Genomic DNA, 55114 nt, shown 5'->3' on the forward strand with positions numbered 1-55114 from the left:
GCACGACGTGCTTGTTGTGCACGATCTGCTTGCGCACGTAGATCGGGGCGCCGTAGAGCGTGAGCGCCTCCTCCACGGTCTGCACGGCGCGGTCCACGCCCGCGCAGTAGCCGCGGGGCTTGGCCAGGAGCACACGCTTGCCGGTCCGGGACGTCGCTTCAGGCTGAGTCACCCGCCCATCGTACGTGCCGTCCCGAACCCCGACACCGCCCGCGACCGCCACCACGGCCCCTCACCCGCCTCGACCGCCCCGTCCCCGTCCGGGCCGGCGATCACGGGGACTGTCCGGGGCGGGCCGTAGGGTGGGCGGGTGAGCACAGGCGAGGTGGGGCGGAGCACGTCCGAGGAGCCGTGGCCGGTCCGGGTGGTGAGCCAGAAGGTCGGCGCCTGGATCGCCCGGCTGGGCTGGGTGTGGGTGGACGGCCAGGTGGCGCAGATCAGCCGCCGGCCGGGTGCCACCACCGTCTTCCTCACCCTGCGGGACCCGTCGGCCGACCTGAGCCTGACCGTCACCACCAATCGGGACGTCCTCGACGCCGGCGCACCGGAGCTGCGCGAGGGCGCCCGGGTGGTGCTGCACGCCAAGCCGGAGTTCTACGCGGCCCGGGGCACGCTGAGCCTGCGCGCCGACGAGATCCGGCAGGTCGGTCTCGGCGAGCTGCTGGCCCGGCTGGAGAAGCTCAAGAAGCTGCTCGCGGCCGAAGGCCTCTTCGACCGGGCCCGCAAGCGCCGGCCGCCGTTCCTGCCCAACCGGATCGGGCTGATCACCGGCCGCGCGTCGGCCGCCGAGCGGGACGTGCTCACCAACGCCCGCCGGCGCTGGCCGGCGGTGGAGTTCCGCACGGTCAACGTGGCCGTCCAGGGGCCGAGCGCGGTACCGCAGATCGTCGACGCGCTGAAGGTGCTCGACGCCGATCCGACCGTCGACGTGATCATCATCGCCCGGGGCGGGGGCGGCATCGAGGATCTGCTGCCCTTCTCCGACGAGGCGCTCTGCCGGGCCGTCTTCGCCTGCCGCACGCCGGTGGTGAGCGCGATCGGCCACGAGACCGATGCGCCGCTGGTCGACTACGTCGCCGACGTGCGCGCCTCAACGCCGACCGACGCGGCCAAGCGGGTGGTGCCCGACCTCACCGAGGAGGTACGCCTCATCCGGCAGGCCCGGCACCGCCTGGAGCGGGCGGTGCGCAACCTCGTCGACCGCGAGTCGCACCGGCTCGACGGGCTGCGTTCGCGGCCGGTGCTGGCCCGCCCGCAGGTGATGGTCGACCAGCGGGTCGCCGACCTGACCGGGCTCCGCCAGCGGGCGGGGCGCTGCCTCGACCACCGGCTCGCCGCCGCCGACGACGACCTGCGGCACACCCTGGCCCGGCTGCGTGCCCTCTCCCCCGCCGCCACCCTCGACCGGGGCTACGCGATCGTCCAGCGGTCCGACGGCCACGTCGTGCGCGCCGCGTCCGAGGTGGGCAAGGGCGACGCGCTGCGGGTCCGCCTCGCCCAGGGCGAGCTGGCCGCCACGGTCGACGGCTGAACGGGGAGATCAGGCACGATGTGGTGGGATGGCAGCGATGACTGACAAGAAGGACGAGCGCCTCAGCTACGAGCAGGCCCGCGCCGAGCTGGCGTCGGTGGTCGAGCGGCTGGAGGCCGGCGGCACGACGCTGGAGGAGTCGCTGGCGCTCTGGGAGCGCGGCGAGAAGCTGGCCGAGATCTGCCAGCACTGGCTCGACGGCGCCCGCGCCCGCCTGGACGCCGCCCGCCAGGAGCCCGCCTCCTGACGTCCGTGCCGGCGACCCGAGCCGGGTCTTGGCGGGGCGGCACGGGGCGGGGCGGCCGGAGCCGCCCCGCGCCCGCGTCGACCGTCAGTTGAACAGGTTGTACAGCTCGGCCGGCGCCTCGACCACCTGGTCCGCCGGCGGCTTCTGCGCGGCGGTGGCGCTGCCGTAGTCCGAGTACGTGATGCGGATCTCCTGCGCCTTGGCCTGGCCGGCGGCAGGGATCTGGATGACCATCTCGCTGAGCCGCCCCTGCGGGTCGAGCTTCGCGGTGAACGGCACCGACTTCGCCTGCGCGCCGAGGGCCGTGACCACCGTCGGGTCCACCGACCCGGCCTCCGCCGCCTTCGACACGTCGATGGTGCCGGCGTACGCGCCGTCGCCGGTCTGCCGTACCTCCGTGATGCCCTTGGTCAGCACCTCGCTGCCGGCCGGGTCGACCTTGTCGAAGTCGAAGCCCAGGTTGCGGTTGCCCTTGATCCGGGTCTGGTCGAGGTGCTGGTACTTGCCGAGGTTCAGCTTCTGCACGCCCGGCAGGCTGCTGGCGGTGGTGCCGCCGAGGTCCACCTTCACCCAGCTGTCCGGCTTGTGGTGGACGAGGTCGAGCTTCATGAACAGGTCGTCGGTGGGCTTGCCGACGGTCACCCGCATCGCGGCGCTCTGGCTGGGCTCGTGCACCTGCCCCTCGGCGGTGGAGCCGGCGCCCGACATGGTGAACCGGAAGTTGCCGTTGCTGATCTCGCGGGTGGATGCCAGCAGCGCCTGCTTCGCGTCGCCCGGGACCGGGGTCGCGGCACCGGTGGCCGCCGCCGTGCCGGACGCCGAGACGGTCGGCGAGGCGGACGAGCCCGCCTCGGTGGTCCCGGTGGCGTTGCAGGCGGCCAGACCAGGAGTGAACAGCGCGGCGGCCACCAGGCCGGCGCTCAGGCGTCGAACAGTCATGTGTGTCTCCCACGTGGGTCACCCGACGCACCTGGTGGCGGCCGGAAACCGGGCGACGCACCACGCCGGCTGCGTCGCACGGGCCCCGGTTGCCGGGGCGGCCGGCCGGGCCCGCTTCCCTGTTGTTCCCTGCCGCCGCGTCGCACAATCACCGTTCTGTCCGGTTACCCCGGTCGGCTGACGCCCACGGACGTGGAACGGGCGGCCGGAGCCGCCCGTTTCGAGCACCGCGCTGCCGGCCGGGTCGACGTCCTTCATGTTGAGGCCGAGCTCACCGGCGTCCTTGACCTTGGACTGGTCGAGGTGCTGGTACTTGTCCTTCATCTTGTCCGCGCCCGGGGTCATCGCCGCCAGGTCACCGAGGTCCAAAGCCGGAGGCTGCCTAACCGATCGACCCGGCCAGATGTCGCAGCTCGTTGTCGCGGGCGTCGCCGACCACGATCACCGTCCGGTTCGGCTCGAGCAGCACCAGGGCCTGCTCGTTGGCCCGGGCCGTGTACCGCTGCCAGGTGCGCCCGTCCAGGTCGGTCTGCCCCTGGGGCTGCGCCTCGGCGGTCAGCTCGGCCGGCAGCAGCTGCTCCGGCGGCACGTTGCTCTGCACCAGCTGGGCGCCCCGCCCCTCGGGCGTGACGTAGCCGAGGCGCAGGGTCGCCCCGCCCTCGACGGTCTGGAAGTTCGCGGTGACCGTCTGCCACTCGTCGCCTAGCTCGCGCGGCTCGCTGACCGGGAACGCGTTGGCCGCGCGGGCCGACTCCAGGGCCGGCGCCGGGTCGACCGTGATCGGCTGGTCCCCGCCGAGGAACCCCCGGTAGAAGGCGAGCAGCAGGGCGATCGGGACCAGCAGGATGAGCAGCGAGAGCGCCATGTCCTTCGGTGACCGCTCCGACTTGCGGGCGTCGACCGCGGGCGGCGGCGCGGGCAGCTCGCCGGTCTCCGCCGCGCCGTCGGCCGGCGCGCTCCCCGGGGCGCCGGCGGGTTCCACCAGCGCCGGTTCCCCCTCGGGTACGGCGGCGGCCGGGGTCGGCGCGACCGGCGGCTGGCCGTCCGGCGGGGTCGAGTCGGCGGGTACGCGATCGGCAGGCTGTGCGGGTTCCACCCTGCCATCTTCCCGCACCGCCCGACCGGCCGTATCCGGGCCATCACCGCCCCGACACCGCGCCCGGTCGGCGATCGTGTGAGGATCAGCGACATACCCGGCAGCGGCGACGCCGCATCCTGCCGCCCCGCAACGTCGCGAGGAGGAGCCGTCATGACGAACACCACCAGGACGCGGATCCCACAGGATCTCGACCGCAACCTCGCCCTCGATCTGGTTCGGGTCACCGAAGCCGCGGCGATGGCCGCCGGCCGCTGGGTCGGCCGGGGCGACAAGGAGGGCGGCGACGGAGCAGCCGTCGACGCGATGCGCAAGCTGATCAACTCGATCCCCATGCGGGGCGTCGTGGTGATCGGCGAAGGTGAGAAGGACAACGCGCCGATGCTCTTCAACGGCGAGGAGGTCGGCGACGGCACCGGGCCCGAGGTCGACGTGGCGGTCGACCCGATCGACGGCACCACGCTGATGAGCAAGGGCATGCCCAACGCCCTGGCCGTGCTCGCGGTCGCCGAGCGTGGGGCGATGTTCGACCCGAGCGCCGTGTTCTACATGGAGAAGCTCGCGGTCGGCCCGGCGTACGCCGACGTGGTGGACATCAACGCCGGGGTGGCCGACAACCTGCGCCGAATCGCCAAGGTCAAGGGCACCGACATCGACGAGGTGACGGTCTGCGTCCTGGACCGGCCCCGCCACGACGACCTGGTCGGGCAGATCCGGCGCGCCGGGGCGGGCATCCGCTTCATCTCCGACGGCGACATCGCGGGCGCCATCGCCGCCGCCCGTGGCGAGTCGGACGTCGACGTGCTGATGGGCATCGGCGGCACCCCGGAGGGGATCACCGCGGCCTGCGCCCTGAAGTGCATGGGCGGGGTCATGCAGGCCAAGCTGTGGCCGCGCGACGCCGAGGAGCGGGAGAAGGCGCTGGCCGCCGGGCACGACCTGGAGCGGGTGCTCACCACCGACGACCTCGTCACCGGCGACAACTGCTTCTTCGTGGCGACCGGGGTCACCTCCGGCGACCTGCTGCGCGGCGTCCGTTACCGGGCCGGTGGGGCGTACACGCAGTCGATCGTGATGCGCTCGAAGAGCGGCACGATCCGGGTGATCGACTCGTACCACCGGCTGGAGAAGCTCGCCCTCTACTCGGCGATCGACTTCGACGGCCGCCCCCTGGCCGAGCAGGAGTGACCGCCGCCGGGACGACGGCCCCGCCGGCCCCGCAGGCTCCGTCGGCGACGCGCCGGATCGCCGGCGTGGGCCTGGCGACCGCCTCCGGGGTCGCCGTGGCCGTGCAGTCCCGGATCAGCGGCGAGCTGGGCGTACGCCTGGCCGACGGGATCGCCGCCGCGGTGGTCTCGTTCGGCGTGGGCCTGCTGGTGCTGCTGGTGCTGGTCCCCGCCACCCCGGGTGAGCGGCGAGGGCTGGTCGCCCTGCGGGCCGCGCTCGCGGGGGGCGCCCTGCGGCCGTGGCAGTGCCTGGGCGGGGTGTGCGGGGCGTTCCTGGTGGCCGCCCAGGGGTTGACGATCGGCGCGCTCGGCGTCGCGGTCTTCACCGTTGCGGTGGTCGCCGGCCAGTCCGGCAGCAGCCTGGCCGTCGACCGGGCGGGGATCGGCCCGAACGGGCGCCAGCCGGTCACCGCCCAGCGGCTGGCCGGCGCGGCGCTGACCGTGGTCGCGGTCCTGCTGGCCGTCGGCGACCGGCTCGGTGACCCGGGCACCCTCGGGCTGGCCCTGCTGCCGCTGCTCGCCGGGGTGGCCATCGCCTGGCAGCAGGCGGTCAACGGCCGGGTACGCGCGGCCTCCGGCAGCGCCCTGACCGCCACGCTTGTCAACTTCTCCGTCGGCACGGCGGCCCTGCTGGCGACGTTCGCCGTGGACGTCGCGGTCCGGGGCTGGCCGGCCGGCGACCTGCCGTCGGAGCCCTGGTTCTACCTGGGCGGCCCGATCGGGATCGTGTTCATCGCGATCGCGGCCGCGGTCGTCCGGTTCACCGGCGTGCTGCTGCTCGGCCTGGCCAGCATCGCCGGTCAGATCGTCGGCGCCGTGCTGCTGGACCTGCTGCTGCCCACGGCGGCCTCCCGCCCGAGCGGCACCACCCTGCTCGGCGCGGCGCTGACCATGGTCGCGGTCGGAGTCGCCGCCCTGGCCCCGGCCGCGCCCCGCCGGCCGCATCGCCCGACCTGAGCGGCGCATCCCGGGCCCCGCCCGCCAGGCCCCGCCCGCCGGGTCGCCCTGGCCGCGGCCGGTCGGCGCGGCGGCCCGGGCGGCAGCCGTGCGTCAGGTGCCGTCGGAGGAGTGCCCGGGGAAGAGGTGGGCGCCCGGGTCGATGGCCACCGCCGCGTTGTTCACCGCCGTGGCGGCCTCGCCGAAGCCGGTCGCGATCAGCCGCACCTTGCCCGGGTACTCGGTGATGTCCCCGGCGGCGAAGACCCGGGGCAGGTTCGTCGCCATCGCGCTGTCGACCACGATGTGCCGGCGGTCCAGCCGCAGCCCCCACTCGGCCAGGGGGCCGAGGTCGGCGGTGAAGCCGAGGGCGGCGACCACCGTGTCGACCGGCAGCAGCTCGGCCGCGCCGCCGCGTACGGTGACCTCGGCGCCGGTGACCGCGCCGTCGCCGTGCAGCCCGGTCACCTCGGCGTTGACGATCACGCGCACCGGCAGCTCCAGCACCCGGGCGACGGTGGCGGCGTGGGCGCGGAACTTCTCCCGCCGGTGCGCCAGCGTGACCGACCGGGCCAGCGGCTGGAGCGTCAGCGCCCAGTCGAAGGCGGAGTCCCCGCCGCCGACGATCAGCACGTCCCGCCCCGCCAGCTCGGCCGGCTGCGGCACGAAGTAGACAATGCCCGTGCCGACGAAGTGCTCCGCCACCGGCAGCGGGCGGGGCGTGAAGCTGCCCAGCCCGCCGGTGACGATCACCGCCCCGCAGCGGAGCTGCTCGCCGCCGGCGAGACCGAGCACCGGCCGCCCGTCGACGTGGGAGAGCTTCTCCGCGCGGGTGCCGAGCAGGTAGAGCGGGTCGAACGGGGCCGCCTGGGCGACGAGGTTGGCGACCAGGTCCCGCCCCTTGACCGCCGGGAAGCCGGCCACGTCGTGGATCAGCTTCTCCGGGTACATGGCGGTGATCTGGCCGCCGGGCTCGGGCAGCGCGTCGACGACCGCGACGGAGAGCCCGCGGAAGCCGGCGTAGTACGCCGCGAACAGCCCGACCGGACCGGCCCCGATCACGGCGACATCGACCTCGCGCATGGGCGTACCGTCGCTTTCCGCTCACGGATCAACGCGTGCTGATCCCGACGGTAGGGCCGGCGGTGGGCCCGGGCAAGCACGTCCCACAAGCTCGCACGGCCCCGGCGCGTCGGCGCTCAGGGCATGCTGAGGGTGGACTCCGAGCGGTACGGGCCGCCGAGGTCGTCGCGGCGACGGCGGAACACGACGGCGGCGACCGCCCCGCCGAGCAGCCCGAACAGGTGCCCCTGCCAGGAGATCCGCTCGTCGGTGGGAAGGATGCCGACCAGTTGCCAGCCGTAGAGCAGGCCGACCAGCAGGAAGACCGCGAAGTTCCACCAGCTCCGCTCGACGATGCCGCGCATGAGCAGGATGCCCAGGTAGCCGAAGATGACGCCGCTGGCCCCGACCACGACCGAGTTGGACGAGCCGGTGAACCACACCCCCAGCCCGCTGACCAGGACGATGACGAGCGTCGACCAGAGGAAGCGGCGGGCACCGGCGGCGAGCACGAACGTGCCGAGCAGGATCAGCGGGATGCTGTTGCTGTAGAGGTGGTCGAAGCCGTGGTGCAGGAACGGCGAGAAGAACACCCCGTCGAGCCCGTCGATGCGTTTCGGGATGATCCCGGCGGTGGTGTCGAAGCCGGCCGCCAGCCCCTGGTCGAGGGCCTCGATGAGGAACAGGAACGGCACCACCGCGCACATGGCGACGAAGGCCCGGCCGAGGGCGGCGTAGAACGCCTCGGTGCCGAACCGGTGCGGGTCGCCGCTTCCCGGGTGCAGGTTCACCCGTCAAGAGCTATCAGGTGACGGCCGGTGCCGCCACTCCTGCGCCGATCGGGGTACGAAACGACGACGGCGGGGTGTGTGGTCACCCACACACCCCGCCGAGGTCATCGGCCGGTCAGTACCAGCCCACGTCCTGGGAGTGCGCCCAGGCCTTGCAGGGCGAGCCGTAGCGGCCCTCGATGTAGCCGAGACCCCACTTGATCTGGGTCGCCGGGTTGGTCTGCCAGTCGTCGGCGACCGAGGCCATCTTGCTGCCCGGCAGCGCCTGCGGGATGCCGTACGCCCCGGAGGAGGGGTTGCGGGCCTTGTGGTTCCAGCCGCTCTCCTTGTTCCAGAGCCTGTCCAGGCAGGGGAACTGGTCCATCCCGAAGCCGGCCTTCACCATGAGCGCGCAGCCGACCTCGCGGTTGCCGCTGTATTCCGCGCAGGAGGCCGGGATGGGCCCGTCGTACGGCTTGCTCTCGGCGGCTTTCTCCGCGGCGGCCTTGGCGGCGGCCTCGCGGGCCTGCTTCCGCGACGCGGCGGCGGCCTCGGCCTCGCGGGCTCGCTTGGCGGCCTCCTTGGCCGCGGCGGCGGCGCGCAGCTTCGCCTGGTATTCGGCGGCACGCTGCTTCGCGGACTGCATCTGGTGCGCGGCCTGCCGTTCGCGCTGGTATTCCAGCTCGGCCTGCTCGACGGCCACACTGGCCTGCGAGGTCAGGCCCTGTTGCTGGGTCTGGCGGTCTTCGCCCAGGTAGACACCGCCTGCCACGCCCACGGAGAGCAGCGCGACAGCGGCCGTGCGGGCGCCGAACCGGCTCCACAGCCGACTCACGAAGTGGTCCCTTCGTCGGGGGCAAGGACACGGCACGGAGCACCCCTGATCGGGGGAGGGCCCGCGCCGCGAGCGCCCCGACCCTGTGCCGGTCGCAGCCGACGCACCGGGGTGGGAGATGTCGGTGTGACGAACGATCACCAACGATCTTGTCGGTACGTGGGCGCTCGTTGGACACCATCGCGCACAGTGAGGCCGATGGGAAACCAAGGGGCGCGAATGTGACCTGCGTCACTCAAAATATAGGGACGAAACCCCCTGAATCGGTCATCAGTGCGGGATGTCCTCCAGCAGGTCCGTCACCATCGCGGCGATCGGCGACCGCTCCGAACGGCTGAGGGTGACGTGGGCGAAGAGGGGATGGCCCTTGAGCGCCTCGATCACCGCGGTCACCCCGTCGTGCCGGCCGACGCGCAGATTGTCCCGCTGCGCCACGTCGTGGGTGAGCACCACCCGGGAGCCCTGGCCGATCCGGGAGAGCACCGTGAGCAGCACCCCGCGCTCCAGCGACTGCGCCTCGTCGACGATCACGAAGGCGTCGTGCAGGCTGCGGCCCCGGATGTGGGTCAGCGGCAGCACCTCCAGCAGGCCGCGCGAGGTGACCTCCTCCAGCACGTTCTCGTGCACCACCGCGCCGAGGGTGTCGAAGACCGCCTGCGCCCAGGGCGACATCTTCTCCGACTCGGAGCCGGGGAGATAGCCCAGCTCCTGCCCGCCCACGGCGTAGAGGGGGCGGAAGACGACGACCTTCCTGTGCCGGCGGCGCTCCATCACCGCCTCCAGCCCCGCGCAGAGGGCCAGCGCCGACTTGCCCGTCCCGGCCCGCCCGCCCAGCGACACGATGCCGACCGACTCGTCGAGCAGCAGGTCGAGGGCGATCCGCTGCTCGGCCGAGCGGCCGTGCACCCCGAACGCCTCCCGGTCGCCACGCACCAGCCGCACCGTCTTGTCGGGCAGCACCCGGCCGAGCGCGGAGCCGCGGCCCGACTGCAGCACCAGGCCGGTGTGGCAGGGCAGCCCGGCGGCGGCGTCCACGTCGAGCGTCTCGCCGGCGTAGAGCCGACCGATCTGCTCCTCCGTCAGCTCCAGCTCGGCCATTCCCGTCCAGGTGGGGTCGCTGGCCTGGCCGTGCCGGTACTCGTCGGCCCGCAGGCCCACCGAGGCGGCCTTGACGCGCAGCGGCATGTCCTTGCTGACCAGGGTCACCTCCCGCCCCTCGGCGGCGAGGTTCAACGCGACGGAGAGGATCCGCGCGTCGTTGGAGTCGGTGCGGAAGCCCGGCGGCAGGACGCCGTCGTCCGAGTGGTTCAGCTCCACCCGCAGCGTGCCGCCGGAGTCGTTGGCCGGCACCGGGCGGTCGAGCCGCCCGTGCCGCACCCGCAGCTCGTCCAGCATGCGCAGGGACTGCCGGGCGAACCAGCCCAGCTCCGGGTGGTGCCGCTTGCCCTCCAGCTCGGAGATGACCACGAGCGGCAGGACCACCTCGTGCTCGGCGAACCGGTGGAAGGCCGCCGGGTCGGAGAGCAGCACCGAGGTGTCCAGGACGAACGCCTGGCCGGCTGGTCGGGGCTCCTCTGCGTCGACCGGAGCGGCGGACGGGCCGCGGCGGCTCCGGGTGGTGCGGCGGGTCGTGGCAGTCGCGGCCGTGGTCCGGTCGGCCCCGGCGGTCGTACGGCGAGTCGTCACAGGCCTGCTCCGACGGATGAGCACCCGCCACCCGCGTTCCGCCTCCTCCGGTGCCCGGGGACACGGGGTCGGATGCGGAACCCCGTGCGCGAGGTCGCAGATCCGGGCGGACCGGCTGGCCCGGGAGAACCCCGTGCCATGCCTAGACGCTAGCGGCGTCGGACCCTCCGGGCTAGGGGGCGATCGTGGATCTCCGGGGGCCGGCGCGTGAACGGGCGGCGGCGGAACCGGCCGGGATGCATGCCCCCTGCGCGCATCCCGGCCGGTGGGACCACCGTCACCGGTCTGACGTGGTCCCGACGGTGCGTGTCCGCCGCGGACGACGCACCGCGCCCTGCGTGCCGGCCGGCGGGGCCTCGGGATCCCCGCCGACCGGTCTCAACCGGTCCGCCGGACGAGGGTGCCGGTCGACTGCCGCCCGGCCGCCGGGGCGGCCGGCGTCGCGAACGACGAGCCGGTGTACGTGGTGCCGGGCCGGACCACCGTGCCGGTGACCCGGGCGGCGGTGGGCGGCGGGCCGGCCAGTGCGGACGCGATGGCGGCCTGGGCGTCGCGGCGGCGGCGGTTCCAGGCGCCCCGGTCGCCGTCGAAGTAGCCCTGGCGGTAACCGAACCGGTAGCCGATCCGGTAGCTGAGCTGGCCGTGCAGCCGGCCGGCGGCGTAGCTCGTGGCGCCGAGGAGCAGGACGAGGAAGACCGCGAGGAAGGGGCTCATCCGGCGGCTCCGGCGCGCCGCGGGTACCCGGTCATCGCTCCTCCGGCTCGGCCGGGGCGGGACCGGCGACCAGGAGCCGGTCCAGGTCGTCGGTGCCGACCTCCTCGACCAGCTCCACGCTGATCCGGCAGCCGTCCAGGACGACCTCGGCCACCGAGGACCGGCGGATCTCACCGCCGGCGTCGTACACCCGGACGCTGAGTTCCGGGCAGCCGAGATGGGTGCGCCAGGCGTCCCACTCGGCGCGGTCGCCGACGCTGAGCGACAGGTAACGGCAGCCCCGGGCGAGATAGAGGCGCCAGGGCGCGCTCAGGCCGGCGGCCACTCCCTCCGCGATCAGGCCGAAGGCCTGGGCCCGGGTGGCTAGTTCGGTCACCACACCCCCCTCGCGTCGGGGGCGTGACGCATGTGAGCACCGATCGTCTCATGCACGTGACACACCGTAAGTTGTCTCATGGGCGTGACAGTATCAGCTTTTCGTGCGATTACTCCCGCCGCTACGGGCATCTATTATGCCCAGGTGACACCCCTCAGGAGCGGTGCCGGATCGTTTACCGGCACACCCCCAGCCACGTCACGTCCGCGTGACAGCAGCGTGCCGGGGCGCGCACCGGTGGCCGGCTGGTCGTACCGTCACGACGTGACCGAGACGGCCAACGCACGGAAGATCGCCTTCGCCACCTTCGTCCGTCGGGCACTCGACGAGGCCCGGGCCACCCGGGCCTGGAGCGGCACCGAGGTCTCGCGGCGCACCGGCGTCTCCCGGCAGACCATCAACCGCTGGGTCCGGGGCGACTGGGCCAGCGACCCGGAGGCCGAGCGCGTGGTGGCGTTCTGCGAGGGGCTCGGGCTCAACCCGGCGACCGCCTTCGCCGCCCTCGGCTGGGACCGGGCCGCGACGCCCCGCGACACCCCCGCCCCGCCCCCGATGGACCCCGACGTGGAGGCGCTGCTGCGCCGCCTCGTCGACCCGGACGTCTCCGACGCGGAGAAGTTCCACATCCGGGAGACCATCCGTTACCTCGCATACCGCCCGACCCTGCCGGTCGGTGTCCGAAAACGAGGTAAACAGGCCGGCTAGTTCCTCAGATGGCGAAAGAACGGCAGGTCAGACTCATTCGTTTCGCTCCGGGGCCGGAACGGGCGCGCTAGCGTCCCTATTCGTACTGCTTGGGCTCGTCGTCGGCGGGGGGACGGGACAAGGCCGAACCCAGCCCTGCGGGACAGAAGGAGGGGTCTGTCCATGACCCTGAAGTGGATGGCAGTCGTCGTCGCCACCGTGTCGGTGACACTGGGCGTGACCGGAAACGTGGTGACCCTGGCGGTCAACGGCGGGCAGCTTCCCCTGCTCGTCAACCTCCTCGCGCTCACCACCACCGGCACCGCGGTGATCCTGGCCGTGGTGGCCGAACTGCACGACCGGCTCAACGACCGGATCAGCGCCCTCACCGACTTCCTGGTGAACCGGCTCAGGGAGATCGAGGAACGCTCCGGCGACCGCAACACCGGCTTCGTGGAGGGCTACCTGCTCAGCCACGGCCAGGAGGCGGCCGTCGTGCCGTTCGGGCGGCGGGGACGGGGAGCCGCCGAACGCTGACCTCGCCTGCCCGCCCGCCGCGCACGCCCGCCGGACGCCCGGCCGGGACGCCGCCGCTCGGCCGGGATTGAGCCGACCCGGCCGGGGTACGCTGACGCGCGTGCCGCCGTTGAACCTGGGCAACCAGCAGCCGCAGACCCCGTTGGACGCCGACCGGGCCTGGCGGACGACCGCCCGACGGGCGGCCGGAACCGTGCTCTTCTTCGACTTCGACGGCACCCTGGCCCCGGTCGACGACGACCCCACCGCGGTCCGGCCCGCGCCCAAGGTGCTCGCCGCCATCGAGGCGCTCGCCCCCGTCGTACGGCGGGTCGCGATCGTCTCCGCGCGGCCGGTGGAGTTCCTCCGCGACCACCTCGGCGGGCTGGCCGGGATCGACCTCTACGGCCTCTACGGCCTGGAGCACAGCCACTCCGGCGGGGAGACGGTGACCGAGCCGGCCGCCCTGCCGTGGGTACCCACCATGGCCGAGCTTGCCGAGCAGGCCCGGGCCGAGCTGCCCGAGGGCGCGCTGGTGGAATACAAGCGGCTCTCCGTCGCGCTGCACTGGCGCACGGCGCCCCAGCTGGGCGAGTCGGTGGAGCGGTGGGGCCGGGCCCAGGCCGAGCGCCTCGGGCTCAAGGTCCAGGCCGGGCGCATGGTGCTGGAGCTGAAGCCGCCGGTCGACCGGGACAAGGGCATGGTGATCGACGAGGTGGTCCGCGACGCCGAGGGCGCCTGGTACTTCGGCGACGACGTCTCCGACATCAAGGCCTTCGCCGCGCTGCGCGCCCGGGCCGCCGCCGATCCGCACTTCTTCGGCGTCTGCGTCGCCGTCGCCAACCCGGAGACCGGCCACGAGGTCGCCGAGGCCGCCGACCTGACCCTCGACTCGCCCGCCGCCCTGGGCGACTTCCTCACCGACGCCACCCGGCACCTCGCCTGACGGCGGCCCCGCAGCCCGAGGGACGGAGCGGCGGGCCGAGGAACGGGGCCGCAGCCCGACGGTGAAGCGACACCCCGAGAGACAGGCCGGCCCGAGAAACAGGGCCGCGGCAGGACGCGCGCGCCCGCCAGGCCGGCGCCGGCCGGGGCGTCAGACGCCGTAGCGACGCTGGCGGTTGGCGTAGGAGCGCAGGGCGCGGAGGAAGTCGATGTGCCGGAAATCCGGCCAGTTCAGCTCGCAGAAGTAGAACTCCGAGTGGGCGGACTGCCAGAGCATGAAGCCGGAGAGGCGCTGCTCGCCGCTGGTGCGGATGACCAGGTCCGGGTCGGGTTGGCCGCGGGTGTAGAGGTGCTCGGCGATGTGCTCGACGTCCAGCACCTCGGCCAACTCCTCGATGGTGCCGCCCGCGGCGGCGTGCTCCAGCAGCAGCGAGCGCACCGCGTCGGTGATCTCCCGCCGGCCGCCGTAGCCGACCGCGATGTTGACCTCGGCCCCGCCGCTGCGCTCGCGGGTGCGCTCCTCGGCGGCCTTGAGCGCCGCGGCGGTCGACGCCGGCAGCAGGTCGAGCGCGCCGACCATGCGCAGCCGCCAGGGGTTGCCCTCCTCGGCCAGCTCGACCACCAGGTCCTCGATGATCTGCAGCAGCGGGTCGAGTTCCTTGGCCGGCCTGCGCAGGTTGTCGGTGGCCAGGAGATAGAGCGTGACGTGCCCGATGCCGGCCTGGTCGCACCAGCCCAACACGTGTTTGATCTTGGCGGCGCCGACCCGGTGACCGTCGTTCGGGTCGACGAAGCCCATCTCGCGGGCCCATCTGCGGTTCCCGTCGCACATCACGCCGACGTGCCGGGGCACCGGCTTGCCCGCGAGCTTGGCCGTGAGCCGGCGCTCGTACACCGAATAGATCAGGTCCCGCAGAGTCATCACCTTGCAGCGTAGCGACCTGCCCCGCGAATCACCGCCTCGGATGGCGATCCCACGCCGGCAGACCGATGCCGATCATGCCCAGGGTGCGCGCGTCGAGCCGCCCGTCGCCCAGTCCCAGCTCGACCACCGTCCGGTAGACCCGGTCGTCCCGGCGCGCCGCGCGGACCGCCGCGTCCACCACCCGCCGCCGCCGGGCCAGCCACGCCGCGAACGAACTGTGCCGCAGGTGGCCGCCGAGCCGGCCCCGCAGCTCCGCCGCGTACCGCCGGGCGGCCTGCTCGGGCGAGCCGGCCGCCGCCGCGCCGGCGAGCGCGCCGGAGAGCAGGGCGTAGAAGATCCCCTCCCCGGTGAACGGATTGATCAGCGAGAGCGCGTCGCCGGCCAGCACCACCCGGTCGCGCCCGGGCGGGGGCCGGTGCGTCGACAACGGCAGGTGGTGGGCCCGCAGGTCGGTCACCGCGGCGGGGTCGGTGCCCGGCAGCAGCGCGCCGAGCCGGTCCACCAGGTGCGCCCGGGTCAGCGGCTCGCCCCGCAACACCTCCCCGTACCCCACGTTCGCCCGACCGTCGCCGATCGGGAACGACCAGGCGTACGCCGGCCAGCGCGGCGCCGAGGTGACGATGAGCTGTTCGGGCGGGCCGGGCAGCGCGGGCGCGTACCCCCGGATGGCGAGCGCCAGGTGGCGGTCCGGATTCGGCCGGTGCCCGAGCGCCCGCCGGACGACCGAGCCGGCGCCGTCCGCGCCGACCACCGCCCGCGCGGCCACGTCCCCGTCGAGCACGACCCGGCCGGGCCGGACCTCGACCCGACGCACGGCGTGCCGTCGTAGCTGCGCGCCGGCCGCGACCGCCGCCGCCACCAGCCGGGCGTCGAAGACCGTCCGGGGCACGGTGTACGCCGGCCGGGGCAGCGCCCGGGCCACCGTGCCGCCACCCGGACCGACCAGGCGCAACGCCGGCAGCGGCGCGTGCCCGGCCACCGCGTCGGGCACTCCCAGCTCGGCGAGGACGTCCAGCGCGTGCGCGGCGATGCCGTCACCGCACGCCTTGTCCCGGGGGAAGTCGGAGCGGTCCAGCAGCAGCACGCTCGCCCCCGCCCGCCGGGCCGCCAGCGCGGCGGCCGATCCCGCCGGGCCGGCCCCGACCACCACCACGTCGAACTCGTCCCCCACGGATTCGTCGCCCACGCGTCGCCTCCCACCGCCGGTCCGGCTCCCTGCGGCCATCCTGCCGTCGAAGACGCCCGGAGCGGTGAAACCCGCCCGGCCCGTCGGCGAGCGGCTCGACAGCGTGGATGCGCCCCTATGCCGGCCGGGCGGCCCGTTCGGCGCGGGCGGCGCGCCAGAGGCCGTAGATCGTCAACGCGGCGGCGGCCACCAGCGGGCCGCCGTCGCGGACCAGGCCGTCGAGGCCGAGCAGCCACCAGCACAGCGGCAGGTCGACGGCGAGCACGACGGCGGTCACCGCCACCAGCAGGGTGCGCGCCCAGCCCTTGCCGCGCATCAGGAACGCGGTGCAGAAGAGCACCGCGTAGCTGGTCGCGATGCCGGCGGCGAACCAGAACAGCACGGCGGGCACGGCGGCCAGCCGGTCGTCCAGCACCGCCGCGCCGGCGACCAGGGCCGGAACCAGCATCAGCAGACTGTAGGTGAACGCGGCGACCCGGCTGGTGAGCAGCCAGCCGCTGACCTCCGGCCGGCGGGGCGGGGTCTCCCGCCAGGAGATGCCCTGCCGGTCGATGACCAGGCGGGGCCGGTGGCGCACCAGGTGCCCGGACACCGCGGGCGAGCGGTAGAGCAGCCAGACCACGGCCGCGCAGAGCGCGGTGAGCAGGGCGAACCCGAGCAGCCCGGGCAGCGGCGGCACCCCCTGCCGGGGCACGATCAGCCGCCCGACGGCGAACACGGTGGTCACCGCGAGGATCAGCCCGAACGGCCGGGCCACCGTCCGACCGCGACGGACGTGCCCGATGAGCAGCAGGAAACCGAGCGACCGGAGCATGGCCCAGCCCGTGCGTACGGCCAGCCCGAAGCCCTGCTCCGGGGCGTACCACCAGTTGAGCAGCTCGACCACGACGGTGGCCGCCGCGGTCAGCGCGAGCAGCGTGGTCAGCGCCCGGACGGCGGACGGCCGCCGGACCTGGGTCTCGGCGGCCGTCCTCATGGGATCCGATGATGCCCGTCGCGGGCGTCGGTCACACCTGTCCTCAGCGCTGCGGCTCCGCGTCGAGGCGGGCGCGCAGCGCGTCCAGCTCGGCCCAGAGCACGCCCGGCAGCTTGTCGCCGAACTTCTCGAACCACTCGGTGACCAGCGGGAGCTCGTTGCGCCACTCCTCGGGGTCGACCTTCAGCGCGATCCGGACGTCCTCCGGGGTCATGTCGAGACCGTCGACGTCGAGCGCGTCCTGGGCCGGGACCATGCCGATCGGGGTCTCGACCGCCTCGGCGCGCCCCTCGATCCGCTCGATGATCCACTTGAGCACCCGGGAGTTCTCGCCGAAGCCGGGCCAGAGGAAGTTGCCCTCCGGGTCCTTGCGGAACCAGTTGACGTAGTAGATCTTCGGCAGCTTGGACTCGTCGCCGTCGGCTCCCTTGCCCATCTCGATCCAGTGCCGGAAGTAGTCGCCGGCGTGGTAGCCGATGAACGGCAGCATCGCCATCGGGTCGCGCCGGACGACGCCGACCGCGCCGGAGGCGGCGGCGGTGGTCTCCGAGGAGAGCGTCGCGCCCATGTAGACGCCGTGCACCCAGTCGCGGGCCTCGGTCACCAGCGGGATGGTGTCCCGGCGGCGACCACCGAACAGGATCGCGTCGATCGGCACGCCGTTCGGGTCGTAGTAGTCCTCGGCCAGGATCGGGCACTGCGTGATCGGGGTGCAGAACCGGCTGTTCGCGTGCGAGGAGAGGCTGTCGCTCTCCGGCGTCCAGTCGTTGCCCTTCCAGTCGATCAGGTGGGCCGGCGGCTCGCCCATGCCCTCCCACCAGATGTCCCCGTCGTCGGTCAGGGCCACGTTGGTGAAGATGGAGTTGCCGCGGTCCAGCGTCCGCATCGCGTTGGCGTTGGTCTTCCAGTCGGTGCCGGGCGCGACGCCGAAGAGGCCGTACTCGGGGTTGACCGCGTAGAGGCGGCCGTCGGGGCCGAAGCGCATCCAGGCGATGTCGTCGCCGATGGTCTCGACCTTCCAGCCCGGGACGGTCGGCTCCAGCATGGCGAGGTTGGTCTTGCCGCAGGCGGACGGGAACGCGCCGGCGATGTGGTAGACCCTGCCCTCCGGCGAGGTGATCTTGAGGATCAGCATGTGCTCGGCGAGCCAGCCCTCGTCCCGGCCCATCACGCTGGCGATCCGCAGCGAGTAGCACTTCTTGCCCAGCAGCGAGTTGCCGCCGTAGCCGGAGCCGAAGGACCAGATCTCCCGGGTCTCGGGGAAGTGCGAGATGTACTTGGTCTCGTTGCACGGCCAGGCCACGTCCTGCTGGCCGGGGGCGAGCGGGGCGCCGATGGAGTGCAGCGCGTGGACGAAGTCCGCGTCGTCGCCCATGGCCTCGAGGACCTTCGCGCCCATCCGGGTCATGATGCGCATCGAGGCGACCACGTACGGGCTGTCGGTGATCTCGACACCGAACATGGGGCTCTCGGCCTCGACCGGGCCCATGCAGAACGGGATGACGTACATGGTGCGACCGCGCATGCAGCCGCGGTAGAGCTCCGTCATCGTCCGCTTCATCTCGGCCGGCGCCATCCAGTTGTTGGTGGGGCCGGCGTCCGCCTCGTCGACGGAGCAGATGAAGGTGCGCTCCTCGACCCGGGCGACGTCCGTCGGGTCGGTGCGCGCGTAGAACGAGTTGGGCTTCTTCTCCGGGTTGAGCCGGATCAGGGTGCCGGCCTCGACGAGCTCATCGGTGAGGCGACGCCACTCCTCGTCGGACCCGTCCACCCAGACGACGCGGTCGGGGGTGGTCAGTTCAGCGACCTCACGGACCCAGGCGAGCAGTTTGGGGTGGGACGTCGGGGCCTGATCGATACCCCGAACGGTAGCCGGAGCAACCATGACACATCTCCTTGGTGGTCGACGCTGACCGATCTATGGGATGCACGAGTCTTGACGGCGCTGTGCGTCCTTAACGGCGCGGTGCGTCGCCCTTCGTGGAAACCTGGGATTGGCCTCAGCGTAAACCGGGTGGCGTCGCCAGTCAGTGGGACTGGTTGTGAAGAACTGCACAAGGTGCGGTCACGCTGCGGCATCACGAGCTAATACCCGCTTTCGCGCGCAGTTTCACGCAAATCCTGTGGGCAACCCTCGGCGGCCGGGCCGCCGCGTCCCGTCGACCGAACCCGTGAACCGGCCCGCGGCGACGCCCGGACTCGTTACGCTCTGTCCACAGGCGCACACCCAGGCGGGTCGCCCGTCGTTGCTACCCGTGCGGGCTGCCCCCAGCCGGTAGGCTCGGCGTCGTGGCCGCGACGATGACCGGGGAGCCAGGCTCCCGGCAGACCCGCCCGGGTCTGGTCCACGCACTGGTCGAGCGTTTCGGCCACCTCGTCCGCGAGCTGAGCAAGTTCGCCACCGTGGGCGGCATCGCCTTTCTGATCGACTTCGCGCTCTTCAACTACCTGACGAGCGTCCGGGGCGTCGAGCAGGTGACCGCGAAGACCGTCTCCACGCTCGTCGCGGCGACCGTCGCCTTCATCGGCAACCGGTTCTGGACGTGGCGGCACCGCAAGCGCTCCAACCCGGCCCGCGAGTACGCGCTGTTCTTCTTCTTCAACGGCGTCGGCCTCGGCATCGCCGTGGCCTGCCTGGCGATCAGCCGCTACGGCCTGGGCAGCATCTGGCCCGAGGTGTTCCAGACCCCGCTGGCCGACAACATCGCGAGCTACATCGTCGGCACGGGGCTCGGCACGCTGTTCCGATTCTGGTCCTACCGACGGTTCGTCTTCGTGGAAGCGGGAACCCCAGCCGTTCCGGAAGTGAAGCACGACCGCGACCACGGGGCGTGACCTGCCGCCCACCTCGTCCGGCCGGAGCCTGCCGGCCCCGCCCACTGCCCTAAGGTGTTCCGCATGCGTCTTGTCCGTCTGCTGCCTGAGCGCTGGCAGAAGTTCATCCACGAGGCGCTCAAATTCGGGATCGTCGGCGGCATCAACACCGTCATCAATTACGCGGTGTTCAATGCGCTGGCACTGACCGTTTTTGTCGACGGTCAACTGAAGGCGACGGTCATCGCCACCATCGTGGCGACCATCACGTCCTATCTCATGAATCGTCACTGGACGTACCGTGACCGCCCGAAATCGGCGATGCGTCGCGAATACGCCCTGTTCTTCCTTTTCAACGGCGCCGGCCTGCTCATCGAGCTCGGCGTGCTCGCCGCCGCCAAGTACGGCCTGGGCATGACCAGCCTGCTGGCCCTGAACGTGGCGAAGACCGCCGGCGTGCTGCTCGCGACGCTCTTCCGCTTCTGGTCCTACCGGACGTTCGTCTTCCAGCCGGCGCCGGCCCACGCCGCCGAGACGTGGCACAGCATCCCGCGCGACGAGTGGGACACGATGGCCGAGATGGACCCGGTGGCCGAGCTGGCCGAATCCATCTCCGAGCTGGAGGAGGCCCAGCCACCGCCGGGCGGCGAACGGCGCGGCCCGGCGCACGCCCCGGCGACCGGTCAGGGCACCCCGCTCCAGGGCCGTCCCGCGCCGCTCGACGCCACCCTCGGCGGCTCCCTCGACCGGGAGCTGGAGGCCGAGCTGGCCGCCGAACTCCAGGCCAGCACCCGCCGCACCCCGCGCCGCTGACCCGCCGCCGGGCGGGGGCCCGGGCCCGCGGTCATGCGGTGGGGTCGCGCAGCGGCTTCCCCTCGTTCATGTCCGCCAGGATGTCGCGCATCTCGGTCTCGCCGAGCGAGTGCTTGTCGTGGTGCGCCTCCACCAGCTCGTAGAGCTTCGTCTGCACCTGGCCGACCCGCGGCACGTCGTGCAGGACGGACTGCCCCCGCTCGCCGGCCGACTCGATGGTCAGCGTGCCGCAGCCGAGCAGCCGCTCGACGAAGCGCTGGTTCATCGCGTGGTCGTTGATCCGGGTGAGCGGGATGTCCCGCCGGTCCCGGGAGAGCACCCCCTGCTGGAGCAGCACCCGCTCGTTGGTGAACAGGTAGTGGGTGGTCCGCCAGACCAGGAACGGCCAGAGCGCCAGCCAGAGCACCGCGATCAGGGCCAGGCCGCCGACGACGGCGAGCGCGATCGAGCCGCCCCCGCCGGAGGGCAGCAGCACCACGCCGGCCACCAGCGCCGCGACGGCGAGCACCAGCACCGCCACCGGGCGGATCAGCGCCTTCCAGTGCGGGTGCAGGTGCAGCACGACGTGCTCGTCCTCGGTGAGCACGTCCTCCGGAAATGCCACACGAACCTCCTCGCGTCCACGATGTCGGCGATGACGCTAACGGCTCCCGGCGTCCCGCCGCCTCCGCCACAAGGCCCGTGTCGCGAGAACTCGCCGTCGTCGGCCCCCGCAGGGCCCCGCCCGGCGGCCACCTGGCTCCCGCCGGGCGGGCGACCTGCGGGCCGGGTGCCGGCAGCGTCGCCACCCGGCCGCACCACGCGACCAGGGACAGAGGTTGTATGTGCATGTAGGCTGTTTGGCAGGCGTACCACCCCGGCCCGCCCGCCGGGGGACGAAGGAGGGCTGATGGCCACCGCAGCCGGGACCGGCAGTGCACACTCCACGGCCGCGTCCGACGCCGCCAGGTGGGACCAGGTCACCGCCCTGCACGCCCACGTCGAGCACCGGCTCGCCACCGCGTTGCAGCGCGCGCACGGGCTGGGCCTGTCGGAGTACCGTGCCCTCGCCCACCTCGTCGAGGCGCCGGACGGCGAGCTGCGCATGCAGGACCTGGCCCTCCGGATCGGCCTCAACCAGAGCTCCGTTACCCGCCTGGTCGGGCGGCTGATCGCGGCCGGCTTCGCCTACCGCGACCTCTGCCCCGACGACAAGCGCGGCATCTACACCGTCGTCAGCGACGCCGGTCGCACCCGCCACGACCAGGCGCGCGGCACGTACGAGCAGACGCTGACCGACGCGCTGGAGGAGATGGCGCGCTCCGCCGGGCCACAGGCCGCCCTCGTCTCGGCGCTCCGCGCGGCCGGCTGACCCCGGGCCGGCGCCCCGGGCAGGGCGGGCGCCCGAACTACCGCAGGTGCAGCACGTCCCCGGCGGCCACCCGGTGCTCGCCGTCCGGCGCCCGCACCACCAGCCGCCCGTCCGGATCGATCCCGGTCGCCGTGCCGACCAGCTCACCGCCGCCGGGCAGCAGCACCCGCACCCGCCGCCCCACCGTGTCGCACGACCGCAGGTACGCCTCGTGCAGCCCGCACTCCCGCACGTCCGCGCCGGCCGTCCGCCAGCGGTCGTACCAGTCGGCGAGCGCGCGCAGCAGGGCCCGCAGCAGCGGGTCCCGGTCGGTGGCGGACGCGCCGGCCAGTTGCAGCGAGGTGGCCGGCAGCCCGCCCGGGTTCTCCGGCAACTCGTGGGCGCGCAGCGTCACGTTGAGGCCGATGCCGAGCACGATGGCCGGCGGCTGCCCCGGTTCCGCCGCGGGCACCGCCTCGGCGAGGATCCCGCCGCACTTGCGCCCGTCGACGAGCAGGTCGTTCGGCCACTTGAGCCCGGCGTCCACCTCGGCCAGCCGGGTCACCGCCTCGACCAGCGCGACGCCGGCGAGCAGCGGCAGCCAGCCGTACCCGGTGGGAGACGCCGGCGGCCAGCCACGATCGGCGACGGCCTCGCCGGGCCGCAGCAGCACGCTCGTCGCGATGCCCGCCCGGGCCGGCGACTGCCAGACCCGCCCGCGCCGGCCGCGCCCGGCGGTCTGCCGCTCGGCAACCACGACGAGGCCCTCCGGCTCGCCGGCCCGCGCCGCCTCGGCCACGTCGGCGTTCGTGGAGCCGGTCTCGGCGCGCAGCTCCAGCCGGGCCCACGGGCCGTGCGGGGCGACCAGCGCGCGCCCCAGCCGCGCCGCCGACAGCGGCGGGCGGTCCAGATCGGTGTACGGCGAGCCCGGCATCCCGCCAGCCTACGGTCCGCCCGGCGAACGCCTCACGGGCGTCGCCGCACGGGCTGAGGCGAACTGCACAACGGCGACGGCCTGAACCATCGTTATATTCCCAGGGTGACTACCGAGACCGGGATCAACATCCACAGCACCGCGGGCAAGCTGGCTGACCTGGAGCGGCGGGTCGACGAGGCGGTGCACGCCGGGTCGGCGCGCGCGGTCGAGAAGCAGCACGCGAGGGGCAAGAAGACCGCGCGGGAGCGGATCGAGCTGCTGCTCGACGAGGGCTCCTTCGTCGAGCTGGACGAACTGGCCCGGCACCGGTCCACCAACTTCGGGCTGGACCGCACCCGCCCGTACGGCGACGGGGTCATCACCGGCTACGGCACCATCGACGGCCGGCAGGTCTGCGTCTTCGCGCAGGACTTCACCGTCTTCGGCGGCTCCCTCGGCGAGGTCTTCGGCGAGAAGATCGTCAAGGTGATGGACCTGGCCATGAAGATCGGCTGCCCGGTCATCGGCATCAACGACTCCGGCGGCGCCCGGATCCAGGAGGGCGTGGCCTCGCTCGGCCTCTACGGCGAGATCTTCTTCCGCAACGTCCGGGCCAGCGGCGTGATCCCGCAGATCTCCCTGATCATGGGCCCGTGCGCCGGCGGCGCGGTCTACTCGCCCGCGGTCACCGACTTCACCGTCATGGTCGACCAGACCTCGCACATGTTCATCACCGGCCCCGACGTGATCAAGACGGTCACCGGCGAGGACGTGGCGATGGAGGAGCTGGGCGGCGCCCGCACGCACAACTCCCGCAGCGGCAACGCGCACTACCTCGCCAGTGACGAGGAGGACGCGATCGACTACGTCAAGGCGCTGCTGTCGTACCTGCCGTCGAACAACCTGGACGAGCCGGTGGTCTACGAGGCCCCGGCCGACCTGGAGATCAGCGACGCCGACCGGGAACTGGACACGCTGATCCCCGACTCGGCCAACCAGCCGTACGACATGCACAGGGTGATCGAGCACGTCCTCGACGACGGCGAGTTCCTGGAGGTCCAGCCGCTCTACGCGCAGAACCTCGTCATCGGCTACGGCCGGGTCGAGGGGCGCCCGGTCGGCGTGGTCGCCAACCAGCCGATGCACTTCGCCGGCACCCTCGACATCGCCGCGTCGGAGAAGGCCGCCCGGTTCGTACGCACCTGCGACGCGTTCAACATCCCGGTGCTGACCTTCGTGGACGTTCCCGGCTTCCTGCCCGGCACCGGCCAGGAGTGGGACGGCATCATCCGCCGGGGCGCGAAGCTCATCTACGCGTACGCCGAGGCCACCGTCCCGAAGGTCACCGTCATCACCCGCAAGGCCTACGGCGGGGCGTACGACGTGATGGGCTCCAAGCACCTCGGCGCGGACCTGAACTTCGCCTGGCCGACCGCGCAGATCGCCGTGATGGGCGCGCAGGGCGCGGTGAACATCCTCTACCGGCAGGAGCTGGCCGCCGCCGAGGACCCGGCCGCCGTGCGTGCCGAGAAGATCACCGAGTACGAGGACACTCTCGCCAACCCGTACATCGCCGCCGAGCGCGGCTACGTCGACAGCGTCATCCCGCCGCACGAGACCCGCGCGCAGATCGTCCGTGCCCTGCGGGTGCTGCGCACGAAGCGCGAGACCCTCCCCCCGAAGAAGCACGGCAACATCCCGCTCTGACCCCGTCCCCGCCCGCTGACCCGCGCCCGCGCGCGGCCCGTGCCCGCGCGCACGGGTCGCGCGCGGCCCGTGCGGGCGGGCTGTGACGCGGGTCAGCAGCGGGGGTTGGCCACGGCGCACATGCGGGTGGCGGCCACCGTGGCGAGGCGACGCAGTTCGGCCTCGCTGCCGCCGTCGCCGAGGCTGAAGACCGTGACCAGGTCACCGACCCGCACCACCGCCGTGCTCGTCGGAGCCGGGGCGCCGCCCACCTCCCGTCCCGTGACCAGGTGCCGGGGCGACGACACGGTGTGCCGCAGCATCGCGGCCTGCGAGCCGGCGAAGTCCCGTTCGACGACGTGCCACCCGTGCGTCGCCCCGGCCTCCTCGACGACCCGCCCCTGCCGGTCGGTCTGGCCGTGCCGCTGCCACGCCACGCACGGGGTCAACCGGCGGGCGAGGTCGTCCACGATCCCCGGGGCGGCCGCGGGATGCACGCGGTACAGGTCCTGGGTGAGGAGCACGTCCCTGGGCTGCGGCACGGCGCCCGCCGGCCGGGCACGCAGCAGGGTCTGCGACCGCGAGTAGCGCGACTCCACCCACTCGGGCCTGGTCCCCCGGTTCTCCAGGCACGCCTCCAGCCTGACGTCGACCCGGACCCGCTCGCCGAGGCCGGCCTCGACCATCGGCGGCGCCGCCGGCGCCGGCAGGTCCGCCGGCTGGAGCAGCGCAGCCGTGGGCACCTCGTACCTGCCGGGCTCCCCGCCGGTCGACGCCGCCTCCGACGCGGGTGCGGGGCGCAGCCGATCGCCGACGCCGACGGCGACGCCCGCGACGAGGAACACGACGGCCGCCGCCGCTGCCGCCGTACGCCTGCTGCGCCGGCGGGCCCGGGCGCGGATCTCGGCGGGCTCCGGCCAGCGGACGTCGCTCAGGTCCCGGCGCAGACGTTCGACGAAGCTCGTGTCGTCACGCATCGGCGGCCTCCTCCAGGTCAGAGACGGCGAGCAGCCCGGCGAGCGCGACGCGCCCCCGGGAGAGTCGGGCCTTGACCGTGCCCACGGGGGCGGCGGTCTGCCGGGCCACCTCGGCCACCGGCATGCCGACCAGGTAGTACAGGGCGATCGCGGTGCGCTGCTCCTCCGGCAGCCGGCGCAGCGCGGCGACCACGTCGACGGTGTCGGGGTCCGGGCCGGGCACGCTCTCGGTGGCGCCGTGGCGCAGGTAGGCACGGGCCCGGCTGCGGAGGCTGCGCCAGCGGCTGACCGCGATCCGACTTGCCACCACCCGCACCCACGCCTCCGGCTCCTCGTACGCGCTCACGGTCGACCAGCGCTGCCAGGCCCGCACGTACGCCTCCTGCACGGCGTCCTGCGCCTCGGCGAGGTCACCGGTGAGCACGTAGACGAAGCCCAGCAGCCGTTGCCGGCTGCCCCGGTAGAACTCGTCGAAGCCGTCGGCATCCGGCACCTGCTACCTCCCCCGTGGTCGCAGGGGACACGCGCCGGCGGGTGCGGCCGGTTGCCGGGTCAACCGATCATTTTCGCCGGCTCGGCCGGCCGGCACCCGCCCGGCTCACCCGGTCAGGCCGGCGTCGGCGAGGATCGGGCCGGCGAGCAGCAGCGCGCCCGCGGCGAGGGCGGCCAGGTTGGCCAGGGCGAAGAACGTGACCCAGAAGAACGCGGGCAGCGGGGTGAGCCCGGCGAGCTGGTCGGCGTCGGACGCGGGCATCCGACCCCGGGAGCGCAGCCGCTGCAGCTCCGCCACCGGCCGTACGCCACCGAGCAGCAGGAACCACACCCCGGTGTACGCGAACGCCGCCTGCACCTGCGGCGTGGCGTACCAGGAGACGGCGAGCACCGCCCCGCCGGTGACCAGCAGCGAGAGCACGCCGAACGCGTTGCGGACCAGCACCAGCATGGCGAGCAGCAGCGCCACGGCGACCCAGAGCAGCAGGGTGATCCGGTTGCCGCCGAGCAGCCACGCGCCGGCCAGCCCGACCAGCGGCGGGGCGACGTAGCCGGCGAGGAGCGTCAGGATCATCCCGGGGCCGGTGGGCCGGCCGGCGGAGAGGGTCAGGCCCGAGGTGTCCGAGTGCAGCCGGATGCCGTGCAGCCTGCGGCCGGTGAGCAGGGCGACGAGCGCGTGGCCGCCCTCGTGGGCGATGGTGATCGCGTTGCGGGCGATCCGCCAGGGCAGCCGGGTGGAGACGACCACCAGCGCGACGACGGCGGTCAGCAGCACCAGCAGGGGCGGTGGGTCCGGCTGCGCGCCGAACAGCTTGTCCCACAGGTCGCCCAGCCCGTCGATCGACACCATGGGGCGCGAGCCTACCGGTCGGACCCGTGTCGTTGGGCGGCCGTCGACTCGTATCGCGTGAAGCTGACCAGGCGGCGATCGGAGCGGGAGGTGGACGCCGGCGAGCGCGGCACCCCTGGAGCACCACGTCGGCCTCTGGACGGAGGCCGACTACTTCGCCATGGGCGAGACTACGTCGAGGACCGGGTCGCCAGGGCGGGCGAGGAGTTCAGCCTGGCCGAGCCGTTCCGCCGGCGTCTCGACCCCGCGTCGCTGCGCTGAACGACAGCACCCGAACTCCATGTAGGTATCTTTTAGCGCCCCTTGCGATCGAGGGCAGTTACCTCCAAAGATGGATGTCAATCAATCGGCGTCCTTGGAGGCATCCATGACCCGTACCAGAACATTCCTGCGGCGGCTGCTCGCCACCGGCCTCGCCACCGTCGCCACCGCCGCGGCGGCGCTCGTCGCGACCGCGACCCCGGCGGCGGCCGCCACGACGCCCGGCATCGACGTCTCGCACTACCAGGGCGCCATCAACTGGACGAGCGTCCGCAACGCCGGCATCCAGTTCGCCTTCATCAAGGCCACCGAGGGCACGAGCTACAAGGACCCGAGGTTCAACACGAACTACGTGGCCGCCTACAACGCCGGCGTCATCCGCGGGGCCTACCACTTCGCCCGGCCCAACATCTCCTCCGGGGCGACCCAGGCCAACTACCTGGCCTCCAACGGCGGCGCCTGGTCGGCCGACAGCCGCACCCTCCCCGCCGCGCTCGACCTGGAGGCAAACCCCTACGCCGGCGGCTACTGCTACGGCCTGAGCACCACCGGCATGCGCAACTGGGTCCAGGACTTCCTCAACACCTACCGGGCCCGCACCGGCCGCTACGCGGTCATCTACACCACGACGAGCTGGTGGAACCAGTGCACCGGCAACTGGACCGCCCCATGGGCCAACCACCCGCTCTGGGTCGCCCGCTGGTCGAGCACCGTCGGCACCCTGCCGGCCGGCGCGCCGTTCTGGAGCTTCTGGCAGTACACCGACCGCGGCAGCGTCGCGGGGATCAGCGGCGCCGTCGACCGCAACTACTGGAACGGCGACCGCAGCCGGCTGATCGCGCTGGCCAACAACACCTGAGGCCGAGCCCGGGGAGGCGCTTGGCGGCAGCGGGATCGGCTGTCACCGTACGGTCGACAACTGGTCCGGCTGCCGCCACGCCGCCGTGCACGTCAGGCCCGCCGTCGGGCCGCCACCGGGACTGTCACCGCGTTGTCGCGGGCGAGCCCACCCCGTCGCGTGAACCGCCGGGCGGCCACTCCGGCGAGGGTGACGGTGACGACACTGAGCAGCGCGAACAGTACCGGCAGGCCGACGGCGGTGAGCAGCAGGACGATGTCGCCGAGGGCCACGAGCATCCACAGTGCCACCCGGGGCCGGGCATCCTTCCGTCGGTAACCCATGTCGTACCTCCTTCCGTCGTGCGGGAGAAATACCCCGTACGACGGAAGGCCATGCGAATCAATCTCGCGGCGGCACGAATCCCGCGGACCGGTCCCGGCGGTCGGGCTCGGGTCAGTCCTGGCGGTCGGGCACGAACTCCCGGGCGATCATGTCGAAGTACTGGAGGTTCGCGGCCCAGTCCTTGTCCGCGACCTCCCACCGGATGGCGAAGCCTCGGTTGCTGGCGGTCACGAAGCCTCGATTTCGGACGCGGATCCGCGTGCCGTCCCGGGTCTCGCGCCAGTCCCAGTCCGCGCAGGTCTTCCAGTAGCCGCTGACCCGCCGGATGTCGATGTACTCGTAGTCGTCGACGAGCCGCCTGCGGTCCGGCTCGATCGCCCGCCACGCGGCGACGGCGTCCTTCTGCGGACTGTTCGTCCGGTCGATCACCAACTCGCGGACGCCGTTCGGCTCCTCGTACTTCACCCAGGTGCCGCCCGCGCTCCGCCGCCACCCGTCCGGAACAGGGACCGAGAACCCGACGGGATCCTTGACCAACTTCCAGCCGGCAGGCAGCCCCGCCGAAGGGCTCACCGACGGCGTCGGGCTCGGTGCCGCGCTCGTCGGCGGGGCCGGCGCGGAGGACTGCGGCGGGGCCTGCGAGGCGGCGGTGGTCGGATCGGCCTGCGGGGTGCCGCCGCCGTCCTCGCCGTCGCCGCCCGTCAGCATCGGCACGACCAGCACCAGGCCGAGCAGCAACAGCGCCACCAGGGCCCCGATCAGCACGTTGCGCCGGGTGTTGTTCGGCTTCGTGCCGTCACCGGGCACCACCGTGGCCCGGCCGGACGGCGGGCTCACCGGCGCGGGCATCACCGAGGTGGGGTTCACCGGCCGGGCGGGCGCGGGGCTCACCGGCGCGGTGGCGCCGGCCGAAGGCGCGGACGCCCCGACCTTCGCCGTCGGCGCGGCGTCGGAGGTGGACGACTCGACCTTGGCGGTCGGCGCGAGATCCGAGGAGTCGGCGGCGGACGCGGCCTCCGCCACGGCCGGGACGCCGGCCGCGGCGGCCTCCTGCCGGGCCCGCGGCACCGGCGGGCTGACCGGCGTGGCGGGTCGCGCCTCGGCCGGCCGCGGCGCCGGCACCACCGGCGGTCGCGGCTCGCGCGGACCGTTCGGCCCGGGCCGGCGTACGCCGTCGAGCAGCGGAATGGTGCGCGTCCGCTTGCCGCCCGCGCGGCGCAGCAGCTTCTCCGCCACCTCCGCGTTCATCCGCTCGGTCGGGTCCTTGCGCAGCAGGCCGTTGAGCACCGGCTTGAGCGGGCCGGCGCTCTTCGGCGGCGGGGGCGCCTCGGTGGCGAGCGCCGCCAGGGTGGCGATCGCCGACGGCCGGGCGTACGGCGACTTGCCCTCGACCGCGGCGTAGAGCGTGGCGCCCAGCGACCAGAGGTCGGCCTCCGGCCCGGCGGTGCCGTCGCGGGCCCGCTCCGGCGCGATGTACGCGGGCGAGCCGAGCACCATGCCCGTGCGGGTCACGTTGGGGTCGCCGGGGATCGTGGCCAGGCCGAAATCGGTCAGCACCACCCGGCCGTCGTTGCCGAGCAGCACGTTGCCCGGCTTGACGTCGCGGTGCATCACGCCGGCCTTGTGCGCCGCCTTCAGCGCGCCCAGCACACCGAGCCCGATCTCGACCGCGCGCGCCGGCGACACCGGGCCGTCCTCGGCGAGAGTGTCCTGCAACGACTTCGACGGCACGTACTCCATCACGATCCACGGGTCGCCGTCGGTGCGCAGCACGTCGAAGATGCGGACCACGTTGATGTGGTTGAGCCGGGCGATGGCACGGGCCTCGCGCAGCGACCGCTCCCGCATCTCGCGACGCTCGTCGTCGGTCAGGCTGGGCGGCGGGACCAACTCCTTGATGGCCACGTCCCGGTGCAGCACCTCGTCGCGTGCCTTCCAGACCCGTCCCATGCCACCCTGACCGAGCGGCGAGATGAGCCGGTATCGGTCAGCGACGAGTTGGGGCAGCGCTTCAGACATCGCCCAGACGGTACCCGGCGGGCACGACGCTCACACCGCCGGCACGCCACTGCGCGGTTCAGGTCGGCCTCCGCGCCGCGTACGCTGGCGCCATGTCTGCCGAAGAGCCGCTGTTCCGGGTCGTCCGCGGGGTGCCCACCGCCGAGGAACTGGCCGCGCTGGTGGGCGCGATCGTCGTCCGCTCCCGTCCGGCCGCCGCACCCCCGCCGGTCGCCGAGTCCGCGTGGTCGCGCAGCGGCCGTCCGGCCGCCGCGACTCCCCTGGCCGGGCCGGGCGCCTGGCGGGCCTCGGGCCTGCCCCGCTGACCTTTTCCGGTCCGGTCGGCGCAGCTCGCTGCCCGTGCCCACCTGCCGGACCGCCACCGGGTGCGGGGTCGGGGCTGCCGACATCGTCGGGGACCCATTAACCTCACTCAGGGAAACGGCGCAGTGACGGGTAGGGAGGACCGATGATCCCCGAGGAGGACCGCCCAGCGTCCTGGCTTCGCGGTTACGGCGGCATCGAGGCCGACATCCGCCAGCTACGCGAGTTCGCCGACAAGCTCCAGGCCGAGGTGGAACGCAACTACGCCCCCCACCTGGCCTACATCGCCGAGGACATGAAGGCTCCGGTGCCCAACCCGGCCGACGCCTTCATCGAGCTGGTCAACTTCATGCACGCGCACCACGAGACCCAGCAGGCCGCCGCTGACATCGTCTGGGGCGTGCGCGACGCCACCGGCCACCTGGCCGTCGCCGCCGGCACGGTGGCCAACCGCTACACCGAGTCCGACGCCTTCTCCTCCGCCCGGGTGCACGACGTCGAACGGGCCCTCGCCAACCCGGCCGCCGCCGCGCCGCGCGGCCCGTCACCGGTGCTGCGCGATCCCACCGGGCCGGATCCTGCGCCGGGGCAGGGCCCGGTGGTGGTGCAGGCATGATCGAGCGGGGCAGCGGCCGCACGTCCGGCCTGACCGACTGGCGCCTGATGGACGTGGCAAGCATGTGGGCCTGCCTTCAGGACCACGACACCACCAATCACTGGAAGCAGGTCGCCGGCTGGCGCAAGGTCTGCGAACTCGCCCGCGCCCACCTGAGCCGCCTCCAGGAATACCGCAAGGGGCTGGCCGAAGCCTGGCCCCCGGAGACCAACGAGGCTGCCCGGGCCTACGTCCGCGAGCTGGACGAGCTGATCGACAAGGTGCAACGCACCCACGACGCCGCCAGCGCCAACTACACCGCGCTCTCCGCCGCCACGCAGGCCATCAGCGCCACGCGGGCGGAACTCAAGAAGATCTACGAGACGTACGCCGTCAAAGTCCAGGAGAAGCGGACGTACGAGGCGACGCTCGCGGACCCGAAAGCGGCCATGGGCAGCCGGGTTCCCGATCGTCCGGTGACGGACGCAGACCTGGAACGGCTCAACGTCCAGGCTCGCGGCATCATGTACGGCCTCAGCGGCGAACTCCAGCACGCCCAAGTAATGCTCCAAAAACCTCCAGCAGTACGGCCGCCCCGACCTGACATCGATACTGACGCTGCGGATGCCTACGGGGGCGGAATAGCGCCCGCCATCCCGCCGATCGTCCCAATTTCCGTTGCGTCACCCTCTGGCACATCCTCAGCCAACAAGACCTCGGCTCCCATTCGAGCTGTTCAGACGCCCACCGCACCGAGCACCGGTCCGGTTCTCGGCGGGGCTGGCACCGGTTTGGCACCGGCTAAACCCACCCCCGGGATCCCAACCACTACGCCGCTCACGCCGCAAAATTCGCCCCCAGTCGTTGGGGGACTACCTTCGCTACCTCCAGGAACAGGCCAACCAAGCGTCACCAATCCACAGCGCAGCCCTCTCGGCAGGCCAGGCCCGGGAGGCATTGGTAACCAGGCGACCCCAACTCAACCGTCTCCTAGCCGGTCGATGCCACCCGGCGGGTTGATTGGAGGAGCACCCGGCATAGGGCTGGGGCAACCGGCAGCAAGCAACAACCAGCCGCGGCGAATAAATCCGATTGGCGGCGTAATCGGCGGCGGTGCGGGCACCGCGCCAACGGGCGGAGCCGGCTCCCGTCCGGGAGGCGGCCGTGGCATCGGAGCGGGACATAACATGCCTCCGTTCGGCGGCGGCCCTTTTGGCGGCACGACCGGAGTTGATACTAGAAACGGCATTTCCGGGCGCCCCGGACCCCTTACACAGCGGAGTGCCGGTGACGCACGGCATTGGGACCCAGACCATCCGTGGGATACAGATCAGGGAGTCCCCCCGGTCGTCCACCCCCCCAAGGAAGAGGGGCCAATCGATCCAGGCCCTGCTATCGGCTTTAACAGATGAGGCTCCGCGCAACCCTAGGCGCATTGTCGTTAAGTGCGTCTATGCTAGTGACGCCTTCCCCAAAGCCTGCCATCTGGAACTTAATTGCACAGAAGCCGCAGGGCGTAGATCGAATTCGGGCCGACCAATGGCACCTACGCTATCTGCGAGTTGATCAGGCGCACAAGATTACTCGCGGAGAGGGCATAACCGTCGCAGTACCAGACACTGGAGTGGACCCTCATCCCGATCTTCGCAACAACTTGCTAGCGGGGAAAGACTTCATCCTCGGCGGCGTCGGGAACGGCAGACAAGACCCTAACGGACACGGAACAGGAATGGCCGGACTTATTGCAGCGCACGGCCGGTCCGGAAGGATGGGAGCGCTTGGCATCGCGCCTCGCGCCCAGATTCTCCCGATCATGTCGTCATCTGCCAACAACCTCGGCGAGGCCGACAACTTGGCACTAGGGATAGAGTTTGCCGTTTCCAACGGCGCCGATGTCATCAGCATCTCAAGTGGAGGCGGCACCAACGCCCGCTTAACACAGGCAGTCAGAATGGCGCTTACATCCGACGTTGTAGTGGTTGCAGGCTCCGGCAACCTTCCCTTCGATCAGGCAGTTGCCTATCCAGCTAGAGAGCCTGGCGTCGTTGCCGTAGGTGGAATAGATAAAGCTGGACGCCATGCAGCAGTAGCTGTTGCCGGTCCAGAGATCGACGTTGTTGCTCCCGCTGTGGACATCTACAGCACAAGTATCGACGGCAAATATCGCAAAGGCACTGGCACGTCAAACTCGACGGCGATCGTTGCTGGAGCCGCTGCGCTGATCCGGTCCAAGTACCCGCACCTGCCGGCCTCGGAGGTGGCCCACAGGCTGACCGCCACCGCCATCGACAAGGGCCCACCGGGCCGGGACGACGAGTACGGGTACGGGGTCATCGACCTGGTGGCGGCGTTGACGGCGGACGTACCTCCGCTGGGTTTCGGGTCGGCGACGGCGGGCGCTCCGGCCCACACCACCTCGACTGCGACGGCGATCGCGGAGCCGGACGACGAGGGCGACGACGGCGCGACCGCGCGCGGCCTGGCCACCCTGGGCGTGATCGTCGCTGCCGGCGGGGCATGGGCACTGATCGCCCGCAGGCGTCGTCGGGGTGACGACCCGCCACCCCGCGTGAGCCGTTGAGCGGTAACGTCGGCGACGTGCCCGAATCCATGCCGCTCCGCCTCGTGCTCGCGTCGGCGAGCCCTGCCCGCCGCAAGATCCTCCAGGCCGCCGGGATCGAACCGGACGTCCTGGTCAGCGGCGTCGACGAGTCCCTGGTGGTCACCGAGCGGGCCGAGGATCTCTGCCTGGAACTGGCCCGCTTGAAGGCACAGGCGGTGCTGACCCGGCTGCGCCCCGCCGACGACCAGCGGACGCTGGTCATCGGGTGCGACTCGGTGCTGGCCTTCGACGGAGAGATCCTCGGCAAGCCGGCCGACGCGGCCGCCGCCACCCGGCGCTGGCAGCGGATGCGCGGGCGCAGTGGCGTGCTGCACAGCGGGCACTGCCTCATCGACATCGTGGCGGGCCGCAGGGCCGAGGCCGTCGCCTCCACCGTCGTGCACTTCGCCGACATCAGCGACGACGAGATCGCCACGTACGTGGGCACGGGCGAGCCGCTCGCGGTGGCCGGCGCCTTCACGATCGACGGGCTCGGCGGGCCGTTCGTGGAGCGGATCGAGGGCGATCCCAGCACCGTCATCGGGCTGTCGCTGCCGACGCTGCGCCGCCTCCTGTCCGAATTGGACCTGCGCCTCACGGATTTGTGGACAAAGGTCGCGCCCGGCAGTCAGTCGGTCGAACCGCTCGGCTAGCGTCCATTCATGACCACGAAGCCGATTCAGCTCACGACGGAACTGCACGCTTACCTGGTGGCGCACGGCTCGCCGCCGGACGAGATCATGCGGGACCTGGCCGAGGAGACCCTCGCGGCCCTGCCCCGCGACGCGCACATGCAGGTCGCGCCGGAGCAGGCCGCGTTCCTGACCCTCCTCACCAGGCTGCTCGGCGTGCGGCAGGCCGTCGAGGTGGGCACCTTCACCGGGCTGTCGTCGCTGGCCATCGCCCGAGGGCTGCCCGAGGGCGGTCGGCTGACCTGCTTCGACATCTCGGAGGAGTTCACGGGCATCGCGCGACGATACTGGGCCCGCGCCGGCGTGGACGACCGGATCGAGCTGCGCATCGGCCCGGCCGGCGACATGCTGCGCGAACTACCCCACGAGCGTCACCTGGACTTCGCGTTCATCGACGCCGACAAGACCGGCTACCCGATCTACTGGTCGGAGCTGGTGCCCCGGATGCGTCCCGGCGGGGTGATCGCCGTCGACAACGTGCTGCGCGGCGGCCGGGTGATCGCCCCGCAGGACGCCGACGACCGGGCGATCGCCGCGTTCAACGACGAGCTCCTCGCCGACGTCCGGGTCGACGCGGTGATGCTCCCGATCGCCGACGGCCTGACCCTCGCCCGAGTCCACTGACCCACTCCCGCAACTGCGATCTTGGTACGGAAAGACCCCTCCAGGGGCCGTTCCGTACCAAGATCTGCGGGGCGAAGCCCGGTCGGCAGGGAGGTGGGCCGGGTCAGGCTGCGGCGACCGGGGAGCGAGGAGCGGCGGGGTGCGGGCCCAGGGCCCGGCCCAGGCGCGCGGCGAGCAGCGCGGCCGCCGCGATGAACCCCGGCAGCAGCAGGAACGCCAGGTGCGGCCCCACCCCGTCGGCCACCCAGCCGAGCGCGACCGGCGCGATGCCGAAGCCCACGCCCATCGAGTACGACGCCCAGCCGGCCGCCCGGTCCGCGGCCGGCCCGGCGACGGCGAGCGCGATCGAGATGGCCAGCGGGTAGTGCAGGGCGTTGCCGAGGCCGAGCACCACGAGGCCGGTGACGGCGAGCCAGCCGACCGGGGCGACCCAGAACAGCGCGAAGCCGAGCAGCGACACGCCCAGCGCGGCCAGCAGCAGGGGCACCGGCCGGTACCGCAGGGCGAACCTGCCGCCGGCGAGCCGACCGACGAACATGCCGCAGACGATCGCGGCCACCGCGGCCGACGCCGCGCCGGCCGCCATGCCGGCGTGCGTGCGCAGCACGTCGGCGGTCCAGAGGGACAGGCACACCTCGATCGACCCGGTGACCGCCATGAGCACCCAGGCGATCCAGTACGCCGACGGGAGCCGCCGGCCGGCCCCGGCGGCAGCCGGCCGGGGCACGTCGGCGACGGGAACCGGCCGGGGCGCTTCGGCGGGGGTGCCGGCGTCGACCGGGTCGGCGGCCGGGGAGCCACCGGGAGCCGCGGCAGCGGGGGCGGCCTGCGGCAGGCGTACGCGAAAGGTCAGGGCGGCCAGCGCGACCAGCGTGATCAGGCCGACCTCGACGGCCATCGCCGGCCGCCAGCCCCACCCGGCGTCGACGCTGGCGCCGATGACCAGCGGGGCGAGGATGCCCATGCCGGCGCAGGCGGCGTTCGCCTCGGTCAGCGCGGCCGGCGCGGCGGTGCCGTGCCGGGCGGTGAGCACGACGGACACACCGCTGATCACCATCATGCCGAAGGCGGCGATCACCGCGACGGCGGTGATCGTGGCGGGCAGGGCCCGCAGGGCGCCGAGGGCGGCGACGCCGACCGCCACGCCGGCCAGCCCGACCCAGATGGCCCGGCCCCGGCCCACCCGGCGGGCGAGCGGCGCGAAGAGCGCCCCGCCGGCCAGCGCGCCGACGGCGATGCCGGTGCTGTGCAGGCCGGCGACGGCGGCGGAGGTGCCCTGCTCGTCGCGGAGCAGCGGCACGACCGGCCCGAATCCGTAGAGGAAGAAGCCCCACAACCCCAGCTGTGCGTAGGTCAGCCAGGTGGTCCGGTCACGGGTGAGGCGGGGCATCGGCCTCACGCTACAAGCGTGCGGCCGGTGCCCCGCCCCTGGTGAGAGGCAACTCTCCCCGCCGCCGGGCTTCCGCTCAGCGGACGGTGCGGGCGAACTGCCGGGCCGCCCAGACGACGCCGGCCGCGGCGAGCACCGCGATGATGGTCAGCCCCTGCCAGACCTTGTCGTCGCCGAGTTCGCCGGCGAAGAGGGCGCGGGTGCCGTCGACCGCCCAGGAGAACGGGTTCCAGTCGGCGATGCCCTGCAACCAGCCGGGGGCGAAGGTGAGCGGCAGCAGGATGCCGGAGAGCAGCAGCACGGGCTGCGCCACGGTGTTCATCAGCGGGGCCAGCGCGTCCTCGCTCTTGACCTTGAGCGCGACGCCGTAGGAGACGGCCGAGGTCATCAGCGCGATCAGGGCGAGCATGAGGTACGCCAGGAGCAGGTCGCCGATGAAGACGCGCAGGTCGAACAGGAGCGCGAGCAGGGTGATGATGACGGCCTGCACGATCAGCGACACCACGTCCCGCAGGGAGCGGCCGAGCAGCAGGGCGAGCCGGCTGACCGGGGTGACCCGGGAGCGTTCGATGACCCCGGCGCGCAGCTCGGCGATCAGGCCGAAGCCCTGGAACAGGCCGCCGAAGATGGCCAGCAGCACCAGCAGGCCGGGTACGAAGATCTTGTAGGCCTCCGCCTGGGTGGGCGCGTTCAGCGCCGGCTTGAGCAGCGGGGCGAAGAGCAGCAGGTACATCACCGGCTGGAAGACGCCGACGAAGACCCAGACGGGGTTGCGCAGCAGCAGCTGGAGCTGGCGCTGGAAGATCAGCCAAGTGTCACGGGCGAGTTTCACGGGTCTCTCCGGTCGGGTCAGGACTCGCGCAGCGAGCGGCCGGTCTTGGTGAGGAAGACGTCGTCGAGGCTGGGCCGGTGCAGTTCGATGGAGTTGAGCGCGAGGCCGGCGGTGTCGACGCGGCGCAGGATCTGCGGGATGGCGGTCGCCCCCTCGTCGACGTAGAGCCGCAGCCCGCCCTCCTCGACGGTCTCCAGCTTGTTGACGTAGGGCTCGCTGTCGAGCAGTTGTGCGGCCTGCGGGGTGGCCGCGGCGTCCAGGCCCACCAGCACCACGTCGCCGGAGATCTCGCGCTTCAGGTCCGCCGGGGTGCCTTCCGCGACCACCTCGCCGTGGTCCATGATCGCGATTCGGTCGCAGAGCGCGTCGGCCTCGTCCAGGTAGTGCGTGGTGATGAAGACGGTCATCCCGTCGGTGCGCAGCCGGCGGATCTCGTCCCACATGTGCGCGCGGCTCTGCGGATCGAGGCCGGTGGTCGGCTCGTCGAGGAAGACGATCCTCGGCTCGTGGATGATGCCGAGGGCGATCTCGACCCGCCGGCGCTGGCCGCCGGAGTAGGTCTTGCACTTGCGGTCGGCGTACTCGCTGAGCTGGAAGGCGTCGAGGGCGCGGCTGGCCCGCCGGTGCGCCTCGGCCTTGCCGATGCCGTACATCCGGGCGTGAAGGACCAGCTCCTCCCGGGCGGTGGACTCGTCCCAGGTGCTGCCGCCCTGGGCGACGTAGCCGATGCGGCGGCGCACCTCGGCCGGGTCCTTGCGCAGGTCGGCCCCGGCGATGCTGGCCTCGCCGCCGTCCGGCTCGATCAGCGTGGCCAGCATGCGCAGGGTGGTGGTCTTGCCCGCACCGTTGGGGCCGAGGAAACCGAAGATCTCCCCCTCGGCGACCTCCAGGTTGACGCCGCGCACCGCGTCGACGGTCTTCGTCTGGCGACCCTCGCGGGAGCGGAACGACTTCCGCAACCCCCTGGTCTCGATCATCTCTGCTCCTGGTCGTCCGGGCCGGTGCGACCGGCCACCTGTCTGTCCCTCGGAGACGACGCCGGACGGCATGCTCCCCCGTGGCGTCCCGGGCAGGCTAACGCGATATAGCTTCTTTGGTCAACGTTGATTATTCGCCGTCCGGCCGCCGGGGTGGCAGCCGCTCCTCCCAGCCCTCCCAACCCTCCGCCCGTTCCATCCCCTCGGGCAGGTACGACACCCCGGACTCGATGCGTTCCGCGATCCGCTCGCACCAGGAGATCTCCGCCTCCGAGCGGGCCGCCCAGAGCTCGAACATCCACCCGACGTGCACGGGCCTGGTGTCACGCATCCAGTCAGAACTCAACGAGGCACGCATCCACTCGACACCGGCGCGCAGCAGGTTCGCTCGGTTGCGCAGGGCCGCTGCCGCTTCCTCGCGCGGCATCGCGGGCAGGAACGAGAAGGCCGCCGCGAACGGGTCCGGCGGCTCGTGCAGCTGCCACCACAGGCCGCGCAGCAGCGTCTCGAACTCCTCCTCCCCCTTGCGCGTCACCTCGTACGTGGTGCGGGCCGGGCGGGCGCCCACCTGCTCGGTGGCCACCTCGCGCAGCAGCCCCTCCCGGGTCAGCTTGCGCAGGGCGTGGTAGATCGAACCGGGCTGCACGTTCGCCCACTTGTCGGCGTTCCAGCTGAGCAGCTCGCGGCGTACGTCGTAGCCGTGCACGGGCTGCATCCACCGCACCAGCCCGAGGATCATCATTCGCGTGGCAGACACCGGACGAGCGTAATAGGCAAATTTGACTAGGGCCCGGCGGAACAGTGCGGCATCCCACACTGAGCGATCGTTAGGGCTCTCAGGGTGGCCGATACACTCCCGGTCAGTAACCACCCGGGAGGAGCTGCCAAGGTGCGCAAGGTACTCATCGCCAACCGCGGCGAGATCGCCGTCCGCGTCATCCGCGCCTGCCGCGACGCCGGCCTGGGCAGCGTCGCCGTCTACGCGGACTCCGACCGGGACGCCCTGCACGCCAGCCTCGCCGACGAGGCGTACGCCCTCGGCGGGGACACCGCGACCGAAACGTACCTGCGCATCGACAAGCTGCTGGAGGTCGCCGCGAAGGCCGGGGCCGACGCGGTCCACCCCGGCTACGGCTTCCTCTCGGAGAACGCCGACTTCGCCCAGGCCGTCATCGACGCCGGGCTGACCTGGATCGGCCCCACCCCGCAGGCCATCCGCGACCTCGGCGACAAGGTGACCGCCCGGCACATCGCCCAGCGCGCCGGTGCCCCCCTGGTCCCCGGCACCCCCGACCCGGTCGGCGGCCCCGACGAGGTGCTCGCGTTCGCCGTCGACCACGGCCTGCCGGTCGCCATCAAGGCCGCCTTCGGCGGCGGCGGGCGCGGCCTGAAGGTGGCCCGCACGATGGAGGAGATCCCGCACCTGTTCGAGTCGGCCACCCGCGAGGCGGTCGCCGCGTTCGGCCGGGGCGAGTGCTTCGTCGAGCGCTACCTCGACAAGCCCCGCCACGTCGAGGCGCAGGTGCTGGCCGACCAGCACGGCAACGTGATCGTGGTCGGCACCCGGGACTGCTCGCTGCAGCGCCGGCACCAGAAGCTGGTCGAGGAGGCCCCCGCGCCGTTCCTCACCGACGCGCAGCGCGCCCAGATCCACGACAGCGCCAAGGCGATCTGCCGGGAGGCCGGCTACCACGGCGCCGGCACGGTCGAATACCTCGTCGGCGCCGACGGCACCATCTCCTTCCTGGAGGTCAACACCCGCCTCCAGGTCGAGCACCCGGTCACCGAGGAGACCGCCGGCATCGACCTGGTCCGCGAGCAGTTCCGCATCGCCGACGGCGAGAAGCTGCGCTTCACCGAGGACCCGACGCCCCGTGGGCACGCCATCGAGTTCCGGATCAACGGCGAGGACCCGGGCCGCAACTTCCTGCCCGCCCCCGGCACGGTCACCGCGCTGCGGCTGCCCACCGGCCCCGGCGTGCGGGTGGACACCGGCATCTCGGCCGGCGACGTGATCGGCGGCAACTTCGACTCGCTGCTGGCCAAGGTCATCGTCACGGGCGAGACCCGTACCGAGGCGCTGGAGCGGGCCCGCCGGGCGCTCGACGAGATGGTCGTCGAGGGCATGGCCACCGCGCTGCCGTTCCACCGGCTGGTCATCCGGGACGAGGCGTTCACCGCCGAGCCGTTCACCGTGCACACCCGGTGGATCGAGACCGAGTTCGACAACACCGTCCCGCCGTTCACGGCCGCCGCCGGCGCCGCCGAGGAACCGGCCGGGCGCGAGACCGTCGTGGTCGAGGTGGGCGGCAAGCGGCTCGAGGTGGTCCTGCCCGCCGGCCTCGGCGGGGGTACGACCAGCGCCGCGCCCGCCGCCCGCAAGCCGGCCCGCCGGGGCGGCGGAGCCAAGGCCGGCGCCGCCGTCAGCGGCGACGCGCTCACCTCGCCGATGCAGGGCACCATCGTCAAGATCGCCGTCGCCGACGGGGACACCGTCGCCGAGGGCGACCTGGTCGTGGTGCTGGAGGCGATGAAGATGGAGCAGCCGCTGCACGCCCACCGGGCCGGCACGGTCAGCGGCCTCGCCGCCGATGTCGGCGCGGTGATCAGCGCCGGCGCGGTCATCTGCACCATCGCCTGAGTGTGTGGGGAGGGCCCACCACCGTTCCGGCGGCGGAGGGGGCCTTCCCACCCACCGGCGCGCGACCGCGCCGGGCGGCGGCCGGTGCCCGCGGTCAGCGCAGTTCGGTGCGGGCGACCGCCCGGACGGCGGCGGTCAGCGCGTCCAGGGTGGTGGAGTCCACCCGCCAGTGCTGCCAGTACAACGGGCGGTCCAGGTGACGCCCGGCGCCGAGGTCGACGCAGCGGCCCGCCGCGATGTCGGCGCGGGCGATCCGCTCCGGCACCATCCCCCACCCCAGGCCCAGCCGCACCGCCTCGTTGAAGCCGTCGAAGGACGGCACGTAATGCACCGGCGGGTCGATCCGGCGCCGCGTGACGGTGCGGGCGAACCTGTGCTGGAGCTGGTCCTTGCGGTCGAACGCCATCATCGGCGCCGCCGCGAGGGCGGCCTCGGTGAGGCCGTCGGGGAAGTGCCGGGCCGCGAACCCGGTCCGGGCGAGCGCGACGTACCGCATCGCCCCCAGCCGTTCCACCCGGCACCCCTGGACGGCCTCGCGCTGCGCGGTCACCGCCGCCATCGCCGTGCCGTCGCGGATCAGCTCCGCCGTGTGGTCCTCGTCGTCCCGGCGGACGTCGAACAGGAGCGCCAGCTCGGCGGGAAGCCGCGCCAGCGCGCCGACGAACCAGGTGCCGAGCGAGTCACCGTTCGCCACGACGGTCACCCGGGTGGGGGCGGCGCCGCCCGTCGTCGGAGGGCGGGCGGCGTCCAGCGCCTCCCGCTCCAGCAGGGCCACCTGCCCGGCCAGCCGCAGCAGCGGCCGGCCCGCGTCGGTGGCCTGGCACGGCTTCGTCCGGCGGACCAGCACCTGCCCGACGGCCTGCTCCAACGCCTTCATCCGCTGGCTGACGGCCGACGGGGTGACGTGCAGGGCGTGCGCGGCCGCCTCGAAGCTGCCCTCGCGGACCACCGCGGCGAACGTCCGGAGCTGCGTGGTGTCCAGCATGATGAAGCTCAGCTTATCCGGCATGAGAATCCTTAGCTGGGCTGCATCGGCGGCGACCCGTAGCGTCGGCTCGTGCCCGAGATCCTCAGCAGCTCCGTGGCCGGTTCCGCCGCCGCCGGCTTCTCCCTCGCCATCGCGCTGATCGCCGCCATCGGCGCGCAGAACGCCTTCGTCCTGCGGCAGGGCCTGCGCCGCGAGCACGTGCTGCCCGTGGTCGCCGTCTGCGCCGCCTCCGACGCGCTGCTCATCTCGGTCGGCATCGCCGGCATGGGCACCGCCACGGCGGAGCACCCCACCGCCCTGGCCGCCGTCCGCTGGCTGGGGGCCGCGTTCCTGCTCGGGTACGCCGTGCTGGCCGCCCGCCGCGCGCTGCGCCCCGACGGCCTCTCCCCCGCCGACCGGCCGCCGGCCACCCTCGGGGCGACGCTGCTGGCCTGCCTCGCCTTCACCTATCTCAACCCGCACGTGTACCTCGACACGGTGCTCCTGCTCGGCGGGGTGGCACGCCAGCACCCGCACCACTGGGTCTTCGGCGCGGGCGCGGCGCTCGCGAGCGTGGTGTGGTTCACCGCCATCGGCGCCGCCGCCCACCGGCTCGCGCCCGTGCTTGCCCGCCCGGCGGCCTGGCGGGTGCTCGACGGCCTGGTCGCCATCGTGATGACCGCCACGGCGGCGGGGCTGGCGCTGGGCTGACCGCCGTCCCGCCCGGTCCTGCGAGGGGCCGCCGCCGCGCCGCCGCGGTCAGGGGGTGTTTTCCGCGACCACCACGGGTGCGGGGCCCGACCGGCGGGAATGATGGCGGGGTGCGGTTCCTACACGGCGCGGCTCCCGCGCACGACCTGACCTACAACGACGTCTTCATGGCCCCGGCCCGGTCCGAGGTGGGCTCACGGCTCGACGTCGACCTGGCCACCGGCGACGGCACCGGCACCACCATCCCGCTCGTCGTGTCCAACATGACCGCGGTGTCCGGTCGCCGGATGGCCGAGACAGTCGCCCGGCGCGGCGCGATCGCGGTCATCCCGCAGGACATCCCGATCGAGGTGGTGGCGAACGTCGTCGCCTGGGTCAAGCGGCGGCACCTGGTGCACGACACCGCGATCACGCTGGGCCCGACCGACACGGTCGGCGACGCCATCCATCTGCTGCCGAAGCGGTCGCACGGCGCCGTCGTGGTGATCGACGAGGAGAGCCGGCCGCTGGGCGTGGTGACCGAGGCGGACACCGTGGGCGTGGACCGCTTCGCCCAGCTCCGGCACGTCATGTCCACCGAGCTGCACACGGTGCCGGCGGACGCCGACCCGCGTACCGGCTTCGACCGGCTCTCGGCCGGCCGGCGCCGGCTCGCCCCGGTGGTGGACGCCGAGGGCCGCCTCGTCGGGGTGCTGACCCGGCAGGGCGCGCTGCGGGCGACCCTCTACCGGCCGGCCGTCGACGACCGGGGCCGGCTGCGCATCGCCGCCGCCGTGGGCATCAACGGCGACGTGACCGGCAAGGCGCGCGCCCTGCTGGAGGCCGGGGTGGACACGCTGGTCGTGGACACCGCGCACGGCCACCAGGAACGGATGATCACCGCCCTGCGGGCGGTCCGCGCGCTGGACCCCGGCGTCCCGGTCGCGGCCGGCAACGTGGTGACCGCCGAGGGCGTACGCGACCTGGTGGAGGCGGGCGCCGACATCGTCAAGGTGGGCGTCGGCCCCGGCGCGATGTGCACGACCCGGATGATGACCGGGGTGGGCCGGCCGCAGTTCTCCGCCGTGCTCGACTGCGCGGCGGCGGCCCGGCAGCTCGGCCGGCACGTCTGGGCCGACGGCGGCGTACGCCACCCGCGCGACGTGGCGCTGGCGCTGGCCGCCGGCGCGTCGAACGTGATGATCGGCTCCTGGTTCGCGGGCACGTACGAGTCCCCCGGCGACCTCTACACCGACGCCGACGGCCGCCGCTACAAGGAGAGCTTCGGCATGGCCTCGGCGCGGGCGGTCAGCGCGCGCACGGCCGACGACAGCGCGTACGACCGGGCCCGCAAGGCGGTCTTCGAGGAGGGCATCTCCTCGGCGCGGATGTACCTGGACCCGGCCCGGCCGGGCGTGGAGGACCTAATCGACGAGATCATCGCCGGGGTACGCAGCGCCTTCACCTACGCCGGCGCGCGGGACCTGGCGGAGTTCCACGAGCGGGCCGTGGTCGGCGTGCAGAGCACGGCCGGCTACACCGAGGGTATGCCGCTGCCCACGAGCTGGTGAGGCTCCCGTCGTCGGCGGGCGGACCACCGGTTCGCCCGCCGACGCCCGTCCCGGCCCGGGCGCAGGTTCGCAGCCCCACCGGCGCGCGTCACAGCCCGGTCCGGCAGGCCTCGCGGCCCGCCCGCGTCCATGGCTGCCGGGCGGCCGACGATGGCTCGCGGCCCCGTCTGCCCCCTGGTCCGTGGCTGCCGGCGCCCGACGGCTTCGCGGCCCCGTCGGCGTCCGTCAGGGCTCCGGGAAGAGGCGGTGGATGACCGCGCGGGCCGCCGCCCGGGGGTCGTTGCCGACGCGCTCCGGCAGCGCGCCGGCGAGCCAGAGCGTGGCGAAGCCGTGCACGATCGACCACGCGGCCAGGGCGTCACCCTGCGGGTCCTCCGCCGTCGGCCGCGCCTCGGGCAGCCCGGCGACGCCGGCGCGCAGCGCGTCGCCGGCCCGCTCGCGGGCCGCAACCACCTCCTCGGCGTCGGTGCGGTAGAGGTCCGGCCGGAACATCACCTCGAAGTGCGCCCGGTGGCTGACGGCGAAGTCGACGTACGCGACGCCGCCGTCCAGCAGGTCGCCCGCGTCGCGCAGCGCCTTCGCGAGCAGGTCGAAGCCCTCCGTGGCGAGGGCGGTGAGCAGGCCGGCCTTGTCGCCGAAGTGGTGCGCCGGAGCGGCATGCGACACGCCCGCCCGACGGGCCAGGTCCCGCAGGCTCAGCGCCGCCGGGCCGGACTCCTCGATCACCTGCACCGCCGCGGCAAGCAGGGTGCGACGCAGGTCGCCGTGGTGGTAGCCGCGCGTTCCGGTCATGCCGCGATCCTATCTTGCCATTGACAAGATGGCACCCTGGGGCACTCTCGCCGGCGACAGGTGCGCCGCGCCCGCCGCCGTCACAAATTCGTTTGGGCCCTGACGATCAGGGGGCTAATGTGACTCCCATGGAACTGATCCAGCTACGGGACGTGCCCCTCGGGCGCCTGCTCGTGGTCGCCGGGCACGTCGCCAGGCAGCGGTGGAACCGTTACCTCGCCGAGGAACACGGGCTCACCCAGGCCGGAACGGCGACCCTGATGACCCTCGCCGAGCACGGCGAGCTGCCGCACCGCACCGTGGCCGAGCGGTGCTTCGTCCGCCCGGCCACCCTGACCGGCATCGTCGACACCCTCGAACGCGACGGCCTGGTCGAACGCCAGCGCGACGAGACCGACCGGCGCAGCGTCAAGCTCGTCCTCAGCCCGGCCGGCCGGGCACGGGTCGACGCGCTCAACGCCGTGATCCGCTCCGGCACCCCCCTGACCTCGGTCGACGCCGACCCGGCCAAGGCGGCGGTGATCCGCCAGTTCCTCCTGGAGGTCATCGGCAACGCCGACCCCGGCACGACGGGTGAGGTGCCGGGATGCTGATCCGACTGCTGCGCACCCACCTGCGGCCGTACCACCGCCCGCTGGCGGCGGTGGTGCTGCTCCAGTTCGTCGGCACCATGGCGTCGCTCTACCTGCCCAGCCTCAACGCCGACATCATCGACCTGGGCGTGGCCCGGGGCGACACCGGCTACATCGTCCGCACCGGCGGCTGGATGCTCGCGGTCAGCCTGGTGCAGATCGTCTGCTCGGTCGCCGCCGTCTACCTCGGCGCGCGCACCGCGATGGGCTTCGGCCGGGACGTACGGGCCGCGGTGTTCGGGCACGTCAACCGCTTCTCCGCCCGCGAGGTGGCCCGCTTCGGCGCGCCCTCGCTGATCACCCGCAACACCAACGACGTCCAGCAGGTGCAGATGCTCGTGCTGATGAGCTGCACCATGCTGGTCGCCGCGCCGATCATGAGCGTCGGCGGCGTGGTGATGGCGCTGCGCGAGGACCTCGGGCTCTCCTGGCTGATGCTGGTCAGCGTGCCCGCGCTGGCCGTCGCGCTGTGGCTGGTCATCCGGCGGATGGTGCCGGGCTTCCGCCTCATGCAGACCCGCATCGACACGGTCAACCGGGTGCTGCGCGAGCAGATCACCGGCATCCGGGTGGTCCGGGCGTTCGTCCGGGAGCCGTACGAGACGGAGCGCTTCGCCACCGCGAACGCCGACCTGACCGCGACGGCCCTGCGCACCGGCCGGCTGATGGCGTTGATCTTCCCCGTGGTGATGCTGGTGCTCAACGTCTCCAGCGTCGCGGTGCTCTGGTTCGGCGCCCAGCGGGTCGACGCGGGGGCGATCCAGGTCGGCGCGCTCACCGCGTTCCTGCAATACCTGATGCAGATCCTGATGGCCGTCATGATGGCCACCTTCATGCTGATGATGGTGCCGCGGGCGGCGGTCTGCGCGGAGCGGATCGTCGAGGTGCTGGACACCGACTCCTCCGTGGTGCCGGCGCCCCGCCCGGTGACCGAGGTGTCGGCGCACGCCGAGCTGGAGCTGCGCGGCGTGGGCTTCCAGTACCCGGGGGCGGCCGCGCCGGTGCTGCGGGACGTGTCGTTCCGGGTGACGCCCGGGACGACCACGGCGATCATCGGCAGCACCGGGGCCGGCAAGACCACCCTGCTGTCGCTCGTCCCCCGGCTGGTCGACGTGACCGCCGGCGCGGTGCTGGTCGACGGCGTCGACGTACGCGACCTGGCGCCGGACGAGCTGTGGCGCCGGATCGGGCTGGTGCCGCAGAAGCCCTACCTGTTCACCGGGACGGTGGCGAGCAACCTGCGCTACGGCAACCCGGACGCGACCGACGACGACCTGTGGGCCGCGCTGGAGATCGCCCAGGCGCGCGACTTCGTCGAGGCGATGCCGGAAGGGCTGGCGTCACCGATCGCGCAGGGCGGCACGAACGTCTCCGGCGGCCAGCGGCAACGGCTGGCGATCGCCCGGGCCCTGGTGCGCCGGCCGGAGATCTACCTCTTCGACGACTCGTTCTCCGCGCTCGACCTCGGCACCGACGCGCGGCTGCGGGCGGCCCTGCGCCCCGTCACGGCGGACGCCGCCGTGGTGATCGTGGCGCAGCGGGTCTCCACCATCGTCGGTGCCGACCAGATCATCGTGCTGGAGAACGGGGGCGTGGTCGGGATGGGCCGACACGACGAACTGCTGGACACCTGCCCGACGTACGCCGAGATCGTGGCGTCCCAGAACACGGCGGGGGTGCCCGCGTGAGCACGCGAACCGGCGGTGTGGCGCCGCGAGTGGCCGCCGAGCGGAGCGAGGTGGCCGCGTGAGCGCCGTACCGCAGCAGAAGCCGGCGGCCGAGCCGCCGACGCCGAGGCGGCTGCCGCCCGGCGGGCAGCGCGGCGGCCCCCCTTGGGGTGGCGCCGGGATGCCGGCGGAGCGGTCGATGAACTTCGGGCCGTCGGCCCGGCGGCTGCTGCGCCGGCTGCGGCCGGACCGCCTCCAACTCGTCGCCGTGGTCGCGCTGGCGGTGGTCAGCGTCGGGCTGAGCGTGGTGGGGCCGAAGGTCCTCGGCTGGGCCACCGACCTGATCTTCACCGGGGTCATCGGCCGGCAGTTGCCGGCGGGCACCACCGCCGACCAGGCGGTGGCCGCCGCACGGGCGGCCGGCAACGACAACTTCGCCGACATGCTCGCGCGGATGGACGTGGTGCCCGGCGTGGGCGTCGACTTCGCCGCCCTGGCGCGGGTGCTGCTGCTGGCGCTCGGTCTCTACCTGGCGGCCAGCCTGCTGATGTGGTGGCAGGGCTGGCTGCTCAACGGCGTGGTGCAGCGCACCGTGCTGCGGCTGCGCGCGGACGTGGAGGACAAGCTCAACCGGCTGCCGCTGCCCTACTTCGACCGGCAGCCCCGCGGCGAGCTGCTCAGCCGGGTCACCAACGACATCGACAACATCTCGACGAGCCTCCAGCAGACGCTGAGCCAGCTGCTCACCTCGCTGCTCACCGTCGTCGGCGTGCTGGCCATGATGTTCTGGATCTCGCCGCTGCTGGCCCTGGTGGCGCTGGTCGCGGTGCCGGTGTCGGTGGTCGTCACCGGCGCGATCGCCAAGCGCTCCCAGCGGCAGTTCATCGCCCAGTGGACGCACACCGGCGAGCTGAACGGCCAGATCGAGGAGGCGTTCACCGGCCACGAGCTGGTGAAGGTCTTCGGCCGGCAGCGCGAGGTCGAGGCCGCCTTCACCGCCAAGAACGAGGAGCTGTTCCGGGCCAGCTTCGGCGCCCAGTTCGTCTCCGGGATCATCATGCCGGCGATGATGTTCGTCGGGAACCTCAGCTACGTCGCGATCGCCGTCGTCGGCGGCCTGCGGGTGGCGTCGGGCTCGATGAGCCTCGGCGACGTGCAGGCGTTCATCCAGTACTCCCGGCAGTTCACCCAGCCGCTCACCCAGGTGGCCTCGATGGCCAACCTGCTCCAGTCCGGGGTGGCCTCGGCCGAGCGGGTCTTCGCGGTGCTCGACGCCGAGGAGCAGAGCCCGGACCCGGCCCGGCCGGCCCGGGTACGCGACCCGCGCGGCCGGGTCGAGTTCGAGCACGTCTCATTCCGGTACGCCCCGGACAAGCCGCTGATCGAGGACCTGTCCCTGGTGGCCGAGCCCGGGCACACCGTGGCCATCGTCGGGCCGACCGGGGCCGGCAAGACCACCCTGGTCAACCTCGTCATGCGCTTCTACGAGCTGGACGCCGGGCGGATCACGCTGGACGGCGTGGACGTCACGACCATGCGCCGCGACGACCTGCGCGGCCGGGTCGGCATGGTCCTCCAGGACACCTGGCTCTTCGGCGGCACCATCCGCGACAACATCGCCTACGGCCGGCCGGGCGCGACGGAGGAGGAGATCCGGGCCGCGGCCCGGGCGACGTTCGTGGACCGGTTCGTGCGCAGCCTGCCCGACGGCTACGACACGGTCATCGACGAGGAGGCCAGCAACGTCAGCGCCGGCGAGAAGCAGCTCATCACCATCGCGCGGGCGTTCCTCGCCGAGCCGTCGCTGCTGATCCTGGACGAGGCGACCAGCTCGGTGGACACCCGCACCGAGGTGCTGCTCCAGCGGGCGATGGCCGCCCTGCGCTCGGACCGCACCAGCTTCGTCATCGCGCACCGCCTCTCCACCATCCGCGACGCCGACCTGATCCTGATGATGGAGGACGGCCGGATCGTGGAGCAGGGCACGCACGACGAGCTGCTCGCCGCCGGCGGCGCGTACCACCGGCTGTACCGGTCGCAGTTCACCCAGCCGGTGACGGAGGAGGACCCGGTCGCCGTGGAGGCGGGCGTCGCGGGGTGACCGCCCGGCGGCCACCCGTGCCGACGGCGCGGGTGGCTCGGGGCGGGCCGGGGCACGTCCCGGCCCGCCCCGACCGGTCGACCCCCGGGACGCCGGCCGCGACCGGTCAGCCCCGGGGCGCCCGCCGCGACCGGTCAGCCCCGGGGCGCCCGCCGCGACCGGTCAGCCCCGGGGCGCCGGCCCGACCGGTCGGCCGCCGTGCGCGCGGGCCGCGTCGGCGATCAGGCGGAGGGCCTGCGGGGTCGGCATCGGATCGAGGGCGCGCCCGCCGCGCAGCCGGAGGGAGACCCGCCCCTCGGCCGCCTCCCTGGCCCCGACGACCCCGACGTACGGCACCCGGCGGCGTGCCGCGTCGCGGACCCGGGAGCCGAGGGAGCCGCCCGAGTCGACCTCGGCCCGCAGCCCCGAGGCCAGCGCGTCCCGGGCGAGCCGGGCCGCCGCGCCCGCCTGCTCGTCGCCGACGGGCAGCACCACGAGCTGCACCGGGGCGTACCAGGCGGGGAAGGCGCCCTCGTGCACCTCGATCAGGTACGCGAACAGCCGCTCCATGCTGCCGACGAGGCTGCGGTGCACCATCACCGGCCGACGCCGCGCCCCGCCCGCGTCGGTGTACGACAGGTCGAACCGCTCCGGCTTGTCGAAGTCGAGCTGGACGGTGGAGAGGGTGAACTCCCGCCCGGCGGCGTCACGCACCTGGATGTCGATCTTCGGCCCGTAGAACGCGGCCTCCCCCGGCGCCTCGGTGAACTCCACCCCGTCGAGCGCGGCGCGCAGCAGCTCCTCGGCCCGCGCCCACCCGGCGTCGTCCCCGACGTACTTCTGGCCCGGCCCGCGCAGCGACAACCGGAACCCGGCCGGCCGTACGCCGAGCGCGGCGTGCGCCTCGCGGATCAGCCGGAGGATCTCCCCGACCTCCTCGCCCACCTGCTCCAGGGCGCAGAAGTTGTGCGCGTCGTTGAGCGAGATGGCCCGCACCCGGGACAGCCCGCCGAGCACCCCCGAGCGCTCGGCCCGGTACATGCCGCCCAGCTCGGCGATCCGCAGCGGCAGCTCCCGGTAGGAGCGACCCCGGGCCCGGTAGACGAGGGCGTGGTGCGGGCAGAGCGCCGGCCGCAGCAGGAACTCGTCGTTGGCGGAGAGGCGCATCGGCGGGAACATGTCCTCGGCGAAGTAGCCGAGGTGGCCGGAGCGCTCGAAGAGTTCCCGCCGGCCCAGCGGCGGGGTGTACACGTGCTGGTAGCCGGCCCGGCGCTCCAGGTCGCGGACGTACTCCTCGACGGCGTGCCGGGCGGCGGCGCCAGCCGGCAGCCAGAGCGGCAGCCCGGCGCCCGCGAGGGGGTCGGAGTCGAACAGGTCCAGCTCCCGGCCGAGCCTGCGGTGGTCGATCATGTCGCGCTCCTTGATCGGGTACGACCCGGAGGCGAACCGGTCACCGGACGCCACGAGGCCCCGGGGCGGATCGCCCCGGGGCCTCGTCGACGGTCAGGTCAGTACGGCGCGCCGGGGTCTCCCGGCGTCGTGGTGGATACCGCACTGCGCATACGGCGACGCTACGTCCCCGCCGCAGGGGTCGCAGCTGTTTTTCCGGCGGCCCCGGCACCCGGTCGGCGCGGGTGAGCCGCGCCCCGGCGATTCGGTCGGCGTCGGATCGCGCGACGGCCCGGCACGCCGGGTGGCGTGCCGGGCCGGGTGGCGTGCCGGGCCGGGTGGCGTGCCGGGTCAGCGGCGGGCGCGGAACGCCTTGACCACGCTGTCGACGAGGTCCCAGAGCACGACCAGCGCGGTGCCGGCGACCACGATGGTGGCGACGGTGTCGAGGTTGTCGCCCTCGCCGAGCCACTGGAAGCGGTCCACCAGGTCGGGGTTGAGCAGCCGGTCGGTCGACATCAGCCAGACGACCGGCACCGCGAACGCCAGGTCGAGCACCGCGTTGACCGCGACCAGCGGCCAGGTCCACCGGCCCGCCCGGTACTTGGCGATCTCCAGGCCCACGGTGGCGACCAGGACGGCGATCAGGAACGGCAGCCAGAAGCTCCACAGCGCGGGGTCGAGGGCCGGCAGGTTCCCGTCGCCGTCGGCGGGCACGAACGACCGGAAGTGCTGCAACGGCAGGTAGGCGATGAAGAGCGCCAGGAAGCCGATCGAGGCGGCGGTGTCGGTCAGCGTGATCTGCCGCTCGGCCGGGCTCTCCGGGAGCTGGTCGACGCTCCACTCGGGCAGGTGCAGGGGCGTCCTGGTGCGCTCCAGCACCGCGAACACCAGGGTGACCCAGAAGGTGATCTGGATGGCCACCGTGAGGGCGGTGGCCACGCCCTCCCCGACGGCTGCGCCGGCGTCGTCGCCGTCGGTGGCCGCCAGCAGGCCGACCAGCACGCCGACCGTCGCCGGCACGAAGCTGAGCAGCAGCTTCAACAGCCGCTCCCAGGCGAGGTAGTAGGTCGGGCCGATGAGCTGCAACCGGCGGTCGGCGTAGCGGGCGGCGAGCTTCGCCGGGTCACCCAGCTCGGTGAGCACCTCGCGCTCGGCGACGGCGGCGTCCTGCCCGCCCGCCGTGCGGCCCTCGACCATGTCGGCGATCGAGGCGCGCAGCTCGGTGGCGATCTCCTCGCGGCGCGCGACCGGCACCGAGCGCAGTGTCGCGGCAAGATAGCGGTCGGTCAGGGTGGTCATCGGTCGGCTCCTTCGATCAGCCTGGTCAAAGAGGTGTGCACGGCGGTCAGGTCGGCGAGGAGGCGGTCCAGCACCGCCTCGCCGTCGTCGCTGGTCCGGTAGAACTTGCGGGGCCGGCTCTCCTCGGTGTTCCACTCGCTGGTCAGCAGCCCCTGCTCCTCCAGCCGCCGCAGCAGCGGATAGAGCGTGTTGGCGTCGACCGGGAAGCCGTGGTCGGAGAGGCGTTGCAGCAGCGCGTAGCCGTAGTCGGGGCGGCGCAGGGCGACGAGGCTCGCCACCACCACGGTGCCCCGACGCAACTCCTGGAGGTGCGTCCGCAGGATCTCATCGCTCACCATGCGTCACACCATACTGTGCGACGCACACCATTGTCCATCCGACAACAACGTGCCGTTCGACATGGTTGTGTCAGAGGAAGAACAGGCGTGATCGGCGGGAGCGGTGAAGCGCCACGAAGCCGTCGACGGCGGGCGGACGCGAGAGGTGTTCTCCCGACCGGACCGGAACCCGTTCCACGGGTTGTCGGGGTCGGTGAAGATGGGCCGCCGGCACGGGACCTGCCGGCGGCCCGCAGCGGCCCGACCATCGAAAACGGGGGATCCGACGGTCGCGGGGCCGCGCGCAGACAACGGTACGCCGGGCGGCCGCGATCCGCCGCCCCCTGACGGCGTGCGGAGCATCCGGCGCGTTCACCGCCGTCGGGCACGCCGGCCCACGGCGCCGGCCGCGCCGTCACCTGTGCGGCGGTTCGCTCGTTGTGTCCGGTGGCCCTGCCGTGTCGGTGGTCACCACGAACGAGGGCCGTGCGCGGTGACGCCGGACACGCCGTCAGGCTCGGTACACCGATCGGTCCGTCCGGCGAGGTGGCAGTGGTGCCCGAACTACTCACTGAGGTCGCGTCGCCCACCTGGGCGTACCTCGCGCTGCTCGGGCTGCTCGTCGCCGACGCCTTCGTCCCGGTCATCCCGACCCAGGTCATCATGATCACCGGCGGCGCCCTGACCGTGTACGGAGGGCTGGACCTGCCGGTGACCATCGCGGTGGGCGCGCTCGGCGTCTTCGCCGGGGACCTCGCCTGCTACCTGCTCGGGCGGGGCGCGCCGGACCGCCGGCCGGCACCCGACGCCGCCCGGGGCCGGGCCCGACGGGTCGCCGGCCGGGTCACCCGTGGACTGCGCCGGCCGGGTCCCCTCGTGATCCTGCTCTGCCGCTTCGTGCCGGGCGGCCGGATGGCCGCGTGCTTCTCCGCCGGCCGCAGCCGCTACCCGTACCGCCTGTTCCTGCTCTACGAGGGCCTGGCGGCGGCGGGCTGGGCGACCTACGGCGGGCTGGTCGGGCACCTGGGCGGGACGGCGCTGACCGAGTCGGCGTGGCGGCTGGCGGTGATCGCGGCCGTCGCGGCGGCCGGTTTCGGCGCGGCGGGATGGGCCATGACCGTCCTCGGCGCCCGGCGGGCCGCCACACCGGATCCGGCGGTGCCGGTCGTCGTCCCGGCGCGGGCGGACGGGGGCGTCGACGCCGCCTAGGGGTGGTCCCCGGGGCCGAACTCCGTGGACCGCCCGGATCCGTCTGGGGTGGCCCGCGCGACAGGCTGAGGCATGCCTGGAACCCGGAACAGTGGACTGCTGGCCCTCGGCGGGATCGCCGTGGCGGCGCTGCTCGCCGTGATCGGCCACGTCGAGGTGAACGAGGACCTGAACCCCTGGGCACTGACCGTCAGCGACTACGCCGTGTCCGACCGCGGGGGCGTGATCGACGTGGCCATGGTGATGCTCGCCGTCGCCACCGCCGTGCTCCTGCCCGCCCTGCGGCGCACCCACCGGCCCCCGGTCGGCCGCCCCGGGCGGGCCGCCGAACTGCTCCTGGCCGCCTGGATCGGCGGACTGCTGCTGGCCGCCGTCGTGCCGACGAACGAGCCCGGCCTGCCCATGGACACCGCCGCCTACGTCCACCGGTACGCCTCGGTGGTCGCCTTCCTGGCGCTGCCGTTCGCCGGCTGGCTGCTCGCGGCCCGGCTGCCCGTCGGCGCCCGCGCGGTGCGCGGGCTCGTCCTGGCCAGCCTGGTCCTCGCCGCGGCGATGGTCTGGTCGGCCTACCCGGGCGACCGGCTGCTGATCGGCCTGGTCGAGCGGCTGCTCATCGTCGTCGAGGTGGCGGTGCTCGCCGTCGTCGCGGTCGCCCTGCTGCGCCGCCGCGCCGGGCGGGAGGTGGCGCCCGACCCGGCCCGCCGGGCGGGCCGGAACGCCCTCCGCCCGCCCACGGCCGGCGCGGCGGGGGCGGTCACTCCAACTCGTGGAGCATGAGCTGACGGGCCGCCTCGGTGATCGAGCCGGAGAGGCTCGGGTAGATCGTGATCGTCTGGGCCAGCTCGTTGACCGTGAGGTTGTTCTCCACCGCCATGGTGATCGGCAGGATCAGCTCGCTCGCCTTCGGCGCCACCACGACGCCGCCGATCACCTGGCCGCTGGCCGGGCGGCAGAAGAGCTTGACGAAGCCGTCGGCGAGGTCGTCCATCTTGGCGCGGGCGTTGCCGTCCAGCGGCAGCATGACCTGCCGGGCCGGCACCTTGCCCGCGTCGACCTCGTCCTGCGAGACGCCGACGGTGGCCAGCTCCGGGTCGGTGAAGACGTTCGCCGCGACGGTACGCAGCCGCAGCGGCCGGACCGCCTCGCCGAGCGCGTGCCACATCGCGATCCGGCCCTGCATGGCGGCGACGCTGGCCAGCGGCAGCACCCCGGTGCAGTCGCCGGCGGCGTAGATGCCGGGCACGTTGGTGCGGGAGACCCGGTCGACGGTGACGTAGCCGCCCCGGGCCAGCGCGACGCCGTACTCGGCCAGGCCCAGGTCGGCGGTGTTGGGGATCGAGCCGACCGCGATGAGCGCGTGCGAACCGGACACCTTCCGGCCGTCGGAGAGCTCGACCTCCACCCCGTCGGGCGTACGCCGGACCGCGTCCGCCCGGGAGTTGTTCAGGATGCTCATGCCCCGGTTGCGGAACACCCGCTCGATGGCCATCGCCGCGTCGGCGTCCTCGTGCGGCATCACCCGGTCGCGGCTGGAGACCAGGGTCACCTGGACGCCCATCGCGAGGTAGGCGCTGGCGAACTCGGCGCCGGTGACGCCGGAGCCGACCACGACCAGGTGCTCGGGCAGCTCCGGCAGGTCGTACACCTGACGCCAGGTCAGGATGCGCTCGCCGTCCGGCACGGCGGTGGGCAGCTGACGCGGGGTGGCGCCGGTGGCGACCAGGACCGTCGACGCGTCGATCGTGTGCTCGCCGCCGCCGTCGGCCGGGGTGACGATCACCCGGTGGGTGTGGCCGAGCGTGTCCTCCCCGAGCCGGGCGGTGCCCGCGACGAACGTCACGCCGGCCTTGA

At 73.2% G+C, this 55114-nt stretch carries 55 protein-coding genes and 2 pseudogenes (2 of these 57 cut by a window edge); 26 read left to right on the plus strand and 31 right to left on the minus strand.

All coding sequences use genetic code 11. The annotated features are described in order from the left end of the window. A protein-coding gene (locus tag GA0070606_RS11655; protein WP_091107619.1) for a 4-hydroxy-3-methylbut-2-enyl diphosphate reductase crosses the window boundary here: on the minus strand, positions 1-172 show its start. Its footprint begins 818 nt before the window's first position; only the first 172 of its 990 coding nucleotides appear in the window; the start codon lies at positions 170-172; its stop codon lies beyond the left edge, outside the window. A gap of 138 nt (positions 173-310) precedes the next feature. Here GA0070606_RS11655 and xseA point away from each other — a divergent pair, with 138 nt between their 5' ends. Beyond that, on the plus strand, positions 311-1531 hold the full coding sequence (gene xseA, locus GA0070606_RS11660) for an exodeoxyribonuclease VII large subunit (protein WP_091097781.1): 1221 nt from the start codon (positions 311-313) through the stop codon (positions 1529-1531). Positions 1532-1568: 37 nt separating this feature from the next. Continuing rightward, complete coding sequence (locus GA0070606_RS11665) at positions 1569-1778, plus strand: exodeoxyribonuclease VII small subunit (protein ID WP_091097784.1); 210 nt, start codon at positions 1569-1571, stop codon at positions 1776-1778. Between the two features lie 84 nt (positions 1779-1862). On the opposite strand, the gene GA0070606_RS11670 is transcribed toward GA0070606_RS11665, so the two are convergent. The 3 genes from GA0070606_RS11670 to GA0070606_RS11680 are packed head-to-tail and all read right to left on the minus strand — an operon-like array spanning position 1863 to position 3813. Further along, entirely contained in the window at positions 1863-2717 is an 855-nt protein-coding gene (locus GA0070606_RS11670) for a hypothetical protein (RefSeq protein WP_091097788.1), read from the minus strand. A gap of 18 nt (positions 2718-2735) precedes the next feature. Then, positions 2736-3086, minus strand: a complete 351-nt coding sequence (locus GA0070606_RS11675) for a hypothetical protein (protein ID WP_091097791.1) — start codon at positions 3084-3086, stop codon at positions 2736-2738. Between the two features lie 13 nt (positions 3087-3099). Beyond that, a complete protein-coding gene (locus GA0070606_RS11680; protein ID WP_091097795.1) occupies positions 3100-3813 on the minus strand; it encodes a DUF4245 domain-containing protein in 714 nt (237 codons plus the stop codon). 153 nt (positions 3814-3966) lie between these two features. Here GA0070606_RS11680 and glpX point away from each other — a divergent pair, with 153 nt between their 5' ends. Then, on the plus strand, positions 3967-5001 hold the full coding sequence (glpX, locus tag GA0070606_RS11685) for a class II fructose-bisphosphatase (RefSeq protein ID WP_091097799.1): 1035 nt from the start codon (positions 3967-3969) through the stop codon (positions 4999-5001). Further along, on the plus strand, positions 4998-5996 hold the full coding sequence (locus GA0070606_RS11690; protein ID WP_091097802.1) for a DMT family transporter: 999 nt from the start codon (positions 4998-5000) through the stop codon (positions 5994-5996). Before glpX ends, GA0070606_RS11690 begins: the two co-directional genes overlap by 4 nt. 93 nt (positions 5997-6089) lie before the next feature. Here the strand turns inward: GA0070606_RS11690 and GA0070606_RS11695 are convergent, their stop codons facing one another. The 6 genes from GA0070606_RS11695 to GA0070606_RS11720 form a co-directional block, all read right to left on the minus strand. Continuing rightward, the gene (locus GA0070606_RS11695; RefSeq protein WP_091097806.1) at positions 6090-7058 is read right to left on the minus strand and encodes an NAD(P)/FAD-dependent oxidoreductase; all 969 of its coding nucleotides are present in this window, start codon (positions 7056-7058) and stop codon (positions 6090-6092) included. Positions 7059-7174: 116 nt separating this feature from the next. Next, a complete protein-coding gene (locus GA0070606_RS11700) occupies positions 7175-7828 on the minus strand; it encodes a rhomboid family intramembrane serine protease (RefSeq protein WP_091097811.1) in 654 nt (217 codons plus the stop codon). A 115-nt stretch (positions 7829-7943) separates the two neighbouring features. Continuing rightward, on the minus strand, positions 7944-8642 hold the full coding sequence (locus tag GA0070606_RS11705) for an aggregation-promoting factor C-terminal-like domain-containing protein (RefSeq protein WP_091097815.1): 699 nt from the start codon (positions 8640-8642) through the stop codon (positions 7944-7946). 270 nt (positions 8643-8912) lie between these two features. Then, complete coding sequence (phoH2, locus tag GA0070606_RS11710; RefSeq protein WP_091097818.1) at positions 8913-10328, minus strand: RNA 5'-3' helicase PhoH2; 1416 nt, start codon at positions 10326-10328, stop codon at positions 8913-8915. 378 nt (positions 10329-10706) lie between these two features. Next, positions 10707-11042 carry a hypothetical protein gene (locus tag GA0070606_RS11715; RefSeq protein WP_091097821.1) on the minus strand — a complete coding sequence of 112 codons (336 nt, stop codon included), beginning with the start codon at positions 11040-11042 and terminating at the stop codon, positions 10707-10709. A 31-nt stretch (positions 11043-11073) separates the two neighbouring features. Beyond that, positions 11074-11418, minus strand: a complete 345-nt coding sequence (locus GA0070606_RS11720; protein ID WP_091107621.1) for a hypothetical protein — start codon at positions 11416-11418, stop codon at positions 11074-11076. 264 nt (positions 11419-11682) lie between these two features. Here GA0070606_RS11720 and GA0070606_RS11725 point away from each other — a divergent pair, with 264 nt between their 5' ends. The 3 genes from GA0070606_RS11725 (at position 11683) to otsB (ending at position 13564) form a co-directional block, all read left to right on the plus strand. Continuing rightward, a complete protein-coding gene (locus GA0070606_RS11725; RefSeq protein ID WP_091107623.1) occupies positions 11683-12123 on the plus strand; it encodes an XRE family transcriptional regulator in 441 nt (146 codons plus the stop codon). 162 nt (positions 12124-12285) lie between these two features. Further along, complete coding sequence (locus GA0070606_RS11730) at positions 12286-12639, plus strand: hypothetical protein (RefSeq protein ID WP_091097825.1); 354 nt, start codon at positions 12286-12288, stop codon at positions 12637-12639. A 100-nt stretch (positions 12640-12739) separates the two neighbouring features. Next, positions 12740-13564 carry a trehalose-phosphatase gene (gene otsB / locus GA0070606_RS11735; RefSeq protein ID WP_091097829.1) on the plus strand — a complete coding sequence of 275 codons (825 nt, stop codon included), beginning with the start codon at positions 12740-12742 and terminating at the stop codon, positions 13562-13564. A gap of 150 nt (positions 13565-13714) precedes the next feature. Here the strand turns inward: otsB and GA0070606_RS11740 are convergent, their stop codons facing one another. From GA0070606_RS11740 to GA0070606_RS11755, 4 genes are all read right to left on the minus strand, one after another. Further along, positions 13715-14485, minus strand: a complete 771-nt coding sequence (locus GA0070606_RS11740) for an isoprenyl transferase (RefSeq protein ID WP_091097832.1) — start codon at positions 14483-14485, stop codon at positions 13715-13717. A gap of 31 nt (positions 14486-14516) precedes the next feature. Next, positions 14517-15713 carry a geranylgeranyl reductase family protein gene (locus GA0070606_RS11745; RefSeq protein WP_091097836.1) on the minus strand — a complete coding sequence of 399 codons (1197 nt, stop codon included), beginning with the start codon at positions 15711-15713 and terminating at the stop codon, positions 14517-14519. Between the two features lie 76 nt (positions 15714-15789). Beyond that, positions 15790-16650 (minus strand): hypothetical protein, encoded by an 861-nt coding sequence (locus GA0070606_RS11750; protein ID WP_091097840.1) that lies wholly within the window; start codon positions 16648-16650, stop codon positions 15790-15792. Between the two features lie 43 nt (positions 16651-16693). Continuing rightward, the gene (locus GA0070606_RS11755; protein WP_091097843.1) at positions 16694-18535 is read right to left on the minus strand and encodes a phosphoenolpyruvate carboxykinase (GTP); all 1842 of its coding nucleotides are present in this window, start codon (positions 18533-18535) and stop codon (positions 16694-16696) included. 157 nt (positions 18536-18692) lie between these two features. Between GA0070606_RS11755 and GA0070606_RS34000 the strand changes: the two are divergent. From GA0070606_RS34000 to GA0070606_RS11765, 3 genes and pseudogenes are all read left to right on the plus strand, one after another. Next, positions 18693-18788: pseudogene (locus GA0070606_RS34000) on the plus strand (GtrA family protein); the annotation flags it as partial. A gap of 163 nt (positions 18789-18951) precedes the next feature. Further along, positions 18952-19485, plus strand: coding sequence for a GtrA family protein (locus GA0070606_RS11760; protein ID WP_091107625.1), 534 nt, complete (start codon positions 18952-18954; stop codon positions 19483-19485). 63 nt (positions 19486-19548) lie between these two features. Then, positions 19549-20277: a GtrA family protein gene (locus tag GA0070606_RS11765; RefSeq protein WP_091097846.1), complete on the plus strand. Its 729-nt coding sequence runs from the start codon at positions 19549-19551 to the stop codon at positions 20275-20277. A gap of 31 nt (positions 20278-20308) precedes the next feature. Here GA0070606_RS11765 and GA0070606_RS11770 read toward each other — a convergent pair whose 3' ends face one another. Continuing rightward, positions 20309-20881, minus strand: coding sequence for a PH domain-containing protein (locus GA0070606_RS11770; RefSeq protein WP_091097850.1), 573 nt, complete (start codon positions 20879-20881; stop codon positions 20309-20311). 285 nt (positions 20882-21166) lie between these two features. On the opposite strand from GA0070606_RS11770, the gene GA0070606_RS11775 reads away from it, so the two are divergent. After that, complete coding sequence (locus GA0070606_RS11775; RefSeq protein ID WP_091097853.1) at positions 21167-21628, plus strand: MarR family winged helix-turn-helix transcriptional regulator; 462 nt, start codon at positions 21167-21169, stop codon at positions 21626-21628. 37 nt (positions 21629-21665) lie between these two features. Here the strand turns inward: GA0070606_RS11775 and GA0070606_RS11780 are convergent, their stop codons facing one another. Further along, the gene (locus GA0070606_RS11780) at positions 21666-22541 is read right to left on the minus strand and encodes a biotin--[acetyl-CoA-carboxylase] ligase (protein WP_091097856.1); all 876 of its coding nucleotides are present in this window, start codon (positions 22539-22541) and stop codon (positions 21666-21668) included. 105 nt (positions 22542-22646) lie between these two features. On the opposite strand from GA0070606_RS11780, the gene GA0070606_RS11785 reads away from it, so the two are divergent. Further along, positions 22647-24230 (plus strand): acyl-CoA carboxylase subunit beta, encoded by a 1584-nt coding sequence (locus GA0070606_RS11785; protein ID WP_091097859.1) that lies wholly within the window; start codon positions 22647-22649, stop codon positions 24228-24230. A 92-nt stretch (positions 24231-24322) separates the two neighbouring features. Here the strand turns inward: GA0070606_RS11785 and GA0070606_RS11790 are convergent, their stop codons facing one another. The 3 genes from GA0070606_RS11790 to GA0070606_RS11800 all read right to left on the minus strand — a co-directional run bounded on the left by GA0070606_RS11790 (position 24323) and on the right by GA0070606_RS11800 (position 26528). Next, the gene (locus GA0070606_RS11790) at positions 24323-25186 is read right to left on the minus strand and encodes a hypothetical protein (protein WP_091097863.1); all 864 of its coding nucleotides are present in this window, start codon (positions 25184-25186) and stop codon (positions 24323-24325) included. After that, entirely contained in the window at positions 25179-25679 is a 501-nt protein-coding gene (locus tag GA0070606_RS11795) for a SigE family RNA polymerase sigma factor (protein ID WP_091097867.1), read from the minus strand. Before GA0070606_RS11795 ends, GA0070606_RS11790 begins: the two co-directional genes overlap by 8 nt. 105 nt (positions 25680-25784) lie before the next feature. Next, positions 25785-26528 (minus strand): M50 family metallopeptidase, encoded by a 744-nt coding sequence (locus GA0070606_RS11800; RefSeq protein ID WP_091097870.1) that lies wholly within the window; start codon positions 26526-26528, stop codon positions 25785-25787. Between the two features lie 367 nt (positions 26529-26895). Here GA0070606_RS11800 and GA0070606_RS11805 point away from each other — a divergent pair, with 367 nt between their 5' ends. Then, entirely contained in the window at positions 26896-27648 is a 753-nt protein-coding gene (locus GA0070606_RS11805) for a lysozyme (RefSeq protein WP_091097873.1), read from the plus strand. Positions 27649-27740: 92 nt separating this feature from the next. Here GA0070606_RS11805 and GA0070606_RS11810 read toward each other — a convergent pair whose 3' ends face one another. Then, complete coding sequence (locus tag GA0070606_RS11810; RefSeq protein ID WP_091097876.1) at positions 27741-27971, minus strand: hypothetical protein; 231 nt, start codon at positions 27969-27971, stop codon at positions 27741-27743. 112 nt (positions 27972-28083) lie between these two features. Continuing rightward, complete coding sequence (locus GA0070606_RS11815) at positions 28084-29991, minus strand: serine/threonine-protein kinase (RefSeq protein WP_091097879.1); 1908 nt, start codon at positions 29989-29991, stop codon at positions 28084-28086. Between the two features lie 92 nt (positions 29992-30083). On the opposite strand from GA0070606_RS11815, the gene GA0070606_RS11820 reads away from it, so the two are divergent. The 5 genes from GA0070606_RS11820 (at position 30084) to GA0070606_RS11845 (ending at position 34807) form a co-directional block, all read left to right on the plus strand. Further along, positions 30084-30296, plus strand: coding sequence for an acyl-CoA carboxylase subunit epsilon (locus GA0070606_RS11820; RefSeq protein ID WP_091097883.1), 213 nt, complete (start codon positions 30084-30086; stop codon positions 30294-30296). Between the two features lie 143 nt (positions 30297-30439). Then, on the plus strand, positions 30440-30910 hold the full coding sequence (locus tag GA0070606_RS11825; protein ID WP_091097887.1) for a hypothetical protein: 471 nt from the start codon (positions 30440-30442) through the stop codon (positions 30908-30910). A 1387-nt stretch (positions 30911-32297) separates the two neighbouring features. Next, positions 32298-33470, plus strand: coding sequence for a type VII secretion-associated serine protease mycosin (mycP, locus tag GA0070606_RS11835; RefSeq protein WP_425413040.1), 1173 nt, complete (start codon positions 32298-32300; stop codon positions 33468-33470). A 17-nt stretch (positions 33471-33487) separates the two neighbouring features. Beyond that, complete coding sequence (locus GA0070606_RS11840; RefSeq protein ID WP_091107626.1) at positions 33488-34144, plus strand: Maf family protein; 657 nt, start codon at positions 33488-33490, stop codon at positions 34142-34144. 9 nt (positions 34145-34153) lie between these two features. Next, positions 34154-34807, plus strand: coding sequence for an O-methyltransferase (locus GA0070606_RS11845; protein ID WP_091097897.1), 654 nt, complete (start codon positions 34154-34156; stop codon positions 34805-34807). Between the two features lie 103 nt (positions 34808-34910). Here the strand turns inward: GA0070606_RS11845 and GA0070606_RS11850 are convergent, their stop codons facing one another. The 4 genes from GA0070606_RS11850 to GA0070606_RS11865 all read right to left on the minus strand — a co-directional run bounded on the left by GA0070606_RS11850 (position 34911) and on the right by GA0070606_RS11865 (position 38748). Beyond that, on the minus strand, positions 34911-36197 hold the full coding sequence (locus GA0070606_RS11850) for an MFS transporter (RefSeq protein WP_091097901.1): 1287 nt from the start codon (positions 36195-36197) through the stop codon (positions 34911-34913). Positions 36198-36273: 76 nt separating this feature from the next. Further along, the gene (locus GA0070606_RS11855) at positions 36274-37029 is read right to left on the minus strand and encodes an ABC transporter permease (protein WP_091097905.1); all 756 of its coding nucleotides are present in this window, start codon (positions 37027-37029) and stop codon (positions 36274-36276) included. A gap of 17 nt (positions 37030-37046) precedes the next feature. Then, positions 37047-38006, minus strand: a complete 960-nt coding sequence (locus tag GA0070606_RS11860; protein WP_091097909.1) for an ATP-binding cassette domain-containing protein — start codon at positions 38004-38006, stop codon at positions 37047-37049. Between the two features lie 130 nt (positions 38007-38136). Beyond that, on the minus strand, positions 38137-38748 hold the full coding sequence (locus tag GA0070606_RS11865; RefSeq protein WP_091097912.1) for a PadR family transcriptional regulator: 612 nt from the start codon (positions 38746-38748) through the stop codon (positions 38137-38139). 147 nt (positions 38749-38895) lie between these two features. Here GA0070606_RS11865 and GA0070606_RS11870 point away from each other — a divergent pair, with 147 nt between their 5' ends. Next, entirely contained in the window at positions 38896-40647 is a 1752-nt protein-coding gene (locus tag GA0070606_RS11870) for an acetyl/propionyl/methylcrotonyl-CoA carboxylase subunit alpha (protein ID WP_091097914.1), read from the plus strand. Positions 40648-40741: 94 nt separating this feature from the next. Here the strand turns inward: GA0070606_RS11870 and GA0070606_RS11875 are convergent, their stop codons facing one another. After that, positions 40742-41632, minus strand: coding sequence for a LysR family transcriptional regulator ArgP (locus tag GA0070606_RS11875; protein WP_091107629.1), 891 nt, complete (start codon positions 41630-41632; stop codon positions 40742-40744). Positions 41633-41728: 96 nt separating this feature from the next. Here GA0070606_RS11875 and GA0070606_RS11880 point away from each other — a divergent pair, with 96 nt between their 5' ends. Next, positions 41729-42325 carry a LysE/ArgO family amino acid transporter gene (locus tag GA0070606_RS11880; protein ID WP_091107631.1) on the plus strand — a complete coding sequence of 199 codons (597 nt, stop codon included), beginning with the start codon at positions 41729-41731 and terminating at the stop codon, positions 42323-42325. 110 nt (positions 42326-42435) lie between these two features. Beyond that, positions 42436-43875: a GuaB1 family IMP dehydrogenase-related protein gene (locus GA0070606_RS11885; protein WP_091097917.1), complete on the plus strand. Its 1440-nt coding sequence runs from the start codon at positions 42436-42438 to the stop codon at positions 43873-43875. A 225-nt stretch (positions 43876-44100) separates the two neighbouring features. Here the strand turns inward: GA0070606_RS11885 and GA0070606_RS11890 are convergent, their stop codons facing one another. Further along, positions 44101-44667, minus strand: coding sequence for a TetR/AcrR family transcriptional regulator (locus tag GA0070606_RS11890; protein WP_091097921.1), 567 nt, complete (start codon positions 44665-44667; stop codon positions 44101-44103). Between the two features lie 128 nt (positions 44668-44795). Between GA0070606_RS11890 and GA0070606_RS11895 the strand changes: the two genes are divergently transcribed. From GA0070606_RS11895 to GA0070606_RS11905, 3 genes and pseudogenes are all read left to right on the plus strand, one after another. Continuing rightward, on the plus strand, positions 44796-45260 hold the full coding sequence (locus GA0070606_RS11895) for a MarR family winged helix-turn-helix transcriptional regulator (protein WP_091097925.1): 465 nt from the start codon (positions 44796-44798) through the stop codon (positions 45258-45260). Continuing rightward, the gene (locus GA0070606_RS11900; protein ID WP_091097928.1) at positions 45254-46987 is read left to right on the plus strand and encodes an ABC transporter ATP-binding protein; all 1734 of its coding nucleotides are present in this window, start codon (positions 45254-45256) and stop codon (positions 46985-46987) included. Before GA0070606_RS11895 ends, GA0070606_RS11900 begins: the two co-directional genes overlap by 7 nt. A 58-nt stretch (positions 46988-47045) precedes the next feature. Beyond that, positions 47046-49157 (plus strand): annotated as a pseudogene (locus tag GA0070606_RS11905) (ABC transporter ATP-binding protein); the annotation flags it as partial. A 72-nt stretch (positions 49158-49229) separates the two neighbouring features. Here the strand turns inward: GA0070606_RS11905 and thrS are convergent. The 3 genes from thrS to GA0070606_RS11920 all read right to left on the minus strand — a co-directional run bounded on the left by thrS (position 49230) and on the right by GA0070606_RS11920 (position 52075). Beyond that, positions 49230-50456, minus strand: coding sequence for a threonine--tRNA ligase (thrS, locus tag GA0070606_RS11910; RefSeq protein WP_091107633.1), 1227 nt, complete (start codon positions 50454-50456; stop codon positions 49230-49232). 330 nt (positions 50457-50786) lie between these two features. After that, positions 50787-51737 (minus strand): HAAS signaling domain-containing protein, encoded by a 951-nt coding sequence (locus GA0070606_RS11915; protein WP_091097936.1) that lies wholly within the window; start codon positions 51735-51737, stop codon positions 50787-50789. Beyond that, positions 51734-52075, minus strand: coding sequence for a PadR family transcriptional regulator (locus GA0070606_RS11920; RefSeq protein WP_091097940.1), 342 nt, complete (start codon positions 52073-52075; stop codon positions 51734-51736). The genes GA0070606_RS11915 and GA0070606_RS11920 overlap by 4 nt, the downstream gene beginning before the upstream one ends. Positions 52076-52609: 534 nt before the next feature. Between GA0070606_RS11920 and GA0070606_RS11925 the strand changes: the two genes are divergently transcribed. Together GA0070606_RS11925 and GA0070606_RS11930 are read left to right on the plus strand one after the other, a co-directional pair. Continuing rightward, positions 52610-53263, plus strand: a complete 654-nt coding sequence (locus GA0070606_RS11925) for a DedA family protein (protein WP_091107635.1) — start codon at positions 52610-52612, stop codon at positions 53261-53263. A gap of 72 nt (positions 53264-53335) precedes the next feature. Further along, on the plus strand, positions 53336-54040 hold the full coding sequence (locus GA0070606_RS11930) for a DUF998 domain-containing protein (protein ID WP_091097942.1): 705 nt from the start codon (positions 53336-53338) through the stop codon (positions 54038-54040). Here the strand turns inward: GA0070606_RS11930 and GA0070606_RS11935 are convergent. Then, a protein-coding gene (locus GA0070606_RS11935; protein WP_091097945.1) for an NAD(P)H-quinone dehydrogenase crosses the window boundary here: on the minus strand, positions 54018-55114 show its 3' portion. The gene runs 307 nt beyond the window's last position; only the last 1097 of its 1404 coding nucleotides appear in the window; its start codon lies beyond the right edge, outside the window — the gene reads right to left on this strand; the stop codon is at positions 54018-54020. The two genes, GA0070606_RS11930 and GA0070606_RS11935, sit on opposite strands and share 23 nt — an antisense overlap.

It is taken from the genome of Micromonospora citrea (genome assembly GCF_900090315.1).
GTDB classification, from domain to species: Bacteria; Actinomycetota; Actinomycetes; order Mycobacteriales; family Micromonosporaceae; genus Micromonospora; species Micromonospora citrea.

What these genes read in the sequence shown, in the direction of transcription:
- GA0070606_RS11775 (WP_091097853.1), top strand. Translation starts at nt 21,167, where the DNA reads ATGGCCACCGCAGCCGGGACCGGCAGTGCACACTCCACGGCCGCGTCC.
- glpX (WP_091097799.1), top strand. Translation starts at nt 3,967, where the DNA reads ATGACGAACACCACCAGGACGCGGATCCCACAGGATCTCGACCGCAAC.
- GA0070606_RS11740 (WP_091097832.1), bottom strand. Translation starts at nt 14,485, where the DNA reads ATGACTCTGCGGGACCTGATCTATTCGGTGTACGAGCGCCGGCTCACG.
- GA0070606_RS11850 (WP_091097901.1), bottom strand. Translation starts at nt 36,197, where the DNA reads ATGCCCCGCCTCACCCGTGACCGGACCACCTGGCTGACCTACGCACAG.
- GA0070606_RS11760 (WP_091107625.1), top strand. Translation starts at nt 18,952, where the DNA reads ATGACCGGGGAGCCAGGCTCCCGGCAGACCCGCCCGGGTCTGGTCCAC.
- GA0070606_RS11810 (WP_091097876.1), bottom strand. Translation starts at nt 27,971, where the DNA reads ATGGGTTACCGACGGAAGGATGCCCGGCCCCGGGTGGCACTGTGGATG.
- GA0070606_RS11825 (WP_091097887.1), top strand. Translation starts at nt 30,440, where the DNA reads ATGATCCCCGAGGAGGACCGCCCAGCGTCCTGGCTTCGCGGTTACGGC.
- GA0070606_RS11800 (WP_091097870.1), bottom strand. Translation starts at nt 26,528, where the DNA reads ATGGTGTCGATCGACGGGCTGGGCGACCTGTGGGACAAGCTGTTCGGC.
- GA0070606_RS11755 (WP_091097843.1), bottom strand. Translation starts at nt 18,535, where the DNA reads ATGGTTGCTCCGGCTACCGTTCGGGGTATCGATCAGGCCCCGACGTCC.
- GA0070606_RS11815 (WP_091097879.1), bottom strand. Translation starts at nt 29,991, where the DNA reads ATGTCTGAAGCGCTGCCCCAACTCGTCGCTGACCGATACCGGCTCATC.
- GA0070606_RS11730 (WP_091097825.1), top strand. Translation starts at nt 12,286, where the DNA reads ATGACCCTGAAGTGGATGGCAGTCGTCGTCGCCACCGTGTCGGTGACA.
- GA0070606_RS11670 (WP_091097788.1), bottom strand. Translation starts at nt 2,717, where the DNA reads ATGACTGTTCGACGCCTGAGCGCCGGCCTGGTGGCCGCCGCGCTGTTC.
- GA0070606_RS11805 (WP_091097873.1), top strand. Translation starts at nt 26,896, where the DNA reads ATGACCCGTACCAGAACATTCCTGCGGCGGCTGCTCGCCACCGGCCTC.
- GA0070606_RS11845 (WP_091097897.1), top strand. Translation starts at nt 34,154, where the DNA reads ATGACCACGAAGCCGATTCAGCTCACGACGGAACTGCACGCTTACCTG.
- thrS (WP_091107633.1), bottom strand. Translation starts at nt 50,456, where the DNA reads ATGATCGACCACCGCAGGCTCGGCCGGGAGCTGGACCTGTTCGACTCC.
- GA0070606_RS11900 (WP_091097928.1), top strand. Translation starts at nt 45,254, where the DNA reads ATGCTGATCCGACTGCTGCGCACCCACCTGCGGCCGTACCACCGCCCG.
- GA0070606_RS11865 (WP_091097912.1), bottom strand. Translation starts at nt 38,748, where the DNA reads ATGATGATCCTCGGGCTGGTGCGGTGGATGCAGCCCGTGCACGGCTAC.
- GA0070606_RS11665 (WP_091097784.1), top strand. Translation starts at nt 1,569, where the DNA reads ATGACTGACAAGAAGGACGAGCGCCTCAGCTACGAGCAGGCCCGCGCC.
- GA0070606_RS11895 (WP_091097925.1), top strand. Translation starts at nt 44,796, where the DNA reads ATGGAACTGATCCAGCTACGGGACGTGCCCCTCGGGCGCCTGCTCGTG.
- mycP (WP_425413040.1), top strand. Translation starts at nt 32,298, where the DNA reads ATGAGGCTCCGCGCAACCCTAGGCGCATTGTCGTTAAGTGCGTCTATG.
- GA0070606_RS11820 (WP_091097883.1), top strand. Translation starts at nt 30,084, where the DNA reads ATGTCTGCCGAAGAGCCGCTGTTCCGGGTCGTCCGCGGGGTGCCCACC.
- GA0070606_RS11920 (WP_091097940.1), bottom strand. Translation starts at nt 52,075, where the DNA reads ATGGTGAGCGATGAGATCCTGCGGACGCACCTCCAGGAGTTGCGTCGG.
- GA0070606_RS11930 (WP_091097942.1), top strand. Translation starts at nt 53,336, where the DNA reads ATGCCTGGAACCCGGAACAGTGGACTGCTGGCCCTCGGCGGGATCGCC.
- GA0070606_RS11915 (WP_091097936.1), bottom strand. Translation starts at nt 51,737, where the DNA reads ATGACCACCCTGACCGACCGCTATCTTGCCGCGACACTGCGCTCGGTG.
- GA0070606_RS11875 (WP_091107629.1), bottom strand. Translation starts at nt 41,632, where the DNA reads ATGCTGGACACCACGCAGCTCCGGACGTTCGCCGCGGTGGTCCGCGAG.
- GA0070606_RS11860 (WP_091097909.1), bottom strand. Translation starts at nt 38,006, where the DNA reads ATGATCGAGACCAGGGGGTTGCGGAAGTCGTTCCGCTCCCGCGAGGGT.
- GA0070606_RS11750 (WP_091097840.1), bottom strand. Translation starts at nt 16,650, where the DNA reads ATGAGGACGGCCGCCGAGACCCAGGTCCGGCGGCCGTCCGCCGTCCGG.
- GA0070606_RS11715 (WP_091097821.1), bottom strand. Translation starts at nt 11,042, where the DNA reads ATGAGCCCCTTCCTCGCGGTCTTCCTCGTCCTGCTCCTCGGCGCCACG.
- GA0070606_RS11765 (WP_091097846.1), top strand. Translation starts at nt 19,549, where the DNA reads ATGCGTCTTGTCCGTCTGCTGCCTGAGCGCTGGCAGAAGTTCATCCAC.
- GA0070606_RS11790 (WP_091097863.1), bottom strand. Translation starts at nt 25,186, where the DNA reads ATGCGTGACGACACGAGCTTCGTCGAACGTCTGCGCCGGGACCTGAGC.
- GA0070606_RS11695 (WP_091097806.1), bottom strand. Translation starts at nt 7,058, where the DNA reads ATGCGCGAGGTCGATGTCGCCGTGATCGGGGCCGGTCCGGTCGGGCTG.
- GA0070606_RS11745 (WP_091097836.1), bottom strand. Translation starts at nt 15,713, where the DNA reads ATGGCCGCAGGGAGCCGGACCGGCGGTGGGAGGCGACGCGTGGGCGAC.
- GA0070606_RS11890 (WP_091097921.1), bottom strand. Translation starts at nt 44,667, where the DNA reads ATGACCGGAACGCGCGGCTACCACCACGGCGACCTGCGTCGCACCCTG.
- GA0070606_RS11780 (WP_091097856.1), bottom strand. Translation starts at nt 22,541, where the DNA reads ATGCCGGGCTCGCCGTACACCGATCTGGACCGCCCGCCGCTGTCGGCG.